Raw genomic sequence first — 57,671 nt, forward strand, 5'->3', positions numbered from 1 at the left:
ATCCTGAATGGTATGCCGACGTCCACGCGACCACACCTCCGGCTTTAAACGTCCTTCCGCCTGCCAGCGTATCCAGTCATCCAATGTCGTTCGCGCTATTTGAAACTCGCGACACACTAAACTTTTATTCTGATGCCGTTCATAAGCCGCCAACACGCGTTCTCGTAATTCTAAACCATACACACCCATCGCGGAGCGTCTCTTGAGAATTGACCAGTATTAGAGTGTAGCTTAATTAGCAGAATTTACTATAAACAGCATCGCTATGGTTATGTGGTGGACTTTGCGGATATTCGACGCGAGTTTGATAAGACCAATAAAGCCTATTTTGATGAGCTACAAAGCGAATTGGGCGATGAAATGGAACATTATTCCAAGCTATTCAAATCTGCTGAGGAAATTGCAGCAGAGTTGGAAGTGGTCAAGGATGTGCTGTTTCAATACGATACCTTAAACAAAGAACTATTCTCACGTCAAATCAGCGAAATTCAGGATCGAACGCAAGTATTGGCACTGAAAAAAGCCTTGGCGGATGCTCGTAGCCTGTACAATTTGTGCCGTTTGTTTGGGTTTAATGACTTGTTGCAACGTCTGCCGTTCGTGCAAATCAATGCATTGTATAATGAAGTGGACAATCATCTGGCCATGCTTAACCTTAAAGACCGCCTTGAAAACCAAGCTGACACCAGCGGCTTGTTGAACATGGCATTGGAAGAGGTACTGTTCAAATTCATCAAGATTGGTGAAGAAGAACTCAAGCTGGCCGATGAGTTGAAAGATGCTTTACGCCGCACCCGCGAAACCATGACTAGCAATATTGATCCTAAAGACCCCGAATTCACGCAACTTAAAGAGGAATTAGAGCGCCTGTTTAAAAACCGTAACCTCAAGGCAGTGAGTCAGGAAGAGATGAAACACAATATGCTCACGCTTAATAAAATTCAGGATAAGGTGTGCGAAATCAACCGCAAAAACCGTTTGCTGCAAAGCAAGTACGAGGGTGACATCAAATTTGTCCGCGTTCACAAACGCTTGGTGGAGAAAGGCACCATTTCCGACAGTGAGCGGCGCATTTTTGAGGCATTACGGCTGGTCAAGCAGCAAGCCGACAACAGCGTGATGCAAAATAGAAATATCCTCGATAACGATAGCTATTTTGAGCGCATGATGCAGCGGCATGTGGTGCAGCAATTTCAACAAACCCAAAACATTAAGTTAAGCCCCGATAGCACCCGCTATATTAATCAACTGGTCGTGAAAGAGTATCTGGATGAGTTCAATGGTGTGACTCCTTGGTAAATAGGTAGATCTGGTATATACTTTTTAATGTATATCATCTGAGGAAAGGCCATGTCTATCTACACAGCAAAAGTTTTCAGCAATGGGCGCAGCCAAGCAGTACGTCTTCCTAAAGCCTTTCGCTTTGCAACGGATGAGGTCTATATCCGTCAGGTCGGGGATGATATTGTACTATCAGCAAAAAAGCCGAGCTGGGCAGATTTTTTTAGTCAAAGCAGTGCGTTTGCAGAGGATTTCCTTGCCCAACGTGACAATGCCCCACCACAACAGCGTGAGTCTTTCTAATGATCATGCTGGATACCAATATCTGTATTTACGTGCTGAAGGAACACCCCAAGTCAGTGTTGGAGCGGTTTCAGCAATATGAGGAACTGCACTTGTCGGCCATTGCTTATGCTGAATTGTGGTCGGGTATTGAAAAAAGTCCGACAAAAACCCGCAAGGCACGCGAAAGCCAGTTGCTTTATTTCCTCTCAATGTTGACCGTACACGCTTGGGATGAGGCTGCTGCCCGTACTTATGCCAAGCTGCACACTGCTTTACAGCAATGTGGACAAATGATTGGCAATATGGATTTACTGATTGCAGCCCATGCTAGTAGTTTGGGAGCAACGCTAGTCACTAATAACACCCGTGAATTCGCCCGTATTGAAGGTTTGAAACTAGAGAACTGGGTGTAATTTGTCTGTCTTTTCCCCTATTGCGCATTGACCGGAGTAACCCCTTGGTAGCCCTCGATTTCAAGAAAAGCACCACCGAGCTGATCGACAACCTGAAAAATATTTGTGCCGCTTATGGACTAGGCAATGACGGTAACGAATTCAAAATCATCACGCAGGTTTTTCTGTACAAATTTCTGTGTGACAAGCTCGCGTATGAACTGAAAAAAGCGGATGCAGCCACAGCTAAGGCAGCAAACTGGGAACAGCATATCGCTAGTCTTGACCTTGATGCCTATGAAATGTTGACTATGCTCCTGCCCGAAGGCACGGCTTATTTGCGCCCAGAACACCTGATTTCTCATTTATTTACTCGGCAAAATGAGGATAATTTTGCCAAGTTGTTTGATGATACCTTGCGTGAAATTGCAATTGTTAATAGTGATATTTTTTCGGTGAAAACGGGCGGCGGAGCACAAGTTCGCTTGTTTGATGCCCTCAGCCAGTTTATTGCAGATCCCAACGAGCGCGACAATTTTTGTAAGGCCATTATCAACAAGCTGGTGAATTTTAGCTTTGAGCATATTTTCACGCAGGGCTTTGATTTCTTTGCGGATATTTTTGAGTATCTGATCAAGGACTACAATAAGGATAGCGGCGGTAAATACGCGGAATATTACACCCCGCACGCGGTGGCTAAGATTATGGCGGCGATTCTTGTCCCTACTGAGTTGCGTGGCAAGGTGATGAACGTCAGGTGCTACGACCCATCGGCAGGGTCGGGAACGTTGCTCATGAATCTGGCTCATGCGATTGGGGAAAATCGATGCAGTATTTATTCGCAGGATATTTCCCAAAAATCGTCTGGGCTGTTGCGACTCAATTTGATTCTGAACAATTTAGTGCATTCCATCCCAAATATTATTCAAGGCAATACGCTGTTGTCGCCCTATCATAAAGATGGGGCGGACTTGGCGAAGTTTGATTACATTGTGTCCAACCCACCCTTTAAGATGGATTTCAGTGATTTTCGCGATGATTTGGATACTAAAGAAAATAAAGTCCGTTTTTTTGCAGGTATTCCCAATGTGCCGAATAAAGCCAAGGATAAAATGGCGATTTATTTGCTGTTTATTCAGCACATTATGTATTCGCTGAAAGACAAGGGTAGGGCGGCAATTGTGGTTCCGACGGGATTTATTACGGCGCAATCGGGTATTGATAAAAGCATTCGCGAACGTTTGGTGGAGCAGAAAATGCTGGCGGGTGTGGTGTCGATGCCGAGCAATATTTTTGCGACCACAGGAACAAATGTCTCGATTTTATTCATTGATAAGTGCAACCAAGAAAAAGTGGTGTTAATTGATGCCTCTAGCCTTGGCGAAACCGTGAAGGACGGTAAGAACCAGAAAACGGTGCTGACGGCGGCGGAAGAGCAGCGCATTATCGACACTTTCAACGCCAAAACGGCGGTGGATGATTTTTCGGTAGTGGTCAGTTACGAGCAAATTAAAGCTAAAAATTACTCTTTCAGCGCAGGGCAGTATTTTGATGTGAAGATCGAATACACCGATATTAGTGCTGATGAGTTCGCCAGCAAAATGCAAGGTTTCACTGCTAAGCTTGATGCACTGTTTGCTGAATCTCGTCAACTAGAGAGCGAGATTAAAACCCAGTTAGGGAGCCTGCGCTATGAGTAAGGTTAAATATCAAAGACTCGGCGATATTGTTAATTTCAAAAGGGGTTATGATCTTCCTGCACATCAGCGAAAACAGGGAAATTATCCCGTTGTAAGTTCTTCTGGCATTTCCGGCTATCATTCTGAATATAAAGCTGATGGTGAGGGTATCGTAACCGGACGTTATGGTACGCTTGGGGAAATGCACTATGTTAATGGGAAATATTGGCCACACAATACCGCCTTATATGTTACCGATTTTAAAGGCAACTACCCCAAGTATGTTTATTACCTTCTTAAGTGTTTAGGTAATCTTAAAACCTCAGATAAAAGTGCTGTTCCGGGTGTTAATCGTAATGATTTACACGCATTGTTTGTGCCTTATATCGCTAACGGACAAGAAAATATTGCAGCCGTTCTCTCTTCCATCGACCAAAAAATCGAAATCAACAATCGCATTAATGCTGAACTCGAAGCAATGGCAAAAAACCTCTACGATTACTGGTTTGTGCAATTCGATTTCCCCGATGAAAATGGCAAGCCGTATAAGTCATCGGGCGGAGAGATGGTGTATAGCAAGGAGTTGAAGCGGGAGATTCCGGCGGGCTGGAAAGTCAAAGAGCTTCACCAAATTGCAAATATCACAATGGGGCAATCGCCTGAAGGAAGTAGCTACAATGAAGAGGGTAAAGGCATTGTATTTTTTCAAGGCTCAACAGATTTCGGGATACGTTTTCCAAATATTCGACAATACACTACTGAACCTAGCAGGCTAGCAAAAGCTGGCGATATTTTGCTTAGTGTTCGCGCGCCTGTTGGAACAATGAATATTGCTGATATTGATTGTTGCATTGGTCGTGGGTTAGCTGCACTCAACAGCAAGGACGGATTCGATGCTTATCTTTTCTATGTAATGGAATATTTCAAGCGTTTATTTGACCGTAGAAACAGCGAAGGAACAACATTTGGCTCAATAACGAAAAGCGATTTATTTTCATTGCAAGTTGCCTATCCCAATAACCTGGTACTGAAAGCTTATAATGATGTGATTGCAATAAATAATAAGCTTGTTCTGAAAAACCAAAAGGAAAACCAACAACTGGCAGCCTTGCGAGACTGGCTATTGCCCATGTTAATGAATGGGCAAGTACAAGTCACTGACACCAAAAATCATTAAAGTCGCTGAAATCCCTGACTCAAGCGATAACTCTCACGCATAAAATCATAATCCTGATCTTGTGCCTCCACCAAACCTTGTAAACCCGCCGCTTGTAAACGCGCTGACCATTCAGAATGATTCAGTGCTAACAAAGCATGGCGGATCGTTTCGGTGATCTTGCTATCCACAGACTTATGCATAACCAAGGGTGGAGTCGGGGCAGGGTTGATCTGTTCAATCGCCTTCAGTTGACTCAGCACCGCTTGCATCTCGGGCTTTTGCGTTTTCAGCCAATAATCAAATACCGTGCAGTCAATCGCTGCCACATCGGCATCACCCGCAGCAATCATGCGCAGGGAATTAGAGTGCGAGCCACTTGCTAATACGCTAGCGAATTTGGGTGGATTCGGCAGCTTCGCCCAATGCGCCCATAACGCATGATTACCGGAATAAGAGTCTGGATCATTAATCACCAGACGCTTATTGGCTAAATCGACAAGCGATTCAATACCACTATCACGCCGCACTACTAGATAAGAGAAATACTCGGGCTTACGGTGTCCAGCAAAGATCGGTTTTGCTAATACTTGATAACGCGCTTGCTGATCTTGTTGCAAGGTATACAGTAAGCCACAAATCCAACCCATGTGAATCTCACCGGCAGCCAGTTTTTCACTTGCTTCTAACCAAGGGGTAGTTCGGTCAAAACTCACCTTGATCCCCGTTTCCGCAGTCAAATAGTCCGCCAGTACCGAGCAGATCGGATAAGTATTTTCCCCTAGACAGGAAATCAACGTGATAGCCTGCATCGCTTAAGCTCGTAAGTAAGTTAATTGTGGATCGAACAAGGCTTCAGTAATCACCGTGGCTCGGCGTTTTTTCCCTAATAATTCAATCTCGACTTGTGTGCCAGCTTGAATTAATTCAGGCGGTAAGAAGCCAATTGCCACCGACTTGTGTGCCCAATGCGCATAGCCACCGGAGGTAACTGAGCCAACGATTTTGCCATTGTGCCAAATCGGTTCATCACTGTGCACATCCGCATCGTCGGTCTCGACAATGAAGGTGGTGAGTTTACGTTTTGCCCCTTGTGCTTTTTCCGCTAAGGCTGCTGCTTTACCAATAAAATCAGCGGCTTTGTTATAAGCCACAAAGCGACTTAAGCCGGTTTCTTGTGGTGTATAGTCAGGTTTAAATTCACGTAACCATGAGCCGAAGCTTTTCTCCAAACGCAAACTCATCATCGCACGCATCCCAAAGGGCTTAAGATTAAATGCCTTACCGGCTTCAGACAGTGCGTCGTATAAAGCGAGCTGCTGGCTATTATCTACATAGATTTCATAACCTTGATCGCCGGTATAACTCACCCGTTGTACAATCGCATCGGTTAAACCAACCTCACCTTGGCGCACACTCATAAAGGGGAATGCTTCGGTGCTTAAATCAATATTCGTGACTTTACTGAGGAGTGCACGCGCATTCGGCCCTGCAATTTGGAAACCAATGCGTTGCAGGGAAATATTGCGAATCTCCACCCCTGTTTCTGGCAAATGCTGTTCAAACCAACGTTGATGATAAGCTTGTGCACCATAAGAAGCAGTCAGTTGGAAGTGATTTTCCCCTAAGCAGCTAATCGTGAAGTCACCAATAATGCGGCCTTTGGGGCTTAATAAAGGTGATAAGCTCAAGCGGCCTATTTCAGGAATCCGCCCCGCCATGATGGTATCTAACCATTCGCGTGCTTTAGAGCCTGTGACGAGGAATTTGCTGAAGTTGTGGATTTCATTAATGCCGACATTGTTGCGTACATTGCGGCATTCTTCGCCCACGGTAGCAAAAGCATTGGAGCGTACAAAGGTTGGCGTTTCATACCGTGGCTCGCCTTCGCGCGCGAAGTAATTGACATGCTCTAAGCCGTAACCCTGACCAAATACTGCACCTTGTTCCTTCCAGACACTATACATCGGTGTGGTATGCAGAGGGCGACCGGCTGGGCGCTCTTCATTCGGGAAGGAAATCGAGAAGCGCTTTTGATAATTTTCTGTGACTTTGTTACGCGTATAAGCACGGGTCGCAAATTTGCCAAAGCGTGCGACATCCATCGCAAATACATCCCGCGTTGGTTCACCTTCCACCATCCATTCGGCTAAAGTTAAACCCACCCCACCACCTTGGCTAAAGCCCGCCATCACCGCACAAGCTGACCAGAAATTGCGTAAACCACCCACGGGACCGACTAAAGGATTGCCATCAGGGGCGAAGGTGAAAGGGCCATTGATAATAGTTTTAATCCCTGCACGGCCTAACACCGGATAACGATTACAAGCAAACTCTAAAGACTCACTAATCCGATCCAATTGATTGGGTAGGAGTTCATGCCCAAAATCCCATGAAGTCACATCCACCGCCCAAGGGTCACAGCGCTGCTCATAGAAGCCAATCACCAAGCCGCGACCTTCCTGACGTAAGTAACTTTCACCGGCTGGATCCATCACATGCGGCAATTCCGAACTGTGGTTATACACTTCAGGAATTTCGTCAGTGACTAAATATTGGTGCTCCATTGGATGCAAGGGCAATTCAATCCCAACCATACGCCCGACTTCACGCGCCCATAGACCGGCTGCATTCACTACATGCTCAGCAATGATATTGCCTTTGTTGGTGACAATCTCCCAACTGCCATCAGCACGCGGGTTCAACGCACTGACATGGGTATGCAAGTAAACTTCAGCACCCTGTTTCTTGGCCGCGATCGCATACGCATGAGTCGTGCCATAAGGATCAAGATGCCCATCCAATGGATCGTAAAGCCCTCCAATCACGCCATCGGTATTGGTAATCGGGGAGAGTTTACGGATTTCATCTGGGCCAATAATTTCGGTATGCAAACCCATATATTGATGCTTAGCGCGCTCAGCTTTCAAATAATCCATGCGCTCAGGCGTAGTGGCTAAGGTAATGCCACCGACATGATGTAAACCGCAAGCTTGACCAGAAATTTGCTCTAATTCACGATACAAATTAATCGTGTAACCTTGTAGTGCCGCCATATTGGTATCGGCATTTAGAGTATGGAAACCGCCCGCCGCGTGCCACGTTGAGCCTGAGGTCAGTTCAGAGCGTTCGATTAACACAACATCTTGCCAACCGAGCTTAGTTAAATGATATAAAACACTCGCACCCACAACACCGCCGCCAATCACAGCGACCCTAACATGTGATTTCATAAAATACTTTCCTCAATCCTTAAAAGTCAGTAGCAACGCCACCTTCACGCTTACGCCGAGCTACAAAGTCGTCTAACTCTTCACGAATGGCGTCATCTAATGCGGGTGGCTGATAATTTTCTAGAATTTGTTTGTATAAACGATGAGCGTGCTCATAGGTTGTAGGTTTGCCTGCTTCTTGCCATGTTTCAAAATTACGCCAATCTGAAACCAGCGGGGCATAGAATGCATCTTTATAACGAGCCATGGTGTGCGCTGTACCAAAATAATGCCCACCAGGGCCGACATCTTTCACGGCTTCTAAGGCAAGGCTTGCTTCATCCACCGTAATGCCTTTGAGGTATACAGCCATCATCTGAAGTAAATCAGCATCAACAATCAGTTTTTCAAACGAAGCACATAAACCACCTTCTAACCAGCCAGCCCCGTGCATTAAGAAGTTCGCTCCACCCATGATCGCACCCCACAAGGACATAGTGGATTCATAAGCAGCCTGTGCATCGACGGTATTGGAGGCACATACATTGGAAGAGCGATAGGGGATTTTATAATGGCGCGCGAGTTGACCACTGATTTGAGCCGCCATCACATATTCAGGCGTACCAAACGCGGGCGCACCCGATTTCATATCCACATTCGAGGTAAAGCCGCCATAAACCGCAGGTGCTCCACGTCTGACCATTTGAGTAAAGGCAATTCCAGCAAGTGCTTCTGCATTTTGTTGCGCAAGAGCACCCGCTATCGTCACAGGAGCCATAGCACCTGCTAGAGTAAAGGGTGTGAGCATCACCACTTGATTGCGTGCTGACATCTCCATAATGCCTTGCAGCATAGGCTGATCGAGCCGTAGGGGTGAACTGGTATTAATGATCGTGAATAGGCTAGGTTCTTGATCTAATTGCTCATGGCTGATCCCACGCGCAATGCGGGCGATTTCAATCCCATCTCGATTACGCTGCCGCCCTAAAGAATAAGCATGAAATACTTTATCGGTTAAAGTCACGCAGTCGGCTAAGCAATCTAAATGACGTACTGAAGCATGAATATCAACCGGTTCGACTGGATAGCCCCCCGTAAATTGCAAAATATTCAAGCTCTGCATCAAGCGTAAAAAATTACGGTAATCGGCTTGATTACCCGCACGCCGTCCGCCATCCATACTACTAGCATTCGGTGCACTTGCGACCGTGCCAAAGCTTGTGAAGTTCTTGCCAATAGTTAGATTGTGCTCAGGATTGCGGGCGTGCAGGGTAAAGCTTTCTGGCACGGTCGCAAGGTAATCCATGATCATATGACGATCAAACTGCACCCGATTACTGCCAGCGGTAACGTTTGCGCCGCAATGCTTCATTAAAGCGCGTGCATCATCGTCCAAAATATCCATGCCGACTTCTTCGAGAATGCGCATAGAGGTATGGTGGATTTGTTCGAGTTGCTCTTCGTAGATAACCGCAATGGGTTTATAGTCGTTTTTAAGTTGTTGCCATGGAAGTTGGTGCAAACTTGCGGTGCTACTATCGGTATGACGTTGTCGAGTACGGCGGGTTCGGGCTTGAGAGGAGGTTTCAGTGGGAAATGTGGGTTCTTGGCTCATAAAATACACGCTCCAATTCAATGCTTGGGTATGGTGCAAGAGTGTTGAACGTAGTGAAGCTACGTGCTCACTCGGTATTATGTTGTTGCAATGCTTTTTGTAGGTAGTGCTGAAAACGGGTCTTATCGAGTGATTCACCCGTAAATACCCAGAAGTAGTCTGGATAGAGTTGTACGCGCTGCTTGAGGGGTTCACCCAATTCCACGGCGTAATAGCCCACCTGTGTGAAGTAAAACACGCGCGCTCGAATCATGGCTTCAGTCGCTTGAAAGTGGTGGTCTTGAAACAGGCGTTGAAAGGCTTTCAAACGCTTTTGATCTTCCTCCTGCACCAGACGACGCATCTGTGCATCGTGATGTCCCCAATTGCGCATAGCAGCGTCGAGACTGGGATCAAATAAATTTTCATTGGTCCAACAGTCTGCAATAGCAAGCATGCGGTCTGTAAAATCATCACTACTGGCACAAGCAGCTAATAAAGCGCCGGTATTTTTCTGCTGCCACTCCTCAATCAATGCTTGCAGTAATTCATCGCGGCTTTTGAAATGCCAATAAAAGCTCCCCCGCGTAATGCCTAACTTTTCAGCCAGAGTAAGGATGCGTACGCGCTCCACGCCTTCGTGAGTAAGAACCTCGTACGCAGCCTTAATCCAGTCTTTTCGTTCTAAATTTGGGCGATTTTCGTCGCTCATTCAACGCTCTCTACACTCTACATGAGATAACATACACTATTGTATTGACAAGTCCAAACACTAATGTATGTTGATGTGAAAATTTATTTGAAATAGTCAATCAGTCGCTAAGTAATAAGGCCGTGCAAGGAGATGGAAAGCATGAACAAACAATACGACGCAATTATTATTGGTGCAGGCATCATTGGGGCGGCGGTCGGTTTAGAGCTTGCAAGGCGCGGTTGGAAAACCTTAAATGTCGATAAGAATGGGGCAGCAGGGTTTGGCTCAACCTCCAATTCTAGCGCGATTATACGCACGTATTATTCGACCTTAGATGGCACGGCCATGGCTTATGAGGGTTACCACTACTGGCGCGACTGGGCAAAGTATGTAGGCGTTGAGGATGCATCTGGACTAGCGCATTTTAATGAGTGTGGTTGCTTGGTCATGAAAGTAGAACACAATGGCTATTTACAAAAAGCGATGCAGCTTTCTGATCAGTTGGGGATTCCTTATCGCGAATTAAATTTGGAAGAGCTTCAGGCGTTTATTCCAGACTATGACCCACGCTTATATTATCCCCCCAAACGCCCAGATGCAGAGGGTTTCGCCGAACCAACAACGGGTATGTTGCAGGGCGCGGTGCATTGGCCTAAAGGCGGCTATGTCAATGATCCCCAATTGGCAGCCCATAATTTACAGCGTGCGGCTGAGGCGGCAGGGGGCAGTTTCCGTTTTAATGCGGAAGTCGTAGCGATTCGCCAAGCCAATGGGCGCGTTTGTGGCATTAGTTTAAAAAATGGTGAGCAGATTGATTCGCCTGTGGTAGTTAACGTAGCAGGGCCACATTCGTCTAAGATCAATGCGCTGGTAGGCTTGACGGATAAGATGAAGATGAGTACCCGTGCTTTGCGCCAAGAAGTGCCGTATGTGTCACCGCCAGCACATTATGATTATACCAAAGTGGGAATGGTGACTTCAGATAGCGATGTCGCGGTTTATAGTCGGCCTGCGAGCGGTGGCATGATGTTACTAGGAACAGAAGATCCTGATTGTGATCCTAGAGATTGGGTTGATCCGGATACGATGGATCGTAATCTAACGGATGAGGCGGTGATGTATATTATGCGTATGGCGCAACGCTATCCGCAGCTCGGTATTCCTAATCAAGTTCGTGGCACTGTGGAAGCGTATGATGTGACCGAGGATTGGATTCCGATCTACGACAAAACCGATTTGCCCGGCTATTACATCGCGATTGGCACGAGTGGTAATCAATTCAAAAACACAGCAGTGGCGGGCAAGATGATGGCAACGCTTATTACTGCGTGTGAAGCGGGTCAAGATCACGATAAAGACCCCGTTCAATACACGATGGAATATTTAGGTCGTACCGTGAGTATTGGTTTCTACTCGCGTAATCGCGAAATTAATCAGGAGAGCAGCTTTTCAGTGTTGGGCTAGGGAGTTAATTTAAGCAGATTTTCTGGGATTGAACTCTGTTATCTAGCTTTTACGGCCTTGCATTCAAGGCTCATAGTGTGACTACACGCTAGCAGCAAGCAGCAAGTTAATCAGGAGGTGCTTAACGATACTTGAAGATCTGGGAAACTTGGTAGGTCTGGGTAGCCCTACTCAAGTTTGCTATACTTCATATACTTGATCTTCGTTGGTAAATACCCGTGCAACCCAAAATTCCCTACGGCTTAAGTAATTTTAAAAAAGTCATCGAACAAGACTTTGTCTATATCGATAAAACCGCTTATATCCCTAAGTTGGAACAGGCTGGGTCACATTTATTCTTACTACGTCCGCGCCGCTTCGGTAAGAGTCTGTTCATTTCCATGTTGGAGTATTACTACGATGTAGCGTATGTGGATGAATTTGATGCACTGTTTGGTAAATTACACATCGGACAACAACCCACTCCCCTCAAAAATAGCTATCAAGTGCTGTTCATGGAGTTTAGTGGGATTTCGACGGCTTCTGCGGAAATGGTTTTCCTTGGTTTTAATACCGCCGTCGAAGTAGGTTTGAGTCAATTTTTGCACCGTTATCACTATTCGCCCGACGTGATGACACAGATTAGTCAAAAAACCTCACCCGCCGACAAAATGAAAGTGTTTTTTGATGCGGTGTTTCAGGCAGAACAAAAGATCCTCTTCCTTATTGACGAATACGATCACTTTGCGAATGCCGTATTAGCCGACAGCTTGCAACAATTTCAGCAGATTGTGGGTAAAGGTGGTTTTGTACGCAGCTTCTATGAAACCATCAAAGCTGCCACCCAACGCGGCACAGTAGATCGCTTGTTTGTCACCGGCGTAACACCCTTAATGCTGGATAGCATGACCAGTGGTTTTAATATTGGCAAAAATATCTCGTTAAGTGAAACCTTCAATGCCAGCATTGGGTTTACTCAAGCCGAAGTCGATCCATTACTACAAAGGATTATTAGTACTTGCCCTGAGATCGATTCTATTGCACTAAAGCAAGCGGTGCGCGATTGGTATAATGGCTATCGCTTTCATTTACAGGCCACCGACACCGTGTATAACTCGGATATGGTGTTGTATTTTATCGATCGCTTTAATTATAAGCGCTGTGCTTATCCCGAAAACATGCTGGATGAAAACATTGCCTCTGATTACGGTAAAATCATGGCGCTGTTTACCATTGGGGATCGCGATGCGAATTACACCGTGTTGGATGCCTTGATTAATCAGGGGGAGGTGATTGCCCAGCAGCGGCGTAAATTCGATTTTGACAAAGGCTTTGATCAGGATGACTTCGTTAGCCTTTTAGCCTACATGGGCTTTATTACCCTCTCGCGTAAGACTTTAGCGGGTGAAGGCTTTGTCATACCCAATCAAGTGATTCGTGAGCTGTATTTTCAATATTTCAAAGTCGAATTAGAACGGCGTAATCAAATTACTATCTCTAGTCGTGCCATTCTGAATGCGATTGAAGTGTTAGCCTTGCACAATAAGCTTCAACCCTTAATGAGTGAAGTGGAACGGGTATTACAATTACTCTCCAATCGTGACTCGATGTGGTTGGATGAAGAACATATTAAAACCATTTTGCTCACGCTACTTTACCAGTCGCCTGTGTATTTCATTCAGAGCGAACGGGAAATGAATCGCAAGTACCCTGATATTTTGCTGTTAGAACGCAGCCCCTATGAGGTGAATTACCAATTCCTGTTCGAGCTGAAATACAGTAAGAAAAGTGATAAGGACGCAGGTTGGCAGGCTAAGAAGCAGGAAGGGATTCAACAGGTGCAAGGCTATTTACAACTCCCCACTATTGGTGCTTTGAATAAGCTCAGTGCGTGGCTGGTTATCACCGATGGGAACAAGGTGGAATGGGTGGCGGTGCAGTGAACCTAGAGAGGATGTGTTTTCGCCAAACCCCACTGATTCGGCTATGCTTAGCGCTACTATCACTTGCTGATTGGTACTTATGAAAGAAAAATACATCAACCTATTCACCGACTTCGGCTTTAAAAAAGTCTTTGGCGAGGAAGCGAGCAAAATCCATCTCATCAGCTTCCTGAATACTTTGCTGCCTGAAAAGCACCAAATCCAAGAACTACAGTTCAATCAAAATGAAAGCCAAGGCGCGTCAATTCTTGATCGTAAAGCGATTTTTGATATTAGTTGTGTGAGTGAAAGCGGTGAGTATTTTATTGTTGAACTGCAAAAAGCTAAGCAGAATTTTTTCAAAGATCGTAGTGTGTTTTACGCTACTTTCCCGATTCAGCAACAAGCAGAACGTGGTGATTGGAATTTTAAGTTAGCTGCCGTTTACACGATTGGCATTCTAGATTTTGTGTTCGATGAAGAGGATGGTCAGCATAAAGTTGTTCATCAAGTGCAACTGAAAAATCAGCATAATCGAGTATTTTACGACAAACTGACTTTTATTTATCTAACCCTACCCAACTTCACCAAAACCTTGGATGAATTAGAAACACTGCAAGATAAGTGGTTCTATGTGTTTCGCCATCTACATACGTTGGATGATATTCCGCCACGTTTGCGTGAAAAAGTCTTCTTAAGTCTATTTGAAAAAGCCCAGATCGCCCGTTTTGAACCGCAGGAACGCTTGGCGTATGAATCCAGTTTAAAGTATTACCGTGACTTGAAAAATGTGATTGATACCGCACGGGGTGAAGGTTGGCAGGAAGGCAAAGAAGAAGGTTTGGATGAAGGTCGAAAAGAAGGTTTGCAGGAAGGGCAACATAAGAAATCGTTAGAAATCGCGCGTAATTTGCTGACGATGGGTAATATGACAGATGAACAAATTGCTCAAATTACGGGGTTGTCGTTAGACGAAATTAGCGATTTACGCTCAGCACAGTAGTGGGATAGCGCTACCAGTCAATACCCTCACCCTAAATCCCTCTCCCCAAGTTAGAGGGACTTTGCAAGCCTGCATTTTTTCGCGCCCCTCTACCTTGGGAGAGGGGATGGGGTGAGGGGCAAATCAGAAAGCAGCATTCAGAAAGCGAATCAGGGAGAATTCAATAACACTCGAAAACCCACGAAGTAGTTTCGATTGTTAGGATGATTCCTATTACGCACCGCACAACGCACATCCTCTGTATTACCGTACCAAGAACAGCCGCGTACAATTTTGAAATCCAAGGTATTTAAATCATTCTGCTTAACCTGCGTCTGCTGATAGTCCTCGCCATAAGGATAAGCGCAATCGTCTATATCATTCCCCCATCTTGAGCTAGTCCACTCCCACACATTGCCTGTCATATCCCACAAATCCAAAGGGTTTGCAGCAAATAAGCCTGCCACGCTTGTACGTTCTAGTTCGCTATCCCGATAATTGGCTTTATTAGGCGCTAATTCACCGCAGGCATAAATCAGGTTGGCAGAGCTACGCGCCGCATATTCCCATTCATCTTCACGCGGCAAACGTATAGTACCGACCTTAGCATATAAGGCAGCAGGCAAAATCTGCTGTTGATGCCGATTTAACCATTCCACATAAGCCAATGCTTCAAACCATGACACACCCACCACAGGATGATTGGCTATATTCCAGTGACTACTTTGCCAAAAATACAGTTGTCGGCGTTGTTTATCTCGCAAAAGCTGTGATTGGTAAGCATCACGCAGATCTTTATTTTTAAGGTTAGCAATTAAAGCTAAATCACCCGACTGATCACCACGCCACCAATCTTGTGCCGCTTGAGGCAATGCCCGCCATAGACTTTCATCTTCATACCCGCCTGCATCAACAAAGGCTTGATATTGCGCATTGGTAATGGGTGAGGCGGTCATATAAAACGGCTGATCAAATACCATGTTCTGTGCTGGCTTTTCATCACCCCAACCATCTTCGCCTTGCGTACCCATTAGGAACTCACCTGTTGGAATTTCACACCATTTGAAATCAGGCAAAGGGAAAGAGCGTTTCGTTTGGGTCGCATAACGAATTACATAAGCATCACGCTGAAACGTTAAGCCCTCTCGTGTATCGCCACAGTGCCCCCAAATCCGTCCCAAACGAGCTTTTTGTGGAATACTTAGGCGGGTGTTATCCCACCATTCTTGTAAATAGTTTTGCAAATCGTGATAAGCCGCGCTTAGCTCAGGATTACGCTTCGCATCTCGACTCACGACTTTTTCTAAACTATTTTCTAATGCTGCCTCACTAAATAAGCTCATCATACCAAGGTGATTATCCACCGCCTCAGCGTCTAAACCGGATAATGGGCGCGATAACACTTGTTGTTTCATTTGCCATAACATGAACTCGGCTTTTTCAATATTCATAGCAAACAAAAACACCTCACGCCACCAGTCGCGTTGTTCTTCGCTACTGATCATTTCGCGTAATATCCGCTCACGACTCATAGAGCGTTCCATGACATAGGCAGCGGTCAAATACTCATGGAAAGACTTATGCACAAAACTTAAATCCTCACCGACCGCCACCAAAATCTGACTACGAAAGCGCAGAAAGTTTTGACAGCTATCTTGGTGTGCAAACCCTAAGCCTGAATATTGTTGCAACTGTGCTTTTAAAGCACTTTCCACAGCATCCACCGAAAATACAATAGTATCCTGCGGCTTCTCCTGAGTTTGTAGCTGTGCAGTCCGATAAGTGTGTTCTGCCAAGGCTTTCATAGCCTCCAGCAAAATACTCGGGTCAAGTTTTAATATTTCCAGTGCTTGACGTTCTTCGACAGACAGGGAGTCTTCATAAGGCAATAATTGTTTATTCCAACGCTCCAATAACAACATCACCGCATGTTGGTATAATTCTGCCCGTGATTCGGGCAAACCGATCTTGGCTTTATCCAATACTAAAATCAAAGTCAGTAATAAAGGTGTTTCGGTTAAGGGGCGAAGTGAAGGGCGTTTGGCAATATTGTTTAATAACTGACGGGCATCACTTTCATACGAAGCTTGCTCTTCTGGCGTGTTGGCTACCCGCTGATACCAATGTTGAATAAAGTACTCATAACGCTGTTGTACACTTAAAGGCTCAAGCTGAAATAAACGAAATCCTAATAAAGCATCATCCCCACCATAGGCATGATTGCGGCTGGTGACAATAATCGCCATATTTTCATAGGTTTTGTGCCGTGCTAATGCTTGAATCGCTTCCAATAATAGTTGGCGGCGGCTACGTTGTTCAGCTTGTTCATGTGAATTAGAGACCTCATCCAAACCATCTAAGATTAATACGCCAGAGCGTTCAAAGTCTGTTCGGAAGCTTTCCCACATTAGTTTTAAATTATGCTCATCGACTGCTATCACTTGCCGAACATGCACTTCAACCTGTTGGCGCACAAAGTGCATTAACTGCTGACTTAAATCACTAGACTCAAAAATCTTGCTGCCGATTTCACGCAATAAAATCCGCACCACAGGTCGACGTTGCCACTGTGGCGGTAAAGTAGGTGTTAGTTCTTTTCCATGATGGCTTTCAATCAAACTAAAGCAAAGATAATTGATAAAGCTACTCTTGCCCGAACCGACATCACCACGCACCACCATGCGTTTTAGACCTTGCTCTTGTAAATGCGCCAATAATAATTTGGATTCACGTAGAGATTGGTGAGCTAATCCATCCGATTTATCAGTGTTGTCTGGCTGAATCTCATACGCCAGTAAATCCACATAAACATCTGCCAACGACACTTGAATTCGTGCTTTTTCTGCATTGGACTGGCTATCACGGAAACTACCTAAATCATAGCGTTGGCAAGCTTGGGATAAATGTTCGTAATAATATTGTTCGAGTTGCGAGGGATTAATGACTGGTAATTGAACAACAGAGAGTGAGGTTTGTTCGGGTTTCTTTTTGAAGAAAAAATACCAGACTGCTAATAGCGCTACAAAAAACGTAGGAACAACAGCTGTTAATAAAGAGCCTAATGCCTCAATACTTTGAATATTCGCCCAAAACCAAGCCCCCCACCCCATAACAGGTTCAGCAGGTTTGGCTAATTCATCAGCCAACGCCAAACTTGGGAATACTACCCAGCAAACCAGCCACCACTTTTGCATAAGACACCCTCAATAAAACCCCACACCGCACCACTCAAGGTAGGATGTGAGGTAACTTTGCTATTTGACCGATCTAAGGATGCGATTAGGACTAGAGCAAGCTGGTTTAAGCCTTGCAGAACCGTGGGCTATCCGTAAATAAACCCATCTATCTACCGCCTACAAGCATTAAACTATGGAGAATGCAATAACACTCGAAAACCCACGTTGTTGTTTCGATTGTTAGGATGATTCCTATTGCGCACCGCACAACGCACATTCTCTGTATTATTGTTCCAAGAACCGCCGCGAATTGCCCCAGCCCTAAGTATCATAAAGGAAATCCATTTAATCTGCTTAGGGGACGCTATAGAAAAGAGATAACGATTTTCCACAAGGGTATCTGCTAAAATAAAGCGTGTTTATATAAGGTTTTGAAAGAGATTTAACCATGTTGCAAACAATTAAGGTGCACAGCTTTTAAACGCCGACACGCTTAAAGTTTCCTAAATATCCTGTTTCTATATAAAACGGACTAGTTTGCCTGCAACATCAAATCCGACGCCCGTTCTGCCACCATCATCACCGGTGCATTGATATTCCCTGAAGTCACATTGGGGAAGATAGAAGCATCCACGACTCTTAAAGCTTGCACACCATGCACTCTTAGTTGGCTATCCACGACTGAATCAGTAGCGTCTTTGCCCATGGCACAAGTCCCGCACAAGTGATAAATCGAGCCACAATTAGCACGGAAGAAGTCTAACAATTCTGCATCGGTTTGTAGTTGCTGCCCCGGAATGGTTTCGTCAGTAATGATATTCTGCAAGGCTTGAGTTTGGACGATTCGGCGCATTAAACGGCTACCGGCAAGTGCTTCTTGAATATCTTGCTCAGTGCTCAGGTAGTTAGGGTTAATGGCAGGTTTTTCATGGCTATCAGGGCTTATAGCATGGATACTGCCGCGGCTGCTGGGGCGACACGCTGCAATTGCCAATAAAACACCCGGATAGGGGTCGGTTTTGATTGCAACTTTGCCATCTTTAGGGATGGTGTAAGACAAAGGATTAAAATAAAGCTGGATATTAGGGTTTGCTAAGTTAGCATCAGTTTTAAAAAAGCCACCCGTTTGATTCACGCTTAGAGCCAATGGTCCGGTTCTAAACAACAGGTATTGCAAGCCCATTTTGGCCTGCTCAAATAGCGAATTAAAACGCTCATTTAGAGTCGGTACATTGGTTTTATAATAGTAGCTTGCGCATAAGTGATCTTGCAGGCGTTCACCCACTTGCGGCAAATGCTGCACAGTTTGAATGCCTAAAGCTTGTAGATGTTCACCATTACCAATACCTGATAATTCCAATAGTTTCGGGCTTTCTACTACACCTGCACTAATAATAATTTCTCGCCGTGCATGATAGCTTGCAGGTTCGTTTACGTGACGAACTTGCACAGCAATCGCACGTTTGTTTTCATCAAATACAATGCGTTCAACTAATACTTCAGTTTGTACGGTTAAATTGCTGCGTTTTAAAGCGGGTTGCAAATAAGCGCGTGAACTAGAATCGCGTATTCCTCGGTCGATATTCACATCATAAACACCGAAACCTTCTAACTGCTGACCATTAAAATCTGCATTTTCGGGGTAGCCTAACTCACGGCAAGCCGCCAAAAAGTTTTCACACACAGGATGCATTCCCGAGCGCAAGGAATTGATGTGAATCTTGCCACTGTGTCCATGCCAATCACTTTTAGGATTCCAATGCGTTTCTAGGCGTTTGAAGTAGGGTAGGATGGACTGATAAGACCAGCCAGCATCGCCTGTGGCACTTGCCCAATCATCAAAGTCTTGGGCAGCACCACGCACATAAATCATTGCATTAATTGCGCCCGAACCACCACGTACTTTGCCCCGTGGCACATACAGATTACGCTGCTCTAGTTCGTTTTGCGGCGTGGTGTAATACATCCAGTTATAGCGCGGGTTGTAATACAATTTGCCATAGCCCATCGGCATTTTGAACCACGGATGATCGTCGGTTTTGCCAGCTTCCAATAAGAGCACGGTAAATTCACCCGAAGCACTCAAGCGTTCCGCAAGAATGCAGCCTGCTGAACCTGCGCCAACAATAATATAATCGTATTCAACCTTTGGCTGGAGCATCGTCTTTCACATCATAGGGTTTAGGGTGCATTTGTAGGTGTAAGCGTTCGCCGGTGTAGGGGCTGTGGGCTGCAACAACCTCCCAATTCACGTCAATGCCCAAGCCTGCTGTGGTGGGGGGGATAATATAACCATCCTCCCAATGAATCGGTTTATGCAATATTTCCGCATAAAAACCACCCCAAGTTTCGATACTTTCTTGAATGAGGAAATTGGGGGTGGCAGCAGCTAATTGAATGCTAGCTGCTGCACCGACTGGGCCATTGTAAAGGTGTGGAGCAATTTGTGCGTAATACACTTCCGCGATACTTGCGATTTTTTTCGCTTCCAGAATCCCGCCCACACGCCCCAAATTCATTTGTAAGATGCTTGCCCCCCCTGCTTGTAACAGTGCAGCAAACTCATATTTGCTGGTTAAGCGCTCACCCGCTGCAATCGGAATCGTGGTTTTGCGCGCAACTTCGGCCATTGCTTCAGGCTGACCTGGGGGAACCGGTTCTTCAAACCATAATGGGTCATAAGTTTCTAAACGCTTAGCCAGTCTGATGGCAGAGGCAGGTGTCATTTGACCGTGCGTACCAAATAAAATATCGCATTGATCACCCACCGCCTCCCGAATCAATTTACAAAATAGCTCGGAGCGCTGCATCACTTCCAAGGAAATATGATGTCCAGAATACGCGGTATAAGGCCCTGCGGGATCAAACTTGACAGCGGTAAAACCTTTTTTAAGATTTTCCGCTGCACTTTCTGCTGCCAAATAAGGGTCGCTGTAATCATATTCACCAGCGGTATTTTTCGGGTAAAGGTAGGTATAGCAGCGCAGCTTTTCATTAACCTTTCCACCAATCAATTGATAAACCGGCTGATTGGCGGCTTTACCGATAATATCCCAGCAGGCCATTTCTAAACCGCTCATGATACCCATCATGCTTAAGTCAGGGCGTTGGGTAAAACCACTGGAATAGCATTGACGATAAAAGCGCTCGATATGGTGTGGGTCGTGTCCATATAAATAACGTTGGAACACATCCTCAATCATGTGAATTTGGGCGGAAGGGTGAAAGGTGACGGAATAAATTTCCCCCACACCTTCAATGCCACACGCTGTTTTGAGGCGTACAAAAATCCAATACATGCCACCAATGTGCGGAGAGGGTGTGGCAACAATATAGGTTTTTAGTTCTGTGATTTTCATACTTCACCCGAATGATTATACGGTATCAGATAGGCAAGTTTGTGAGAGTTTTCCTAGAGCCTCGGCCGCATGGATGCGGCTGTGGAGCCTACATGGAGGTATTCACGGCGACTCTAGGAAAATTGCTCACAAACTTAAGCCCTACCACGTTAAGCAAAATTCAAGGCCACCATGCGTGTCTGGGTAAACTCTAACATGCCATGTTTACCATCATCGCCACCTAAGCCCGACTTTTTCCAGCCCGCATGATACCCTTGGTAAGGGTCGGCAGGGGTGCGATTAATATATAACTCACCCGCTTCAATGCTGGTTGCCACACGCATCACATCTTTATAGCGATTGGTAAATAAGACAGAAGCTAAGCCATATTGATGATCATTGGCTAAAGCTAAGGCTTCGTCCAAGTGCTCATAAGGCATAACACACAGTACCGGCGCAAAAGTTTCTTCCTGCATCACAGCCATCGAATGATTGACCTTAGAGAGTAAAGTCGCTGGATAGAAGTAGCCTTTGTCTTCAGGTAAATAGCCACCCGTTTCACAAACAGCGCCAGCAGCTAGGGCAGCTTGTACTAATTGATGAGTGCGAATTTGCGCCGCTTTATTAATCAAAGGTCCCATGAGTTGCGGCTGCTCTAAACGATTACCAAAAGCACGTTGCTGCATACCGGTTTTGAGTAGCTCTAAAAAGGGTGCATAGACTTTTTGTTGCACATAAACGCGTTCTACCGCCGTACAAAGTTGCCCGCAATGTGTGGTTTTGGAGTTAATAATTGCAGTGGCTGCGGCTGCTAAGTCCGCATCATCCGCCACAATCGCTGGGGTTTTGCCACCTAATTCTAACGAGACTTTGGTGATATGCGTTTTGCTGTAATCCAATACTTGCCGACCTGCTTCGACGCTACCCGTGAGTGAGATGATGCCCACTTCAGGCTGGCGGCAAAGCGTGGCACACACTTCATGATCCATCACTGCGATTTGTACAACACTGGCTGGTAAACCTGCTTTTTCAATGGTTTTGCCCAAAGCAAGCGCAGAGCAGGGGGTATGATTGCTGGGGCGCACAATTGCAGTATTACCCGTGATGAGAGCTGGGGCTAATTTGCGCAGTAACGTATAAATCGGGTAATTAAAGGGAATTAAACACACGGCCACGCCTAATGGTTCACGCATTAAGAGTAATTGCTCTGTAGCACTATCGCTGGGGATGACTTCGCCTTCAATGCGCCGACTCCATTCAGCATGATAGCGTGTAATTTCTGCCCCATAGCGGACTTCAGCTTCCGCTTCGGCAAGACTTTTACCGGACTCAAGTGCTAACACAGCACCAATTTCACTAGCATCTTGGATGATTTGATCGGCTAGCTTATTCAAATAGGCAGCGCGCTCATAGCTGGCTAGTTTAGACCACGCTTTTTGGGCTTGGCTTGCGGTTGTTAGAGCGCTTAGTGTTTGTGCTTCACTCGCAAGATTGAGTTTACTTACTAGGGTTTCTGTAGCGGGATTGTCGATTGGTAGTATATGGCCTTCACCTTTGATCCACTGATTATCAATATAGTGTTGGTTATGCGTCACAGCCGCCTCCTGAGTAAATATCACCGACTTGTTAGGGCGTAATGTGTGCTGTTTAATACCTAAAGGCAAGTTTTAGCTGATCCTGCTAGGGCATATCAGTTTTGTGCAAAAGCGTATTAGTCATCAGTTGATTAAATATGCAAGTCTTAGTGGCTAATGGTGGCTTTCTTGAACTTGCCACTCTAAAGGAGTAGCATCGAGCCACTCTCTACCTCTACGCCTTCGTTTTTCAATCGAATCAATTAGTAGCCGAACTGGAGGAGAAACGTTATGCCTAAATTTCCGGAAACCGATAAGCACCCAATGATCCCAGTGCTTATCGATGACCTTAGCAACAAAAAAATTTCTCGACGCGAGTTTCTGCGCACCACCACTTTATTAGGAATGTCCGCAGCGGCTGCTTATACGACAGCGGGTGCTATTCTAGGTGAATTGTTAGTCAATCCGGTAATGGCTGCTACTGAGCCTACACCGAAAAAAGGCGGCATTCTCAAGGTTTCTATGCCAGTTCAAGAAATTACCGATCCCGCTTTATATGATTGGACAGAGAAATCGAATATCACGCGGCAGTTCTTAGAATATTTAACTATTACTGGGCCTGATAATGTCACTCGTCCCATGTTGGCAGAAAGTTGGGAAGCTAATGCTGATTTAACCGAATGGACATTTAAGCTGCGTAAAGATGTGAAATGGAGCAATGGCGATCAGTTTAATGCCGACGATGTAGTCTTCAATTTTACACGTTGGCTTGACCCTAAAACGGGGTCGTCGAATATCGGTTTATTCTCCGCCATGGTAAAGGATGTTGATAAGGGCGAGAAGGATAAAGACGGTAAGCCTAAGATGAGTAAAGAGATGATCGAGGGCGCGATCACGAAAGTGGATGACTTTACCGTCAAGCTCAAAATGAGTACTCCTCAATTAGCTATCCCTGAAAATCTCTATAACTATCCTACCGCGATTGTACATCGTAACTTTGAGAAGGATGGAAAGGATTTAAGCAAAAAACCCATTGGCACAGGGCCTTATAAGCTGGATAAGTACAAAGTTGGCGAAATCGCTATTCTCAAGCGTGCTGATCAGCCATATTGGGGTGGTGATGTCTATTTAGATGAAATCCACTATATCGACCACGGCCCCGCTTCAACGGCACAATTAGCCGCCTTTGCGTCTAGTCAAGTCGATATGATTTATGAGTTTGACATTGCCTCTTATGCACTAGCCGAAAGCGTCCCCAATGCGACTATCTATCCAGCCCAAACCGCACAAACGGGCTGTATTCGGATGCGGGTGAGTGAAAAACCTTACGACAATAAGAAGCTACGCCAAGCAGTTCAAGCTTGCGTGGATGCCGATAAATATATTCAAACGATTTATCAAGGCAAGGGCGGTTTCGTTGGTGAGCATCACCATGTCAGCCCGATTCATCCTGAGTATTTTGAGCTACCTAAGCTCAAACAAGACTACGATAAAGCGAAAAAACTCTTGGCAGAAGCTGGTTATAAGGATGGTGTTGAGCTGACTCTAGACTGTGGCAATACCAATGGTCCTTGGCAGCAACAGGCTTGTGAAATTCTTAAGCAACAATGTGAGCCCGCCGGTATTAAGATTAAGATCAATCTGATGCCAGCGGCGAAATATTGGGAAATTTGGGATAAGACGGCATTCGGTATTACCGCTTGGACGCACCGTCCTTTAGGTACCATGGTCATGAGTGTGGCTTATCGTGCAGGCGTGCCTTGGAATGAAACCAACTACAACAATCCTGAGTTTGAAGCGGCTTTAAATAAAGCGGAAGCCCTGATTGATGTAGAAAAGCGCAAAGAAGCCATGAAAGACGTGCAGCGCATTTTGCAAGAAGATGCGGTGATTGTGCAGCCTTTGTGGCAGTCTAATTTTTTCGTGGCCTCGAACAAAGTTAAAGGCTTGAAGGCACATCCAACGCAATATCATCAATTTAGTACCCCATATAACAAAGTCTGGATTGATGCCTAAGTTCTCGTTCTAAACTAAAAGCTCGCTTTTAGCGGGCTTTTAGTTTTGCCACCATAAAGCCACAGTGGCTGTTTCTGCATGACCTAGCAGAAGGAGGGCAGCAAGGCTGTGAGAGGAGTGTTAGCTTATGATCGTATTAGCTGGAAAACGGCTATTAGCGATGCTGCTGATCATGTTGGTCGTGTCGTTTATTCTCTTTTCCCTATTTGAATCTGATAAAATGGCCGTCGCCGGTAAAGTACTCGGTGCTTATTCGTCGTTAGAACAGCGCGAATTATGGCTGACCCAAAATGGCTATGATGCACCATTTTTAGAACGCTATCTGCAATGGGTAGGCGGTGCATTACACGGTGATTTTGGCAATTCCTTGCAATATAAAGTCCCTGTCTCAGAGTTGCTTGCCGACCGTCTCAAAAACACAGGCATACTAACCCTAGTATTCTTTCTAATCATGATCCCGCTTTCACTCACCTTGGGCGTCTTGGCAGGGATGAAAGAGGGCTCATGGCTCGACCGTGTTATCTCTGTGGTTGCGGTGCTGACCACGTCGATTCCTGAGTTTGTTACCGCTACTTTCTTAACCGGCGTATTTGTTTATTCATGGCATTTGTTGCCCGGCACCTCCAGTATGACCGGTGGCTTTAGTTGGAAAGAACTCATCCTGCCTGTCATGGTTTTGGTGATTTATGACTTTGGCTATGTCACACGCATGACCCGCGCTTCGATGGCGGAGGTCATGACCTCACAATATATCCGCACGGCTGTGCTCAAGGGCTTACCTTATAAGCGTGTGATTATGCGTCATGCTTTGCGTAATGCCTTGATTGCTCCTTTTACGGTTATTGTCTTGCAACTCAACTGGCTACTGTCTGGTCTAGTCGTAGTGGAGGTATTTTTTGCTTATAAGGGCTTCGGCTATTTGTTGGTCGATGCGGCTTTATTTGGTGACATTTACGTGATTGAGGCCTGTGTGCTGGTCGCTGTATTTGTGGCGGTATTCTCACAATTTATTTCAGATATTGGCTACACCTTATTGAATCCACGGATTCGTTTTAGCTAGGAGCAAGCTTATGAGTTCAAGTGTGAAATTGGAGGATGAAAAAGCTCCGGTTAAACGCGAAGCCGGTTTAAAACTTTTTTTCAAACGCCTCGCCTTGATTCGTGAATCACCGGTCGGCATGGTTGGTGCTGCTTTAATTTTATTTTGGGTAGTGATGGCAGTATTAGCACCCGTTTTGCCCTTATATGATCCTAATGCGATTATGGCTCCCTTCCAAAAAATCGGTGCAGCCGCACCAGATGGCGGTACATTCTGGTTGGGCACTGACCATAAAGGCCGCGATATTTTATCGCGTATTATTTGGGGGGCACAAAAAGTCTTGATTTGGGCTACTTTTGCTACCTTTGTGGCTTATGTGGTCGGTATGCTGATGGGCGTATTGGCGGGTTATAAAGGCGGCTGGGCTGATGAAATAGTATCCTTCATTGCCAATATTTTCTTATCTTTTCCCTTTATTATTCTCTGTATCATTATTGTCGCAACCTTAGGCGCAAGTGGTTGGACAGTCGTCGTTGCAGTCACTTTTGCTTCAGCACCGCAAATTATGCGCATTGTGCGTGGCTTGGTACTCGATTTAAAAACACGTGATTATATTTTTGCGGCACAAACGCGTGGCGAAACCCCTTGGTACATTATGTTGGTGGAGTTGTTACCCAATGCGCGGGGGCCGTTAATTGTCGATGCGTGCTTGCGTTTGGGCTATACCGTCGTGGCCATCGCGACTTTGGGCTTTTTGGGCTTAGGCTTACCCCCGCCTGATCCTGACTGGGGTTTGATGCTCAAGGAAGCTGTACCTTTGGGTGCATTTGCTGGGCATACCATGTATTTACCCGCTGCCGCTTTAGCCTCCTTAATCTTGGGTTTTAACTTGCTGGCGGATGGTCTACGAGAAATCTCACTACGGGATTAAGGAGTAAAAGCATGTCGAATACTAAAGCCCTTACTCCAGTCTTGGAGTGTAAAAACGTCAATATTTCTTACTATACTCGTGCAGGCGAAATTCCAGCGGTCATTGATTTTAATCTTACGCTAATGCCGGGCGAGTCGATTGGTATCGTTGGCGAATCCGGTTGCGGCAAGTCTACGGTAGCGCTAGCCATCATGAATTACATGGGCAAAAATGGGCGTGTGAAAAGTGGGCAGATTCTTTTCAATGGTCGTGATTTGCAACAAATGAACGACGAAGAATTGCGCCGTATTCGGGGTTCGCAAATCAGTATGGTGTATCAAGAGCCTATGGCTTCTTTGAATCCCTCGATGAAGATTGGCGAACAGTTGATTGAAGTGCCGCTGTATCATGAAAATGTGAGTGAGGCCGAAGCTAGTCAACGTGCTAAAGAAATGCTTGCCGCTGTGCGTTTGCCCGATCCGCAACGCATTATGGACGCTTATCCGCATCAAATTTCAGGTGGACAACAACAGCGCGTCGTCATCGCGATGGCCTTATTGTCTAAACCGGCTTTGCTCCTGTTAGATGAGCCAACTACTGCACTGGATGTGACCGTTGAAGCGGGTATTGTGCAGTTGATTAAGGACATTTCTAAGCAGTTCGGTACCTCAATGATTTATATTTCGCACAATCTCGGTCTAATACTGGAGACTTGTGATCGCATAACAGTGATGTATTCGGGTGAGGCGGTTGAATCGGGTTCGGTACAAACCGTCTTCAATGAAATGCGCCATCCTTATACACGCGGTTTGTTTGCTTCGATTCCCTTGCCCGGCACTAATAAACATTCACGCCCTTTAGTGCCGATTCGCGGACAATTACCGCTGCCACAACATCGCCCCCAAGGTTGTTATTTCGGCCCTCGTTGTGACTTTTTCCAAGAAGGGCGCTGTGCTAATAAAGCCGGTGTTCACATGCAGCCTGTACCGAATGAAGACAGACATGATGTGCGCTGCGTGCGTTTTGAGGACATTGATTGGGCAAGTCATCGTCCCGTGGGCTTGAGTGGTGAGCAGGCAGATATTGGCAAAGTTGTACTGGAAGTGAATCACATGAAAAAGTACTACAGCCTTAAAGATGCTTCCCTCATGGCATTGATCAAGGGTAAAAAAGTCCAATATGTGAAGGCAAACGAGGATATTAATCTGATTGCCCATGAGGCCGAAACAGTTGCGATTGTGGGGGAGTCAGGTTGTGGCAAATCAACGTTCGCTAAAGTATTAATGGGCTTAGAAGAGGCTACTGCGGGCGAGGTCAAACTCAATAATGTCGATATTAGTAAATTACCAGTCGAGCAACGCAAAGCCCAAATGGTGTCCTTGTTGCAAATGGTGTTCCAAAATCCCTTTGATACGTTGAATCCCAGTCACACAGTGGGTTCACAAATTGCACGTGTGATTAAAAAATTTGGTATTGAGCAAGACCCTGAAAAGATTAATCAGCGGGTGATGGAGTTACTTGATTTAGTGAAATTGCCGCGTGATTTTGCTAAGCGGCGGCCTCGGCAATTGTCCGGTGGACAAAAGCAAAGAATTGGCATTGCACGCGCCTTTGCAGGTCGACCCTCCTTAGTAGTGGCTGATGAGCCTGTATCTGCACTGGATGTGTCGGTACAAGCGGCGGTGACCGGTTTATTGACTGATATTCAACGTAATTTGAAAACCACTTTGTTATTTATTAGCCATGATTTATCAGTGGTACGCTATGTATCCGATCGGATTGTGGTGATGTACCTAGGGCGGATTATGGAGCAGGGTACAACCGATGAGATTTTCAATCCGCCGTATCATCCTTATACCGAGGCTTTGCTGTCTGCTATTCCGATTGCTGATACGTCAGTGAAAAAACGCCATATTGTGTTGGAGGGTGAACTACCTTCGCCCGTGAATCCACCCTCAGGCTGTCCTTTCCAAACGCGTTGCCCGCGTAAAATTGGTGCTATTTGTGAAGCACAAATGCCGCCCTTACAACAAACTGACACGGGACATGCGATTCTTTGTCATATTCCACTGAGTGAATTGAGTAAGGTTGAGCAAGTTATTCAGATGGATGCAGCTTGAAAGGACGTAGTTATAAGAAACTCAGCAGGAGGCTGAGTTTTTAGCAAGTAAGTAGGCTGTTGTAGAGTGTTTTATGGGATAGGTAAACCTTTAACCCATCCTTGTAAAGTGTTTACGCCTATTAAAAGCGAATACTTTCCACTTCTGCTCAAGGTGTTCTTATTGCGTTCTTTATCATTGAAAGCATCAGTGTCTTTGGGAAGAATAGCAATCAAACATAGTTAATCGCTGTGTTTTTAACAACTAGAGTTTTCCCTGATTTCGTGTAAGGCAAATGTAAGGTAATGCAATTCGCTATTAGACTACTTACTTGAGCAATGTGTTAATGATTAACCAAGGGTCGTAACATGGATAAGCAAATGCTGAAGAGCACCGTGCAAGGTAATGCGGGCGAAACCCACCAACAAGCACAGGGTGATACCCCTAATCTCACGACCACTACAGGCATCGTGGTGGCGGATAATCAAAATCAGTTGAGCGCTGGCACTCGTGGTCCTGTCCTGATTGAAGATCATATTTATCGTGACAAACTGGCGCATTTTGATCGTGAGCGTATCCCCGAGCGCGTCGTACACGCCCGTGGTTATGGCGCGCACGGTTATTTTGAGGCGTATGAAGATTTATCGGCTGTTACGATGGCAGCCCCTTTCCAAGCTAAAGGCAAAAAAACGCCTGTCTTCATGCGTATTTCTACCGTGGCAGGTAGCAAAGGTTCGGCCGATTTAGCACGTGATGTGCGCGGTTTTTCGATTAAGTTTTATACTGATGCAGGAAATTGGGACATTGTCGGCAATAACATTCCCGTGTTCTTCATTCAAGATGCCATGAAGTTTCCTGATTTGGTGCACTCGGTTAAACCCGAGCCTGATAGTGAATTCCCACAAGCACAATCGGCGCACGATAATTTCTGGGATTTCGTATCTCTGACGCCAGAAGCCACTCATATGTTGATGTGGATTATGTCAGATCGCACTATTCCGCGTTCGTTACGCTTTATCGAAGGCTTTGGCGTACACACCTTCCGCCTCGTGAATAGCAAGGGCGAAGGTAAATTTGTGAAATTCCACTTCAAACCCAAAGCTGGTTTGCAGTCAGTGGTGTGGAATGAGGCAGTCAAAATCAATGGTGCAGACCCTGATTTCCATCGTCGTGATATGTGGGAAACCTTGAATAAAGGCGACACGATTGAATGGGAAATGGGCATGCAAATCTTCGATGATGCCTTTGCTGAGCAATTCGACTTCGATGTGCTAGACCCCACTAAACTGATTCCAGAAGAACAATGTCCTGTGAAAATCGTTGGGCGTTTGGTCTTGGATCGTCCGATGGAAAATGCCTTTGCGGAGGCCGAATTAGTCGCCGTTTGCCCACAGAATATTATTCCTGGCATTGACTTCAGTAATGATCCTTTATTGCAAGGTCGTACCTTCTCGTATCACGACACGCAGCTTTATCGCTTAGGCACACCAAATTTCAATCAGTTTGAAATCAATGCGCCCAAATGCCCGATGCATAATTTGATGCAAGATGGATTTGCCGCGCGTGCAGGTCATCAACCCAAAGGTCGAGTCAATTACGAGCCCAATAGTTGGGGCGGACCACGGGAAAATCCGAAAGTAGGTTTCCACTCCTATGCAGAACCGCTAGAAGGTACTAAAACCCGTATTCGTCCTGAAAGTTTTGCTGATCACTATAGCCAAGCGCGTCAATTCTTTATCAGCCAAACCGAAACCGAGCAAACGCACATTATCAATGCTTTTGTATTTGAACTCAGTAAGGTCAAGCGCGCGGATATTCGTGAACGTGTGATTAGCCGCTTACTCCATGTGGATAAGGATTTAGCCAAAACTATCGCTACCAAGTTGGGCATGGATAAATTGCCTGATCCAGCACCTGCGGCGGTTAAACCTAAAGATCTGAAAGCATCAGATGCACTCAGTATCCTTAAAAATGGCCCTGATTCCTTCAAAGGTCGCAAATTGGGTGTGTTAGTCACGGATGGTACGGATGCCAAGGTATTTAATGCTTTGAAAAATGCTGCTGAGGCGGCAGGTGCAAGTGTAGCAGTGATTGCGCCTAAGATTGGTGGTGTGAACTTGAGTGATGGTAAACACTTGCCCGCCGATGAGAAAGTTGGTGGTGGCCCTTCTGTATTATTTGATGCGGTAGCCGTACTGCCCGCGAAGGCAGAGGCTGATAAGCTCAAAGACGATAGTGCCACGAAAGACTTTGTCGCGGACGCCTTCGCTCACTGCAAATTTATTGCGTATGTAGCCGATACTATGCCGATTTTTGAAGCCGTCAGTATTGATAAAGCCTTAGATGCTGCCTGCCATGAAATCAAAGCAGATGGCGATGCTAAAGCCTTTATTAAGGAATGCGGTAAATTACGCTTCTGGGATCGTGAACCGAAAGTGAGTAAGGTTTAAGACGCTATTCACAGCATTAGGCTAACTCACGATTTCCTAACAACTTGAGTAGCAGCCCGTTGTAGAGTGCTTGACAGTATTGCCTAAGCATCTCTACACATGGCTGCTATTCTTATGTTGAGCCTAGCTTGGCTTGCATGAATTTTTTATGACAAGCGCTATACCTGCCGACTAGGTCATGGATTTGTCACAATTCCTCGTTCTAATCATAAGCCTATTTGAATTCAGCTAGGGATGAAACCATGAGCCAGTACGACGATCACGATTACTCCAGCCATTTAAAAAATACCGATTCGGAGTTTAGCCAATTAGTCGAAAGCGCTATGAGTCGTCGCCAGTTTCTGCGCAAGGCAGGCTTGGCTGGCTTAGGTGCATTTTTCATAACTAGCCCTTTAAGCCAAGCGATCGCCGAGTCAAGCAGTGCTGCTACGGCGACTACTGAAGCAGCGAAGCCTAGTGTTAGTACCTTAATGGGCTTCAAAGCTATTCCCATGAGTACCGCTGATACGGTTGTTGTGCCAGAGGGCTATAAATATGAAGTTTTAGTGTCGTGGGGCGATCCCATGTTTGCGGATGCACCGGCGTTCGATGCGGCTGGAAAAACCCCTGCGAGTGCTCAAGAAAAGCAATTTGGTGACAACAATGACGGCATGACTTTTTTCCCGATTGACGAAAATCGGGGCGTGTTGGCAGTGAATAATGAGTATATCAATCCGGAGTTGATGTTCGCACATCAGGGTAAGGAAATGAGTGCGGATGATGTCAAAACGGCTCAAGCTGCCCACGGTGTGAGCATTATTGAGGTGGTTAAGCAAGATGGACGTTGGGTGTTGGATAAAGCGGGTAAATTGAATCGACGCATTACTGCTAACACTCCTACGGAATTAAGTGGCCCTGCAGCGGGGCATGCTTTGTTGAAAACCCGTGCTGATGCCACGGGAACTAAAGTGCTGGGCACGATGAATAATTGTGCGAATGGACAAACACCTTGGGGCACTTATCTCACGTGTGAGGAAAACTTCAATAATTATTTTGGCACAGCCGATGCCGCTTTCAAGCCTGATGAAATGATGGAGCGCTATGGCATTGAACTAGAAGAAAAGCGTTATCAATGGAGCAAATTCGACGAGCGCTTTGATATTGCGAAACATCCGAATGAAATGAACCGTTTTGGTTGGGTGGTAGAAATTGATCCCATGAATCCGGCTTCAACGCCCAAAAAGCGTACTGCTTTAGGTCATATTAAACATGAGAATGCTGCTTTAGTGGTGAATAACGATGGTCGCGTCGTTGTGTATATGGGCGATGATGAGCGTGGCGAGTATTTATACAAATTCGTCTCTACGGGTAAGTACAACGCCAATGATAAAGCGGCTAATGCGAATTTACTGGATGAAGGCACGCTCTATGTCGCGAAGTTCAACGCGGCAAATAATGAATTAAAAGGCAAAGGCGAGTGGCTGGAATTAACGCATGGCAAAAATGGCTTAACCGCTGACAATGGTTTTGCGGATCAAGGTGAAGTCTTGATTAAAACCCGTCAAGCGGCGACGAAAGCCGGTGGCACAACGATGGATCGCCCTGAGTGGGTTGCAGTGCATCCGAGCAATAATACGGTGTTCTGTACACTGACTAATAATAAAAATCGCGGCAAGAAAGATAATCAGCCCGTAGACGGTGTCAATCCACGCTCTGAAAATCCCTATGGACATATTGTGCGTTGGCAGCCGACGGGTAGTGATCATGCCGCCACTAGCTTTGACTGGGATTTATTCGTGCTAGCGGGCAATCCAACTGTGCATAAAGAAGGACTAATGGCAGGTAGTTCGAATATCACGGCTGAAAATATGTTTAATAGTCCTGATGGTTTGGGATTTGATAAAGACGGACGCTTGTGGATTCAAACGGATGGTAATTATAAAAATGAAAAAGAATTTGCCGGTATGGGCAATAATCAAATGCTTTGTGCCGACCCCAGCACAGGTGAAATTCGCCGCTTCTTAACAGGACCAGTGGCTTGTGAGGTGACAGGGTTAACCTTTACTCCAGATTACAAAGCCATGTTTGTGGGCATTCAACATCCGGGCGAAGATTTATTAGTTTCACATTTTCCAGCCGGTGGTGAGAGTAAGCCGCGTTCTTCAGTGTTGGTGATTACGCGTGTGGATGGCGGGGTGATTGGTAGTTAAGTTTATCCCTTTCAAGCTCCCCTGAGGGTAAGCCTTAACCATCCGCTTAAGTTTATCCTCTTTCCAGAACCCGTCATTCGACGGGTTTTGACCTTTATTTGCTAGCACTCCTATACTGTGTACCTTTCTGTTCTCTAACGGTTTTAGGGGCTGTCATGGCAACACCATCGAAAAGTTTTGCAGTCATTGGTCTAGGTGTCTTCGGGAGTAGTGTCGCCGAGGAGTTGGTGCGCTTTGGTAATTATGTGCTGGGTGTCGATCAAGATGAAAAACGCGTAACTCGCTTGGCGAGTCGCTTATCAGAAGCCGTGATTACCGATGCGACGGATCAGCAAGCCTTAAGTGATTTAGGCATTGGTAAATATGATGTAGTCGTGGTGACAGTAGGTGAGGATCTGGAAGCGAGTATTTTGTGCTTAATGAATGCTCGTGCTTTAGGGGCGAAAGAAATCTGGGTTAAAGCTAATAGTCGAACGCATCATCGCATTTTAGCCAAATTAGGCGCAGACCGTATTGTGCATCCTGAGGAAGAGTATGGGCAGCATATTGCGCAAATGCTCCACAATCCCTTGGTGAAGGATTATGTGAAATTGGGGAATGGTTTTCATGTCTTCAATATTGAGGTTTCTAGTCGTAGTGATGGAAAAAAATTAAGTGCATTTGAGCTAGAAAAGTTTGAATTGCGTGCTTTGGGTGTTATGAGGGGCTCAAAGTATGTGACTCTGACGGATGGTGAGGCTGAGTTAAAAGCTGATGATTTATTATTAGTCTTAGGGCGGCGTGTGGATTTACGTAGGTTTACCAACAGCCTACAGTGAGGCAGGATGTATGTTTACTTGGCTACGCAATATTGCTTTTCGGCGTTCTATCCATTTACCACCACCTGCCTTATTAGCGTTTAGTTATATTTTATTAATTTTACTGGGCACGCTGCTCCTCAAGTTACCTATTGCGACCCATCAGGGCATTGCGTGGGGAGATGCATTATTCACAGCGGTTTCAGCCGTAACGGTAACAGGTTTAGCCGTAGTAGATACCGGTAGTTATTATACCACTACGGGACAGGCGTTTATTTTGCTGCTGATTCAGTTAGGTGGTTTAGGAATTATGGTGTTTGCCGTCTTGGTACTGTCAGCACTCGGCGTACCTATTGATATGTCACACCATGTCTTCTTGCGCGAAGATCTGAATCAAACCTCCGTAAGCCAATTATTGCGTTTGCTAGAGATTATTATACGCATTGTATTGATATGTGAATTAGGAGGAATGGTACTACTAGCTTTTGTCACTGTGCCTGAATTTGGGTGGCTACAGGGCTTATGGCAGGCGCTATTTCATTCTATTTCAGCTTTCAATAATGCAGGCTTTGGTTTATTTCCAGACAGTGCTATGCGCTGGGCGACTAATCCACTCGTTAACTTCACGATTCCCATGTTGGTGATTGTAGGCGGACTTGGTTATACGGTTATCGCCGATATTGTACAAGTACGTAAATGGCAGCAATTTAGTCTACACACCAAACTGATGTTAGTTGGCACAGGCATTTTATTACTGTCATCCACCGTCTTATTTGCTGCCTTAGAGTGGACTAATCCTAAAACCTTGGCAGGGATGGAGAGCGGGTTTGATCGTTGGCAGGCCAGTTGGTTTCAGGCTGTTATTGCCCGTACGGCGGGGTTTAATAGCATTGATCTAAGCGGAATGCACGATAGTACGGTGTTCATGTTTATTTGGTTGATGTTGATTGGGGGTGGCAGCACATCAACAGCTGGCGGTATTAAGGTGACCACCTTTATTGTCCTGATTCTGGCAAGCCTAGCCTTTTTCCGGCGTGAGCCGCGCATTAGCGTTTTTGGGCGGAGTATCGGCATGGAGCAAATTCTGAAAGTGATGGCCATTAGTATGATCACTATCATCTTAGTCATGTTAGGCATTTTCCTCTTAGCCTTAGCGCATGATGGTGAATTTTTGAATATTGCCTTTGAGGCTGTTTCGGCTATTTGTACCGTCGGTGTTTCGCGAGGCTTAACCGGACAGTTTGATGATGTTGGGCGTATGGTGCTAATGGTATTAATGTTTATTGGACGTGTAGGGCCTCTGACTTTGGGTTTTTTCTTAGCGACCCAAATCCCACCACGAATCCGCTATCCAGCAGGGCAGGTCTATTTCGGCTAGTTATACAACAGGCGTGTTGAATGTTCAGCACGCCTTGGGCAGGCTGATCTTAGGTGTTCGCGCGGCGTTGCCATAAATAATAGCCGCCAATCAACAAGGCGACGCTCGCTAAAATGGCAGCAGTTAGATAAGGTAAATTTTCTTTAATCAACTGTTCATTGCCACCAATAAAATAGCCCATCAAAATCAAAATCAGCGACCATAGCGCGCCACCCAAGCACGTGTAGAAACTAAATTTGGCAAAGTTCATCCGTGCCAGTCCCGCTGGAATCGAAATCAAATGGCGGATACCTAACACTAAACGTCCTGTAAAGGTTGAAATAGCGCCATGTTTCGCGAAGAACTCATCCGTTTTATGCAGCAACGCCGGGCGCACGAAAAAGTATTTACCGTATTTTTCTAAAAAGGGGCGACCCACCCAGAGCGCTAGCACATAGTTAATACTCGCACCCAGCCAAGTGCCTGTGGTAGCAGTCAGTAAAATTAGCCAGATATTCATTTCGCCTTGGTGCGCCAAGTAGCCAGCAGGAATTAATACCAATTCGCTGGGAACGGGTAAAACGGTCGATTCCATCGCCATCAAAATAAAAATGCCGGGGTAGCCCCAAACGCCTACCGTGTTCAGTAGCCAGTTTACCAAATCATGTAACATAAAAATCCTTGTGTCGTTATACGCTTTGCGCTACGCCAGTTAGCTTGGACGCAGTGTATAACAGGTTTTAGCAGGCTTGAGTAGAATTTTGCAGCCTCATTAGATTTTTCTTGAGCTAGCTATAAAAAAATTTCAGGAAAGATATGTTACATTTTGTATAAAAAAAGACTAAATATAGTTTAAGATGAATGCTAGATGAATGAACCATGCTTTAGGTTAATGCAACCATTGCAAGGAGGCAATTGATGTTTCGTTCAATAAAAGTCCTATTAAATGCTACTGCCTTAGTTTGTCTATTAGCTCCCGCTGTGTATGCACAAGATCTGCGGGTGAATTTGGTAGCGACCATCGATAACGGTCCTGCCATGGAAAATGTTTCTTGGAAGCTGTATCGGGTTGATGATGCTGTGAGCAATAGCAAGACCGTACCTTCTGGAAAGCCTATAACTTCTGCCGACAATCATTCAACGCATGTACTGTTGCCAGCAGGCCGTTATCGGGCCGTGGCTACCTTAGTTTCAGACAAGAAAACGATTACTAAAGTGATGGACTTCCATGTCCGAACTTCCGATAGTCGTGTCGTTGTCCGTATGGATAAATAGTCTAGACGCCTAAATAGCTGGCTAATTTGGGATCGTTAGCGATAGCAGCGGCTTCGCCTTGCATGACGCTTAAACCTTTTTGTAGGACGAGTGCCCGGTCACTATTTGCTAAAACCTTATGATAGTTACGATCCACGATTAGGGTAGCAATGCCGCTGGCACGAATCTCGCCGATAACACGCCAGATTTCTTCGACGATTAATGGGGCTAGTCCTTCCGTGGCCTCATCCAGAATAATTAATTCAGGATGCGTCATCAGGGCGCGTCCAATGGAGAGCATCTGTTGTTCGCCCCCCGATAATTGGCCACCCAGATTGCTAATACGCTCTTTTAGACGTGGGAAGGTTTGTAGTACTTTGTCATAGCTCCAGTCATTGCGACCAGTAGCGCTGGGGCGTGCTGCCATAACGAGATTTTCGTGTACGGTCAGATTAGGAAATACGCCGCGACCCTCGGGAACATACGCCACACCTAAACGCGCAATTTCGTGAGGTTTGGCCTTGGATTTATCTTGTCCAAATAATCTAATTTGTCCATCGCGCTGTTTGACATGGCCTAAAACCGTGCGAATCAGGGTACTCTTACCCATTCCATTCCGACCTAGCAAACCAATGGTTTCGCCCCGACTAATTTGCAAATCAATACCATGCAAGATATGGCTAGAACCATACCAAGCATGTAAGTTGGTGGCCTCAATAATATGACTCATATCAGTGAGCTCCTAAATAAGCGGTCTGTACATCGGCATTGCTGCGAATCTGGTCGGGTGTATCGGAGGCAATAACGCTTCCATTAACCATAACCGTAATTTTATCGGCGATACGAAACACGGCATCCATATCATGCTCCACCAATAAGATGGCATGATTGGCTTTGAGATTATTCAGCAATGCCAACATACGTTCAGTTTCCTCAGCGCCCATACCCGCCAAGGGTTCATCGAGTAATAACACTTCGGGACGTGTGGCAAGACACATAGCAATCTCGAGCTGGCGTTTTTGACCGTGTGATAGTAATCCGGCAGGTCGATCGGTGGCCTCTGTTAAACCCGCTTGGGTAATAGCAGACTCAGCTGAGCTCACACTGATTTTACATTTCTGGGCGTTATTCCACCAAATCCAGGGTCGATGTACTTGGGCTTGCGCGGCTAGACGGCAATTTTCGAAAACAGTGAAATCAGGAAAAATCGTATTACGCTGATAGCTGCGCCCTAAACCATGACGTGCACGGCGGGGTTGTGACCAACGCGTCGCATCTTTACCCAATAGCTCAATCTTTCCAGCCGTCGGAGTGATCTCACCGGAAAGGATATTAATGAGGGTTGATTTTCCTGCACCATTAGTGCCAATGACCGCATGAATCGTACCGCGCTCTAAGGCTATTGATACTTGGTTAATCGCCACCAAACCACCCCAACGCTGGGTAATATCACGGCCTTGTAAGAGAATGTCAGGGGTTGCTGTGGTCATGACATTTTCTCCGTGATAATGCGTTTTTCACCGTATAAGCGTTTGTGTATCCAATCGGGTAGACCAATTAAGCCCTTGGGTAAGAGAGCTACACAGGCAATAATAGTGAGGCCGAGACCTAACTGCCAATGCTTGGCAAAACTGCCGAAGATAGCATCAGACTTGAAAAACTCTTGCAGGAATATGAAGGCAAACGCACCAATTAATGCCCCTTCTAAATACCCTAGACCACCTAAGATAATCATGATGAGTAAAGCCCCCGATAAATGCCAGCTCATCATTTCTGGATTCACAAAGCCATCTTTCACCGCGAATAAGAAGCCCGCTAAACCTGCTATACCGCCGGATGTGATAAAAGCAGCAAGTTTATAAGGGTAGGTATAAAAACCTGAGGCAAGCATACGTTGCTCATTGATTTTGATACCCGCCAAAGCACGCCCAAAGTGAGAGCGCAGTAGAATGGCTAAGAAGACGAAAGTCCACACTAAGAAGACTAGGGTGAAGTAATAAAGGGTATGGGGTTTACTTAAATCAATTGCACTATCGAGGCCGGGTTTAAAATACAGGTAAATACCATCAGTACCGCCGCCGAGTGGGGTGTCATGAACCACATAATAAGCCATTTGGGCAAATGCGAGGGTGACCATAATAAAGTACACGCCTTTGGTGCGCAGGGATAAAGCCCCAACGAATAAGGCATATAAAGCGGCGGCGGCAACACACGCAGGCAAGAGCCATAACCAAGAGGCTGAGGCATCTTGGGGTGACAATAACACCGCACCATAAGCGCCTATACCGAAAAAGGCAGCTTGACCGAAGCAGACTAAACCGACATTACCAACTAATAGTTCGAGGCTAAGGGCTAGAATGGCGTAGATCATGATTTTGGTCACGAAATCAACCCCATATTCGCCTGCGATCAGTGGATAGAGCGCTAATCCAGCGAAGAAAAGTAGTAGAAAAGCCAATCGGCCTTGTGAAATCGTATGCATATCTCATCCCGCCTTGAATAAGCCATTGGGTTTCCACAATAAAATGAGCGCCATTAACACATAGGCCAATACGCCAGACGCTTCTGGTACTAAAACTTTGCCGAAGGTGTCCACAAAGCCAATTAATAGTGCTGCAAAGAAGGCGCCACGAATCGAGCCTATCCCACCAATAACCACCACCACAAAGCAGATAATGAGGACTTGGTTGCCCATGCCGGGATAAACGGAGGAAATAGGAGCAGCTAACATGCCAGCTAATACCGCGATAGCTACACCAGCCGCGAAGACCACGCGATATAAAAATTGAATATCGATCCCTAAGGATTGCACCATTTCACGATTGACACTACCAGCACGAATCATCATACCTAGCCGAGTACGCGAAAATACGTAATACATGCCGAGCGCTAATAGAATGCACATGCCTGAAACGAAGAGGCGATACACGGGATAAGTCATAATATCGCCAAGTGGCAAAGTGCCTGCCAATAACTCGGGTGGTTGTATGCCATGCACGTCATCACCAACCAAAATACTACGCAACTCTTCAAACACCAGAATAAGACCATAGGTCATTAACACTTGTTGTAAGTGGTCACGGTCATACAGATAGCTGAAGAAAGCCCATTCCAAAACATAACCGAGCACTACCGCAAGGACGACGCCTAAGATGAGGGTGAGGTAGAAATTGCCGCCAACCATCGGTGCGAGGGCAAAGGCCATGTAAGCACCAATCATATAAAAGCTACCGTGTGCGAGATTGATCACGCCCATGATGCCGAAAATTAAGGTTAAGCCCATCGCGACTAGATACAGCAATAAACCATATTGTAGTGCATTGAGGCATTGAATCAGAAAGGTGGACAGATCCATAAGCACCTCCAACAACGCTCTCTTCAATAGAAAGAGCGTTGGGACTAATGAAGTAGCAGTGTGGAAAGGGTTATTTGAGTGGGCAGCCTGTTGCAGGATCAGCTAATGCTTTACTAGCGACTTCTACGACCACATTTTCTTTGCCTTTGGCTTCACGCAAATAAATGTCTTGCACCGGATTGTGGGCTTTGGAAATAGTAAATTTACCGCGCGGGCTATCAATTTCAGCTTTTTCAATCGCAGCAGCAAGCTCTGCTTGTTTGCTGACATCGCCATTAGTCGCGGCTAAGCCAATGCCTAGCATTTGCGCAGCATCGTAGCCTTGTACGGCATACACATCGGGAACCATGTCTTTGTAAGCTGTTTCATACGCGCTACGGAAGGCTTTATCTTTGGGATTATCCAGTTTATCCGCATAATGTAAGGCCGTTTGCAAACCTTCTGCATCACCGCCTTGAGCCTCTAAAGTCCCATCAGTTAAGAAACCTGCACCATAGAGAGGAATCTTGTCCATTAGGCCTGCTGCTTTGTAATCCTTAACAAATTTTACGGCGCCACCACCCGCAAAAAAGGTGTAGACTGCATCGGGTTTAAGTGCAGCAATTTCAGTTAAGAGCGCTTGGAATTCGACATTGGGAAAGGGTAGATTCAAATCTTTAATGACTTCGCCGCCGTTCTTCGTAAATGAATCCTTGAAGCCTTTGATGGACTCATCACCAGCCGCATACTTCCACGTAATCGTAACCGCTTTTTTAATACCTTTTTTCGCCATCACTTCACCCATGGCATAACCGGGCTGCCAGTTGGAGAACGAGCTACGGAAAATATTCGGCGCGCACATAGGACCCGTAATGGCTTGTGCACCTGCATTCGGTACGAATAATAAGGTCTTGGTTTCTTTGGCAACTTTTGCCATCGCGGCAGCAACACCGGAGTGAACCGTGCCTACCACAACATCTACTTTGTCGCTTTTGATTAGTTTATTAATATTATCGGTGGCTTTGGCAGGGTCTGACTCATCATCTACTTTGACGTATTCAATAGTACGACCCCCTAGCTTGCCGCCTTGTTCGCTCACATAGAGTTTGAATCCATTTTCAATAGCATTGCCTAAGGCGGTATACGTTCCGGTAGCGGGTAACATGAAGCCGACTTTGATGGGTTTGTTATCTTCAGCATAAGCGGAAAGAGAAGCGCCCAGTAAAGCAGACGCCAATAAGGCGACACGAAACATTTGCTTGTATTTCATAAATGATTCTCCTCCAGAATCTTAATGTATAAAGTCACGGATTATAGCAATCAGTGTTTCTTGCTGATCACGGTGTGGTGAGTGCCCGCAATCCGGCAGTTCTACCACTTTTGTGTGCGGTAGACGACGGCTAATACCGTGAATTTGCTCCAAAGTCCCATATTCATCCTCTGCGCCTTGTATCGCTAAGATAGGGCAGGAAATGGTGTCTAGGTTTTTTTCAATCGACCAAGCCCGAAAGTCAGCGCTTAACCAAATCGTATTCCAAGCCCAAAACGCAGCGTCAGGATTGTCATGATAACGGGCTAATTTGCTGGGCAAATCCGTCGTCAAATAAGCGGTTTTGGCTTGCTCAATACTTTGTATCGTCAAATCCTCTACAAAAATATGCGGTGCTAACACCACAATACCTTGGAGCTGATGTGAAAACTCAGCAGCATACAGTAGCGCAATCGAGCCACCGTCACTATGCCCCAATAGCCATAATGCCTGTTCCATAGGATTAATGTTTAGTGCCTGCAGTAAGGCCGGTAACACCTCATAGGCTTGGCGATGCATAAAATCAGGCTGCCAGTTTTCGTCTACAGCTCGCTGTGTCGATTTGCCATAAGTGGGGCGCGAATACACAAGGCCGCGTGCACCGAGCGCTTGGCAAAGTTTCTGTGGGAAATCGCGCCACATGGATAATGAGCCTAAACCCTCATGCAAGAAAATAATCAGTGGGGCTCTGCGCTGGTGATCGCCAATCCACTGATATTCAATATTCACAGCCTGCTCACGCCAAGCAATAGTGGCAAACATAGGCAAGGACTTTGAGGTCATGCCACGTCCTTGCTGTAAGGTGATTCTAAATTTTTACCCTGTTTATCAAGGGGGTACATCAGTATCACTCCGTATTGAGTGTGCCAAGCAATAGGGGCAGTTTAAAGTGCTCTAAGCCAGTGCAATATACAATTCTTCAGAAATTGCTATGCACTTTTTCTAGACTAGCCATTTATGCCTTATTTTCTTGCTCACGCAGTTTAAAACGCTGAATTTTACCAGTCGCGGTTTTGGGTAATTCTTTAGTAAATTCAATAAAGCGTGGATATTTGTAAGGGGCAAGTCGATCCTTAACAAAGGCTTTTAACTCCTCCTCAGTCGCGTGTTGGGTTTCTTTTAGCACCACAAAAGCTTTGGTTTTCACTAAACCATCCTGATCGGTTTTGCCAATCACTGCCGCTTCCAGTACCGCAGGGTGCTGAACCAAGGTTGCTTCTACTTCAAAAGGTGAGACATAAATACCGCTGACTTTGAGCATGTCATCACTACGTCCCGCATAGGTGTAAGTGCCATCAGGATTGCGGATGTATTTATCACCACTTTTAGTCCAGCCGCCTTGGAAGGTGTCACGTGTTTTTTCGCGATTATTCCAATACATTGTCGCAGCACTGGGGCCTTTGATATATAAATCGCCTGCTTCGCCATCAGCGGCGGGCAAGCCTTGCTCATCACGTAGCTCGACTTCATAGCCTGCTACCGGCCAGCCGGTTGTGCCATAACGTACTTTGCCGGGGAGATTAGATAAGAAAATGTGTAACATCTCGGTTGAGCCAATCCCATCAATAATTTCTACGCCAAAATGTGCCGTAAAGCGCTCACCAATATCCGCAGGCAAAGCTTCGCCCGCCGAGGAAGCTAAACGTAAGGCCACTTGCTCTTTGCTCGGTAAGTCGGCTGCAGCGAGCATTCCGGCAAAACCGGTCGGTGCGCCAAAAAATACAGTGGGTTTTTGTTCTGTCCAGCGTTTGAAAACCGCCGCAGGTGTAGGGCGTTCCGCCATTAAAAGGGTGGTAGCTCCCACACTGAGTGGAAAACTTAAGCCATTGCCTAGACCATAGGCAAAGAATAGTTTAGCGGCAGAAAAGCAAATATCCGCTTCACGAATCCCAAGACAGCGTGAGCCATATAATTCTGCTGTCCAATAAGGATTGGCATGGGTATGAACTGTTCCTTTAGGGCGTCCAGTCGAGCCGGAGGAATAAAGCCAAAAACCGTGGTCATCGCCACAAGTGGGTGCAGGTTTACTGGCTGGGGTATGCATTTGCAGGAATGATTCAAAGGCGATTTCGGAGGGATGCAAGGGCGCAGCCGGATGCGAGACGATCACCTTATTCACTTCATGATCGGATTTGGTCATGGCAGCGGTCAAGGTAGGGAGCAAAGCACCTGAAACCAAGGCCACTTGGGCACGCGAATGCTCCAACATATAAGCATAGTCATCAGCAGTTAGCAGCGTATTGACGGCGACAGGCACTAAGCCTGCATACATCGCCCCCAGAAAACTTACGGGCCAATCATTGCAATCATGCATCAACAATAACACACGCTCTTCGCGTTTTAGACCTAGGCTACGTAAGCCACTGGCGAGCCGGCGCACGCGCTCAAATAACTGGTCATAAGTCAGCGTGCCATAATCATCGATATACGCGAGTTTCGTACCACGCTCGCCATTACGGTTTATTAAATACTGGGCGAAATTAAAGCCAGCGCCGGGGCTAGGAATATCCTCAATGCTCATCGCATCTCCTCCATTACGATAGGTTAAACTCGCCGCAGCGATGCTTATTGCAATTGTTCTAATACCGTGGTGCTTGCTTGGATTGCACTACGGCGATGATAGAAGTTCAAAGCGCGCAAACCCCCTAATTCCTCGCCACCTCCTGCACGTCCAGGACCCCCGTGTATAGACTGTGGCATCACATTCCCGTGGCCAGTATGTACTGCGCCAACATCGGGTGAAATCACATGCACACGCCCATGGCTATCCCCTAATTCGATAGCCGCGTGTGCCAGCGCTTGTGGGTCTGAGCCATATAGGGAGCTGACTAAAGAGCCTTGTCCACGACGAATTAACTGCAAGGCATGGTCTACATCACGATAGGCAATGAGAGTTGCAACAGGGCCAAAGACCTCCAGTTCATGCACGATCTGGGCTTTGTCTGCATCACCGACCCCTAATAACGTGGGTGCTATGCAGCAAGAGGTTTGTGTATCCGCATCTACTAGCGGCTGTTTAGCGCCATCAAATAGGGTATCAGCCTGGCTTTGCAGTTGCGCTAAGCCTGCTTGAATGGAGTGGAGTTGGCTTTTATTGACGACGGCTCCCATACGCACGCTTTCATGACGTGGATTGCCTACGGTGATGTTGGCGAGTTTGGCACTAATCGCTTCCGCTGCTGCTGCATATAGCGTTGTTGGTACGAAAATACGTCGAATCGCTGTGCACTTTTGCCCCGATTTAACACTCATTTCGCGCACCACTTCTTTCACTAATAAGTCAAAAGCAGCGCTATCTGCGGTTTCATCGGGCAGGAACAAGGCAGAGTTGATACTATCGGCTTCGATATTGACGCGCACTGACTGTTCAGTCATGGCAGGATGCGAGCGAATAAGACTGGCGGTGGCGGCTGAGCCTGTGAAAGACACCACATCGAAAGCTTGTAATTGGTCCAGCAAGCCTTCGGAGCTTCCGCAAATAATAGATAAAGCGCCTGCGGGTAAAATGCCAGCGTCTACCACATCCTTGACCATGCGTTGCGTAAGCCAAGCGGTCGCAGACGCCGGTTTGATAATAACGGGAACACCAGAGAGTAAGGCGGGCGCGGCTTTTTCCCAGAAACCCCAACTGGGGAAATTAAACGCATTAATGAATAAGGCCACCCCGCGTGTAGGCGTCAAAATATGTTGTGCTTGGAAGAGTGGATCTTTGCCAAGCCGTGCTAATTCACCGTCTAATAGAAATTTACGATCACCGAGCTTTTCGCCGAATTTGGCATATTGGCTCAAGGTGAAAATGCCACCATCCACATCGATGGCGGTATCATTTTTTACTGTGCCGCTATTGGCGGTAGAAATGTCATAATAGTCGCCACGATTTGCTTGCAATAGATTCACCATCGCACTCAATAAAGCGCCGCGTTCACGGTAGTTTAGGGCGCGTAACGCTTTGCCACCCTGTTCGCGGGCGAAGTGAAAACCTTCTGCTAAATCGAGACCGGTCGCGTCGATTTTAACTAACTCATTACCCAGCACCGGATCAATCAGGCTAGTACCCTTGCCCGAACCCCGTTGCCATCGTCCAGCCCAGTAGTTTGCTAATAATTCAGTCATGATATTTTCTCTTAACGCGTGAACTCAATACGGCCTTGGGGTAACAGATATAACACTAAAGCACGACCTTGGGACACCGTGGGTTTGTGCGCACTGTTCGGTGGATAGACCAACCAGCCTGCTGGATGCCCATCGAATAGAGCATCGCCTTCCTGTGGCATAATCAGATCTATTTCCCCTTCAGGATGGCTATGATGTGGGCCAATAACGTCCTTCATATCGACTACATCGACCGAAAATCCCTGTAAGTCCTCCGAAGGTTTAAACACGCGTCCATAGCGAATGCCGCCTGCTTCACGCTCACATAACCACCCTTCAGCAAGACCCGTTTCGCAGGATTGTTTGAGTTGTTGATAGCTGGGGCTATCCACGCCATGATGGGTATTAAGCCAGTCACCTAACTCAGCATTGAGCGGTTTCCCCGCTAATGCTGCGGTGAGAGTGGCGATTTGTTGACGAAAATCAGCAATAGACACGAGCCTTCCTCCTAACACACACTAATCCTTGCTAATTCACTAAACATGAATTATTTTGCATAATTGAACAATATATCCGGTTACTATGACTGTCAAGCATTATATTGCATATTACGTGAATTGCTCAGGAATCGAGCCTATGGCTACTAAGAAAAATATAGCAAGACTATCTCCCTCTGTTGCTCCCACTGAGCCGGAAAAGCATCCATTTTTGGTGACGCTAGGTGAACGTATCCGTGCCTTGCGTGCGCGCAGCGGTCTAACCCGTAAAGCCTTATCACAAGCGGCAGATGTATCGGAACGGCATCTCGCTAATCTTGAATATGGCGAAGGCAATGCATCGATTTTGGTCTTGCTGCAAGTTGCCGACGCCTTACAGTGCAGCCTGATGGAATTGATTGGTGATGAAAAATCCTCTTCTCCGGAATGGCTACTCATTCAAGCTTTATTAGAAAATTGTAGTGAGACTAAGCTGCGCCAAATTCGTTTGAAAATCAGTGAAGTACTCGATGAAAAGGGTCATGCCGCTTTAAATCCACGCATCGCCCTCATTGGGTTACGCGGTGCGGGTAAATCGACCTTGGGACAATTATTAGCAGATGACCTCGGCTTTCCTTTGATTGAGATCAGTCAGGAAATCGAAAAAATGGCCGGTTGTAGTAGTGGTGAGATTCAAGCCCTCTATGGCATGAATGCCTATCGTCGCTATGAGCGCCGCGCGATTGAGGAAACCATCCAAATTTATCCTGAAGCTGTAATTTGTATGCCGGGTGGTATGGTGTCTGATCCCGTAACGTATAATCAAGTCTTGACGCATTGCACTACCGTTTGGTTACAGGCCGAGCCTGAAGACCATATGCAACGTGTCTTGGAGCAGCGTGATTTCCGCCCCATGTCGATGTCTGGCTCACAGGAGGCCATGGATGACTTGAAGCAAATTTTGGCTTCGCGCAATGCGTTTTATGCCAAGTCTCAGTTCAAGTTGAACACCAGTGAGCAATCGTTAGAGCAAACTTTTATACTGTTACAGAGCATGATGCGCAGTGCTTTGCATTTATCCAAATAAATTTTAAATTTATGCATTTTAATGCTTGTTTCTTCTGCAAGTTTGCACTATTATTCATATCAGTTAAGGCTCAATGATGAATTATAGTGCGCTTTCAGGAGGATGAAACGTGACCACAACCGCAGTCGATTACCAAACCCACCCGTCTCAATACAAACATTGGAAACTGTCTTTTGATGGTCCGATTGCCACACTCAGCGCTGATTTCGATGAAAATGGCGGCTTACGTCCTGGCTATAAATTAAAGCTGAATAGTTATGATCTGGGTGTCGATATTGAGCTGAATGATGCGATTAATCGGATTCGTTTTGAACACCCTGAAGTGCGTACCGTAGTGGTCACTAGTTTAAAAGATAAAGTGTTCTGCTCCGGTGCCAATATCTTCATGCTCGGTGTCAGCAGCCATGCGTGGAAAGTAAATTTCTGTAAATTCACTAACGAAACACGGAATGGTTTAGAGGATTCCTCTAAGCACAGTGGCTTAAAATTCTTAGCGGCGGTGAATGGTGCTTGTGCTGGTGGTGGTTATGAATTAGCGCTGGCTTGCGATGAAATTCTGTTAGTCGATGATCGTTCGAGTGCCGTCAGCTTGCCAGAAGTACCTTTATTAGGTGTCTTGCCAGGGACTGGTGGTTTAACGCGTGTCACGGATAAGCGTCATGTACGCCATGATCTCGCCGATATTTTCTGCACCACGACCGAAGGGGTGCGTGGGCAAAAAGCTAAAGATTGGCGTTTGGTGGATGAGATTGCTAAGCCCGCCGTATTCGCGCAAAAAGTCAAAGAGCGTGCGCTGCAATTAGCTGAGAAAAGTGATCGTCCTGCTGATGGCAAAGGGGTCGCTCTGACGCCTATCAGCCGTACTATCGAAGCCGATGCACTGCACTATAAGCATGTGAGCGTAGACATTAATCGTGCTGCGCGCACAGCAACCTTCACCGTCAAAGCACCTGAAGGGGTGCAGCCTAGCTCGGTTAAAGAAATCGAAGAAGCCGGTGCAAGCTGGTATCCACTGGAATTAGCGCGTGAGTTGGAAGATGCGATTTTATCCATGCGCACCAATGAATTAGATATTGGTATCTGGTTGCTGAAAACTTCTGGCGATCCAGCCGCCGTGCTGGCGATGGATAAAGTATTACTTGATAACCAGAGTCATTGGTTAGTGCGTGAAACCATCGGTTTATTACGTCGCACCTTTAGCCGTTTAGATGTGTCTTCTCGCAGTTTGTTTGCCTTGATTGAAAAGGGCTCTTGCTTCGCCGGTTCGTTCTTAGAGTTTGCTTTAGCCTGCGACCGGACTTATCACTTAATGCTACCGGATGATGCGGATACGCCAACGATTACCGTCGCCGATGTGAATTTTGGTTTGTATCCGATGGCAACGGGCGAAAGCCGGATTGGGCGGCGTTTCTACAATGAACAGCCTGCTTTAGAAGCGGTGCGTGCAAAAGCAGGTCAAGCTTTGGATGCAGATGCGGCGTTTGCTGTTGGCTTAGTCACTAGCAATCCAGATGATATTGATTGGGATGATGAAGTACGGATTGCGATTGAAGAGCGTGTGGCTATGTCACCGGATGCACTCACTGGCATGGAGGCAAACTTACGCTTCAATGGCGAAGAGAATATGTTCACACGAATTTTCGGGCGCTTAACGGCATGGCAAAACTGGATTTTCCAACGTCCGAATGCCGTCGGTGAGCATGGTGCATTGAAAGTGTACGGCAAAGGCAATAAAGCCCAGTTTGATTGGAACCGCGTTTAAACCTGAATTGTAATAGGGGAAGTGTGCTACGCACTTCCTCAGACCCCTTGGAGGAGTTGAAATGTCCACGATTGATTACCAAGAAAAGATTCCGAATAACGTCAATCTCGCTGAAGACCGTACCTTAAAGCGTGCTTTAGAAAATTGGCAACCGAACTACCTAAACTGGTGGCAAGACATGGGGCCGGATGGTTCACATGGTTTTGATGTTTATTTGCGTACGGCGGTGAGTGTTGACCCGCAAGGTTGGGCGCAATTTGGACATGTGAAGATGCCGGATTACCGTTGGGGTATTTTCTTAAATCCAGCCGAGCAAGACCGGAAAATTCACTTCGGTGATCATAAAGGCGAAGCCGCATGGCAAGAAGTACCAGGGGAATATCGCGCTAATTTACGCCGGATTATTGTTACTCAAGGTGATACTGAGCCTGCTTCTGTCGAGCAACAACGCCACTTAGGTTTAACTGCACCGAGCCAATACGATCTGCGTAACTTATTCCAAGTCAATGTGGAAGAAGGTCGCCATTTGTGGGCGATGGTGTACTTACTGCATAAATACTTCGGGCGCGATGGACGGGAAGAGGGCGAGGCTTTATTAGAGCGTCGTAGTGGTCAGCAAGATAATCCTCGTATCCTGCAAGCCTTCAATGAGCCAACGCCAGATTGGTTATCTTTCTATATGTTCACTTACTTCACGGATCGTGACGGTAAGTTCCAATTATGTGCCTTGGCTGAGTCCAGCTTTGATCCTTTAGCACGCACTACGAAATTCATGCTCACCGAAGAAGCACATCACATGTTCGTCGGTGAGTCTGGCGTATCGCGGGTGATTCAGCGCACTTGCCAAGTGATGAACGACCTGAAGACGGATGATCCTGCGAAAATTCGTGCGGCAGGTGTAATTGATCTGCAAACGATTCAGCGTTATATCAATTTCCATTTCAGCGTCACGATTGACCTATTCGGCGCAGATGAATCATCCAATGCCGCGACTTTCTACACCACTGGCTTAAAAGGTCGCTTTGAAGAAGGCAAACGCACAGACGACCACGTATTGAAAAATGACAGCTACAAGGTGTTAGAAGTACGCAATGGTCAATTAGTCGAGAAAGAAGTGCCGATGTTGAATGCACTGAACGAAGTGCTGCGTGACGACTACATTAAAGACAGTATTTCTGGCGTTGAACGCTGGAACAAAGTGATTGAAAAAGCAGGGATTCCTTTCCGCTTAACTGTCCCACACAAAGCCTTCCATCGGAATATTGGCTCGCTATCAGGTGCTAAGGTATCGCCACAAGGCCAAGTGGTCAGCCAAGCCGAATGGGATGCGAATGTGGATAAATGGTTGCCTTCTGTAGCTGATCGTCAGTTCGTCGCAAGCTTGATGGGGCGTGTGACTGATGCGGGTAAATTTGCCAATTGGATCGCACCACCGGTGATGGGGATTAATCGCCAGCCCGTTGATTTTGAATATGTGCGGTTTAATTAGAAACTGAGTTTTCTCTACTTGAAAAGCCACTTACAGTTGCGAGTGGCTTTTTGCTTGGTGAGTTCGGCAGGCAGCTCCATAATACGTTATGCTAAAGCTAGGCAGCTTTAGGAACTAGATATGCGGGTTTATCTTGATAATTGTATATTCAATCGTCCATTTGATGATCAAAGTCATATACGCATTCGTTTAGAAGCAGAGGCTAAGCTCTACATTCAACAACAAATTCGTGAGCAGAAGTTGGAGTTGGTCTGGTCATATATTCTGGAATTTGAGAATGCACAGAATCCTTACCATGAGCGCCAACATGCTATCCAAACATGGAAAGATTTGGCAGCAGTGGATATTGAGGAAAGCCCAGTTTTGCTAGATACGGCACGTATCTTAGTGGCTCAAGGGATTAAACCCAAAGATGCTTTGCATGTCGCTTGTGCTGTGGAAGGGCAAGCGGATTATTTTATTAGTACCGATGACAAGCTTTTGAAAAAAATCCAAACTATTCCCATCATTTCTGCTCTAAACCCAATGGATTATATTAAGGAGCTTCCTCATGAAACAACTCACTGATACCGAGATTCGGGTTAATGGTATTGCTGCTTTGATTGCTAGCTTAGGGGAAGTTCAAGCCGAGCGTTTTATTAGTTTGATTTTGCGTGAGCCATTTGATTATACCCAGTGGCAAAAAAAGCTTTGGGAAGATACAAGTTTGGAGGATTTAAGTAGGATGGCTATGGATTCTCGGCGGGAAACTAAGAAGACTCAAGCCAAGTGAATCCACTTCTCCAGACTTAAAATCTAGCGAGCTGTCTCTGTTTTTAATTCTACATACAATACTGCACAGACACCATTATAGAATATGTGTTTCTTTGGATACCAACTTCAAAGGTGTTGGACGATGGGAAGAGAACCTCCAGAGCGAAGCGAAAGAAGGAGGTTAGCCACCGTTGTCTCTATTTTCCTATTTGTTGTCTTCGTGTTCATCCTCTATGGGTATGGGCAAGCTTGGTAGTTCAGATTGGAGCTTCAAAAAGTTATATCTTTCAGAGAATACTTTCCATCGGACCATGTAATCGCTGGATAAAGCTCTGAAACAACCACAGAAACCAAATGTTCGTCAGAAATATGCATCAACGCGTGAACCAACTCTTCGAGGATGCAGGCCACTTGAATATCAGGAAAAAAATTCGCCATTTTGTTGTAGTCAAGAAAGACGATATGCTCAACATGAGCATTGATAACGCCCAGACTAGGAGTGTATATCAGCTCGCCATTGTTCAAGTTCAGGCTGAATGGAGCGGAAGCAAAAATCACATGGATGGGATGAGAAAACCACATAGCTGGAGCAATAACCGCCGTAGCCTTCCAAAAGGCTTCCGCGATGCCACGCGGTATCGTTGCGGCGCTAACGCGGAAAAAATGTCTATGCTTTTGATCAATTCCTCGTTCTATCTCCTCGACAGTTATAAAGTCAGTCATGTATTAAACCCTCAAACGAACAGTTTATTAGACAGAATCTCGGTACAATATCTTCACCCAAACCCGCCTAGTCTGAGATTGGCAAACTAAATCAATTTACCATCTACCACTTATGCTCAATAATCATACGCCACCTCCCTCAGTACCACAAACGCCTGTATAGTCTAGTTATCCCTATGGAGGTAACTATGCAAGCCATTAAAAACCAAGTGAGTCGCGAAGACTATCTAAAACTTGAAGACATTAGCACTGAAAAACACGAGTTCTATCAAGGGCAAGTGTTTGCGATGGCAGGTGGGACTTTTCAACATGCGCGTATTGGGTTAAACGTTACTACGGAACTTGCTGTACGCTTACGTGCTAAGCCCTGCCAGCCGATGAATAGTGATATGCGTATTGTTACCCCGTCAGGACTCAACACTTATCCTGATGCTTCCGTGTATTGTGGTAAACCAGAACTGACTGATAATAATAAAACCCTGCTTAATCCGGTATTGATTATTGAGGTTTTGTCACCCAGCACACGTAGTTATGATCGGGGTGATAAATTTCATCATTACCGTTCTATTCCCAGTTTGCGGGATTATTTGCTGATTGATTCTGAAACGATCTTAGTTGAACACTATCAACGAAAGGGAACTTATGAATGGAATTTGCATGAATATCGCCAATTGACTGATGTTTTAAGCTTAGTGTCGATTGAGCAGCAATTAACGGTTTCTGTGTTTTATGAAGGTGTTGAATTGTTAATATCTAGGTAAGGCTAGGCGCTTGGTTTAAAAATGAAAAAGCAGCCCATTTATGGTAATAAAAACTCATATAACTCATTCACTGCCATCGTTAAACCGACAGACTCCAGCGTAAAACTTTGCCCTGTGACGAAATACTCCGCTTTCCATTCATTACGTTTGCGATAGATTTCCACCAGTGCCGTATCTTGTGAACACAACACATATTCTTGTAAAGAATCTAATAAGCGATAAGCCACTAGCTTCTCATAGCGATCAATGCGTGCAGTGCTCTCTGAAAGTACTTCAATAATCAAACAGGGCGCGGTATTGAAATAGCGATTAGTTTCTTCTGCGCAGGTTACATGCACATCAGGATAGTAAAAATGCTGCTCGCTCGCCGTTTGAATCCCAACTTTCATATCGCCTTGAAAGACTTCACAACCACTGCCGCGCAAATGAGTATCCAAACTGGTGGTTAAGTTACGGGTAAGACGATTATGGTTGCGACTCGCCCCCGCCATTGCATAAACCTGACCATTCACATACTCATACTTCACTGCATCATCAGTATGATCATTTTCGCCTAAAAGGTAAGCGTCAGGGGATGTTCTATATGGTTCTTTCATACTCACTTCTCAATATCGAGTATATGTAGGTATCGAGAAACTGGCCTCGTACAAAAATAGAACCCCTAAGCACACCTTCTTTTGTGTAACCACATTTTATAGCTACTTTTTCCGATGCTTTATGTTCTGTTGGCATACAAATTTGGATGCGGTTAATCAGGTAGTTTTCAAATAAATACTGCGTAAGAATACTAACGGCTTCTGTAGCAATACCTTTCTTTCTACTCTCTTGTGAGAATACAGAAAATCCCAATTCACGTGCCGATGAATAATGGGCAGTTAAAAAATGGCTAATGACCCCTAAGATATTATTTTCTTGGTTGACTATGACAAACATTTCATTATTTTCAGTGGAAAATGAATTTAACTCAAATTCCCGCTTAAGGCTTGCTGGAGATTTTAAAAGGGATCGAGCATGTTCACCTTTTAACTCTGAAGTATTGATGAGTTCAATAAGCTGCTCAAGCTCAAATGCGCGTACATGGCGAAGTGAAATTTCTTTACCTTTGATCAAATCTGACCTCTTGATTTTATAAAATTTGAGTTAGGGCGTCTTGAGGTTTGCAAGTTGTTTGACTGCCATAGAAGTCAAAAACTCAATGATTTCATACTCAGCCAATGTGCTCTTGATTGAAATGAGCATTCAGGAGGATGCTTTCGATCTCTGCTTTTGTCTTCGACTTACAAAGAATGACCCCTCCAATTTCCACTAGAACGCCACCCGACCTTTTTGGTTGAGCGCTTTCACCCACCGTTCATTGACACTAAGCAAAGGCTCCTTTTCATCATCGATGTACTCATCGAGAGCTTGCTGCTCTGCTGGGGATAGGCTAAGAACTTTTGAGATGCAACCGCAACTGACAAGTTGCCCTAGGCAAAAAGGACAACGCTCCTTAGTACAGAAAGTTTCATGCAATTCGCCTTGCGAGCAGCCACAGTCATTACATGTGTTCGACATAGTTCCTCACTCCGAAAACCTAACGTAAAGCTAAGGGGCGACCTGTCACATACATTTAGCAAAGGCACTGAAGCCGGAAAAATAACAAGCTTTCAAAACCATCACGATAAGGCGCGTCCTGCTTGAGCGTAATGTTAGATATGGTGGTCATAATCATCCACATAGTAAAAATCAAGAGCGAATGCCAAACCAAGTTGAGCTGCTTGTCGAACTTGTTCTCGGTTGAAGTGCACACCATGCCCACTTGCTGGGAAATATCCAACACACTGGAGAGTCAGATCATACTCAACCCAGAGTAGACGGAGAGCCTCGGCTTTAAGAGACAAGTATAGAAATAAATTTTGAACATGCATCTCAAGTGGCTGCTTATCATTCAATCCGCTACTCAAGCGCCAACTCATGAACTTATAGGGTTTGCCATTTTGCGGATTTATGTCACCTACGTTCCAAGCCTCGGAGGGTTTTGTCCTCATAATTTCGGTAACTTGCTCATGCGTTCCTGGACCGGAAATGTGAAAGTAAGCGTATTCGCGCTTAGTAAGTGGTGGTGATGTCATAAATAACCTCTAATAGTCTATTAAGCGGAATTTCGGTATAACATATTCTCCTAGAGGTGGTGCATTAGATGTGTTGAAATTTACAGAACTTGCTACTTCCAAGCTTTTGCATAGTAAGATTCGGAAGGTAATAGACGAAAAGCATTTCAACTTATTAAATGCACTATCAGTACTATTTAGTTCATTTGTTGTGATCGGTCACGTATTAGCGCACCGTGAACGACCAATAAACTATCCCTTTGGGCAAATAATTGTAACCCCTATTTGTTGCCAGCAAAGGAAAACCCGTCTCTTTAAACGCGATCAATTTGGTGATGCTTTTTTTTTGATCCCCGTCAATGCCTGAGTCAAGGTGCAATGCAGAAGTACCCCAGATGAAATGTACAGTTTCCACAAGTCGATCTCGTGGCACGAGCATACGGACATAGGATTTTTCAATGTAAGGCTTTTCATCAGAGGGTTTGTAAAGTTCGATCTCATAGAAGTCACGTACTGTAGGCGTGAGGCCAATCAAATGACACCAATCAGGTCCATGAGTACCTCCGGTAATTAGGGCATGAGCGGCAAGCTCGTCTATCTTAGTTGCCGTCATATGATTTGCAACAGATGCCCGAAACGACAGCCGCGCTAGTTCTTTAGCCTCGTCAAAAGTTCTACGGAAATACTGATGTTTCATGTTCACCTAACGTTATTTTATAGCAACGTTGAGATCAGTTCGGAAATTGATAGCCAGCATGTTCCAAGGCTGATTTCGCAGCCTCAAGATTATTGGCCTTCACCAAAATATAATCGGTATCAAAGGTCGAAATGGCGAAAATGCTAATGTTTGTCTCTGCTAACACCTTGGAAATAGCGGCTAAAACGCCTGTTAAAGAAAAATCTAAAGGCCCTAAGACTTTGATACATGACCACGAGGTTTCGGTTTTATCCGCTGCTAATGGCACATCTGCGGGACAGACAATCGATAATTCATCTGAGCTACGACTAATGCTATAAAAACTACTGCTTAGTACCGCTGGTGGAATGGGCGTTGTTGGCTTAAAGCGGTGGACGGAAAATGCGGGTTCGAGAATGCTGAGATTGAGCGTCATAGTGCTTGCAAATGTTGTGACAAATTACTTTTAGTTAAACGGATTTCACTTTGGCGGCGGAATTCGCTGGGCGTCATGCCCTTTAGTTCCATAAAGCGGCGATTGAAATTGGCGATATTATTGAAACCAACATTATAGCAAATCGTACTGACATATTGATCGGTTTCCATTAGCAATTGGCAGGCACGATTGATACGTAGACGATTGACGAAATCGGTGAACGTATTACCAGTCGCACGGCGAAAGGAGCGTGACAAGCGACTTTCGGTCATGCCTAATTGCTTTGCGATATCAGCAAGGCTGAACGGCGTGGAGTAATTGGCGCTTAGAAAATCGACGACGCTGCTAATTTGTTGCAAAGAAGCATCATCATCAAAGCTTTGCAATTGCACGCTAGATAATAAGCGGTAGTCATTGTGCTGGGATAATTCAGCGATTAATTCCAGAAAAGCTGCGAAGCGTTGTAAACCACAGTTTTGCTTGATGTAAAGCATGTGTTGGTGTGCACGCTCACTTAAACCCATAAATTCAATGCCGTGGCGTGCACGCTCCAAGAGTGGCAGAGCTTCGCGCAGCTCAGGCAACAACTCACTGGCTTTGCGTAAAGGTTCATCAGGGAATTGCAACACCATATCACGTACTGCAACCCCTGATTCCGGTAAATTGGTTGAGATCCAATTGTGGGGAAGGCGCGGGCCGGTGAGCACTAAATGCCCCGGCTCAAAGCGCCCAATATAATCACCAACGAATACTTTTCCGCTGGTTTCGACGATGAGATGCAGCTCATATTCTTCATGATAATGCCAACGAATCAAAGGGTTGGGAGCACCATGCTCTAGGCAACGAATATACCCATAAGTACCTTCTGGCTCATAACCTAAAACGGGATCGCGCTGAAAATCATATTCCAATTCAGGACTACGGGGGTTGTTAGGTTGTCGTGCTAAGCGTCCCATCTGGCCTCCCCTAGGACATTACATTGCCACCATCAACATTGAGGGTTTGAGCTGTAATATACGCTGATTCATCACTCGCAAGAAATACCGCTGCGCCAGCTATATCTTTGGGATTACCCATGCGTCCCAAGGGTACTGCTTTGCCCACAGCGATTTTCTTTTCACCCAATGGCAAACCTTCATAACGTGCAAATAAGCTATCGACATGCGCCCACATCGGCGTATCAATCACCCCAGGGGAAATTGCATTGACGCGAATTTGATGCGGTGCCATGGCTAAGGCAGCGGATTGGGTATAACTAATCACCGCTGCTTTAGAAGCACAATAATGAGAAACCAGCGATTCGCCACGGCGACCGGCTTGAGAGGCTAGATTAATAATACTGCCGGTTTTGCCTGCGTCGACTAAGCCTTGTAGTACGGCTTGCATGGTAAAAAACATACCTTTTACATTCACGGCAAACAGTTTGTCATACATCGCTTCATTGGATTCCAATAAGGGCGCCATGTCGAAAATGGCGGCATTATTGAACAGCACATCTATCGTGCCATGTGCTTTATTGGTTTGTTGTACAAAGTCTCTTACTTGTGTGACGGAAGTGACATTCAATGCAGTGTAATGCAATTGTTGTGGAAAGCGTTGTTGCAAAGCAGCCAGTTCTGCACTGGCTTGTGCCGTCAAATCGACTGCACTGCAGCATGCTCCTTCTTGTAAATAAGCTTCGGTGACAGCAAGTCCTATGCCGCCATTTGCGCCCGTAATGAGCGCATGTCTGCCAGTTAAACGTAGTGCGTTCATGCTTTGTTACTCATAAAGTCGTGGATACGTTGGGTCGCTTTCTGTAAGGCGGCCACTAAACGCTCATCGCCTGCCACCGTGCCAAATAG

At 45.8% G+C, this 57,671-nt stretch carries 52 protein-coding genes (1 of these 52 running past the window's edge); 23 read left to right on the forward strand and 29 right to left on the reverse strand.

Annotated features, from left to right (window positions below; translation table 11 throughout):
• Window positions 1-189, reverse strand: a 189-nt coding sequence (locus A3IE_RS0110975) for a helix-turn-helix domain-containing protein (protein WP_020395671.1), incomplete at its 3' end; no start/stop codon positions are given.
• An 87-nt stretch (window positions 190-276) separates the two neighbouring features.
• Here A3IE_RS0110975 and A3IE_RS0110980 point away from each other — a divergent pair.
• Genes A3IE_RS0110980 through A3IE_RS0111000 form a run of 5 tightly spaced genes read left to right on the forward strand, consistent with a single transcriptional unit; the run spans window position 277 to window position 4,814 of the window.
• A complete protein-coding gene (locus A3IE_RS0110980) occupies window positions 277-1,299 on the forward strand; it encodes a hypothetical protein (RefSeq protein ID WP_157832867.1) in 1,023 nt (340 codons plus the stop codon).
• Between the two features lie 51 nt (window positions 1,300-1,350).
• Window positions 1,351-1,584 (forward strand): AbrB/MazE/SpoVT family DNA-binding domain-containing protein, encoded by a 234-nt coding sequence (locus tag A3IE_RS0110985; protein ID WP_020395673.1) that lies wholly within the window; start codon window positions 1,351-1,353, stop codon window positions 1,582-1,584.
• Window positions 1,584-1,979: a type II toxin-antitoxin system tRNA(fMet)-specific endonuclease VapC gene (vapC, locus tag A3IE_RS0110990; RefSeq protein WP_020395674.1), complete on the forward strand. Its 396-nt coding sequence runs from the start codon at window positions 1,584-1,586 to the stop codon at window positions 1,977-1,979. The genes A3IE_RS0110985 and vapC overlap by 1 nt, the downstream gene beginning before the upstream one ends.
• A gap of 44 nt (window positions 1,980-2,023) precedes the next feature.
• Window positions 2,024-3,658: an HsdM family class I SAM-dependent methyltransferase gene (locus tag A3IE_RS0110995; RefSeq protein WP_020395675.1), complete on the forward strand. Its 1,635-nt coding sequence runs from the start codon at window positions 2,024-2,026 to the stop codon at window positions 3,656-3,658.
• The gene (locus tag A3IE_RS0111000) at window positions 3,651-4,814 is read left to right on the forward strand and encodes a restriction endonuclease subunit S (RefSeq protein ID WP_020395676.1); all 1,164 of its coding nucleotides are present in this window, start codon (window positions 3,651-3,653) and stop codon (window positions 4,812-4,814) included. The genes A3IE_RS0110995 and A3IE_RS0111000 overlap by 8 nt, the downstream gene beginning before the upstream one ends.
• Here A3IE_RS0111000 and A3IE_RS0111005 read toward each other — a convergent pair.
• The 4 genes from A3IE_RS0111005 to A3IE_RS20475 form a co-directional block, all read right to left on the reverse strand.
• A complete protein-coding gene (locus tag A3IE_RS0111005; protein WP_020395677.1) occupies window positions 4,811-5,605 on the reverse strand; it encodes a phosphate/phosphite/phosphonate ABC transporter substrate-binding protein in 795 nt (264 codons plus the stop codon). The two genes, A3IE_RS0111000 and A3IE_RS0111005, sit on opposite strands and share 4 nt — an antisense overlap.
• A 3-nt stretch (window positions 5,606-5,608) precedes the next feature.
• Window positions 5,609-8,026: a GcvT family protein gene (locus tag A3IE_RS0111010; RefSeq protein ID WP_020395678.1), complete on the reverse strand. Its 2,418-nt coding sequence runs from the start codon at window positions 8,024-8,026 to the stop codon at window positions 5,609-5,611.
• A 19-nt stretch (window positions 8,027-8,045) separates the two neighbouring features.
• A complete protein-coding gene (locus tag A3IE_RS0111015) occupies window positions 8,046-9,620 on the reverse strand; it encodes a trimethylamine methyltransferase family protein (RefSeq protein ID WP_020395679.1) in 1,575 nt (524 codons plus the stop codon).
• Between the two features lie 67 nt (window positions 9,621-9,687).
• Window positions 9,688-10,311: a TetR/AcrR family transcriptional regulator gene (locus A3IE_RS20475; RefSeq protein ID WP_020395680.1), complete on the reverse strand. Its 624-nt coding sequence runs from the start codon at window positions 10,309-10,311 to the stop codon at window positions 9,688-9,690.
• 141 nt (window positions 10,312-10,452) lie between these two features.
• On the opposite strand from A3IE_RS20475, the gene A3IE_RS0111025 reads away from it, so the two are divergent.
• The 3 genes from A3IE_RS0111025 to A3IE_RS0111035 all read left to right on the forward strand — a co-directional run bounded on the left by A3IE_RS0111025 (window position 10,453) and on the right by A3IE_RS0111035 (window position 14,661).
• A complete protein-coding gene (locus A3IE_RS0111025; protein ID WP_020395681.1) occupies window positions 10,453-11,757 on the forward strand; it encodes an NAD(P)/FAD-dependent oxidoreductase in 1,305 nt (434 codons plus the stop codon).
• A gap of 218 nt (window positions 11,758-11,975) precedes the next feature.
• Window positions 11,976-13,679, forward strand: a complete 1,704-nt coding sequence (locus A3IE_RS0111030) for an AAA family ATPase (RefSeq protein ID WP_020395682.1) — start codon at window positions 11,976-11,978, stop codon at window positions 13,677-13,679.
• 79 nt (window positions 13,680-13,758) lie between these two features.
• A complete protein-coding gene (locus A3IE_RS0111035) occupies window positions 13,759-14,661 on the forward strand; it encodes an Rpn family recombination-promoting nuclease/putative transposase (protein ID WP_020395683.1) in 903 nt (300 codons plus the stop codon).
• 149 nt (window positions 14,662-14,810) lie between these two features.
• Here the strand turns inward: A3IE_RS0111035 and A3IE_RS0111040 are convergent, their stop codons facing one another.
• From A3IE_RS0111040 to aldA, 5 genes are all read right to left on the reverse strand, one after another.
• Window positions 14,811-17,834: an SUMF1/EgtB/PvdO family nonheme iron enzyme gene (locus A3IE_RS0111040; RefSeq protein ID WP_020395684.1), complete on the reverse strand. Its 3,024-nt coding sequence runs from the start codon at window positions 17,832-17,834 to the stop codon at window positions 14,811-14,813.
• A gap of 173 nt (window positions 17,835-18,007) precedes the next feature.
• A complete protein-coding gene (locus tag A3IE_RS23395) occupies window positions 18,008-18,148 on the reverse strand; it encodes an SUMF1/EgtB/PvdO family nonheme iron enzyme (protein ID WP_110721462.1) in 141 nt (46 codons plus the stop codon).
• Between the two features lie 200 nt (window positions 18,149-18,348).
• A complete protein-coding gene (locus A3IE_RS0111045; RefSeq protein ID WP_020395685.1) occupies window positions 18,349-19,977 on the reverse strand; it encodes a GMC family oxidoreductase in 1,629 nt (542 codons plus the stop codon).
• Window positions 19,958-21,175: a mandelate racemase/muconate lactonizing enzyme family protein gene (locus A3IE_RS0111050; RefSeq protein WP_020395686.1), complete on the reverse strand. Its 1,218-nt coding sequence runs from the start codon at window positions 21,173-21,175 to the stop codon at window positions 19,958-19,960. Before A3IE_RS0111050 ends, A3IE_RS0111045 begins: the two co-directional genes overlap by 20 nt.
• A gap of 149 nt (window positions 21,176-21,324) precedes the next feature.
• Window positions 21,325-22,749: an aldehyde dehydrogenase gene (gene aldA, locus A3IE_RS0111055; RefSeq protein WP_020395687.1), complete on the reverse strand. Its 1,425-nt coding sequence runs from the start codon at window positions 22,747-22,749 to the stop codon at window positions 21,325-21,327.
• 270 nt (window positions 22,750-23,019) lie between these two features.
• Here aldA and A3IE_RS0111060 point away from each other — a divergent pair, with 270 nt between their 5' ends.
• The 8 genes from A3IE_RS0111060 to A3IE_RS0111095 all read left to right on the forward strand — a co-directional run bounded on the left by A3IE_RS0111060 (window position 23,020) and on the right by A3IE_RS0111095 (window position 35,606).
• Complete coding sequence (locus tag A3IE_RS0111060; protein ID WP_020395688.1) at window positions 23,020-24,744, forward strand: ABC transporter substrate-binding protein; 1,725 nt, start codon at window positions 23,020-23,022, stop codon at window positions 24,742-24,744.
• A gap of 127 nt (window positions 24,745-24,871) precedes the next feature.
• Window positions 24,872-25,804: an ABC transporter permease gene (locus tag A3IE_RS0111065; protein ID WP_020395689.1), complete on the forward strand. Its 933-nt coding sequence runs from the start codon at window positions 24,872-24,874 to the stop codon at window positions 25,802-25,804.
• Window positions 25,805-25,814: 10 nt separating this feature from the next.
• Window positions 25,815-26,714 (forward strand): ABC transporter permease, encoded by a 900-nt coding sequence (locus tag A3IE_RS0111070; protein ID WP_020395690.1) that lies wholly within the window; start codon window positions 25,815-25,817, stop codon window positions 26,712-26,714.
• Window positions 26,715-26,725: 11 nt separating this feature from the next.
• Window positions 26,726-28,813: an ABC transporter ATP-binding protein gene (locus A3IE_RS0111075; RefSeq protein WP_020395691.1), complete on the forward strand. Its 2,088-nt coding sequence runs from the start codon at window positions 26,726-26,728 to the stop codon at window positions 28,811-28,813.
• 347 nt (window positions 28,814-29,160) lie between these two features.
• Window positions 29,161-31,242: a catalase gene (locus A3IE_RS0111080; RefSeq protein ID WP_020395692.1), complete on the forward strand. Its 2,082-nt coding sequence runs from the start codon at window positions 29,161-29,163 to the stop codon at window positions 31,240-31,242.
• A gap of 242 nt (window positions 31,243-31,484) precedes the next feature.
• Window positions 31,485-33,431 (forward strand): PhoX family protein, encoded by a 1,947-nt coding sequence (locus tag A3IE_RS0111085; protein WP_020395693.1) that lies wholly within the window; start codon window positions 31,485-31,487, stop codon window positions 33,429-33,431.
• A gap of 98 nt (window positions 33,432-33,529) precedes the next feature.
• Window positions 33,530-34,249 (forward strand): potassium channel family protein, encoded by a 720-nt coding sequence (locus A3IE_RS0111090; protein ID WP_281167183.1) that lies wholly within the window; start codon window positions 33,530-33,532, stop codon window positions 34,247-34,249.
• A 10-nt stretch (window positions 34,250-34,259) separates the two neighbouring features.
• Window positions 34,260-35,606 (forward strand): TrkH family potassium uptake protein, encoded by a 1,347-nt coding sequence (locus A3IE_RS0111095; protein ID WP_020395695.1) that lies wholly within the window; start codon window positions 34,260-34,262, stop codon window positions 35,604-35,606.
• A gap of 49 nt (window positions 35,607-35,655) precedes the next feature.
• On the opposite strand, the gene A3IE_RS0111100 is transcribed toward A3IE_RS0111095, so the two are convergent.
• On the reverse strand, window positions 35,656-36,258 hold the full coding sequence (locus A3IE_RS0111100; protein ID WP_020395696.1) for a DedA family protein: 603 nt from the start codon (window positions 36,256-36,258) through the stop codon (window positions 35,656-35,658).
• A gap of 245 nt (window positions 36,259-36,503) precedes the next feature.
• Between A3IE_RS0111100 and A3IE_RS0111105 the strand changes: the two genes are divergently transcribed.
• On the forward strand, window positions 36,504-36,860 hold the full coding sequence (locus A3IE_RS0111105; protein ID WP_020395697.1) for a hypothetical protein: 357 nt from the start codon (window positions 36,504-36,506) through the stop codon (window positions 36,858-36,860).
• A gap of 1 nt (window position 36,861) precedes the next feature.
• On the opposite strand, the gene A3IE_RS0111110 is transcribed toward A3IE_RS0111105, so the two are convergent.
• From A3IE_RS0111110 to A3IE_RS0111150, 9 genes are all read right to left on the reverse strand, one after another.
• The gene (locus tag A3IE_RS0111110) at window positions 36,862-37,569 is read right to left on the reverse strand and encodes an ABC transporter ATP-binding protein (RefSeq protein WP_020395698.1); all 708 of its coding nucleotides are present in this window, start codon (window positions 37,567-37,569) and stop codon (window positions 36,862-36,864) included.
• A 1-nt stretch (window position 37,570) separates the two neighbouring features.
• A complete protein-coding gene (locus tag A3IE_RS0111115; RefSeq protein WP_020395699.1) occupies window positions 37,571-38,329 on the reverse strand; it encodes an ABC transporter ATP-binding protein in 759 nt (252 codons plus the stop codon).
• Window positions 38,326-39,321: a branched-chain amino acid ABC transporter permease gene (locus tag A3IE_RS0111120; RefSeq protein WP_020395700.1), complete on the reverse strand. Its 996-nt coding sequence runs from the start codon at window positions 39,319-39,321 to the stop codon at window positions 38,326-38,328. Before A3IE_RS0111120 ends, A3IE_RS0111115 begins: the two co-directional genes overlap by 4 nt.
• A gap of 3 nt (window positions 39,322-39,324) precedes the next feature.
• Window positions 39,325-40,194: a branched-chain amino acid ABC transporter permease gene (locus tag A3IE_RS0111125; RefSeq protein ID WP_020395701.1), complete on the reverse strand. Its 870-nt coding sequence runs from the start codon at window positions 40,192-40,194 to the stop codon at window positions 39,325-39,327.
• Window positions 40,195-40,264: 70 nt separating this feature from the next.
• Window positions 40,265-41,443, reverse strand: a complete 1,179-nt coding sequence (locus tag A3IE_RS0111130) for an ABC transporter substrate-binding protein (RefSeq protein WP_020395702.1) — start codon at window positions 41,441-41,443, stop codon at window positions 40,265-40,267.
• A gap of 21 nt (window positions 41,444-41,464) precedes the next feature.
• On the reverse strand, window positions 41,465-42,265 hold the full coding sequence (locus tag A3IE_RS0111135) for an alpha/beta fold hydrolase (protein WP_020395703.1): 801 nt from the start codon (window positions 42,263-42,265) through the stop codon (window positions 41,465-41,467).
• A 172-nt stretch (window positions 42,266-42,437) separates the two neighbouring features.
• A complete protein-coding gene (locus A3IE_RS0111140) occupies window positions 42,438-44,003 on the reverse strand; it encodes a benzoate-CoA ligase family protein (RefSeq protein ID WP_020395704.1) in 1,566 nt (521 codons plus the stop codon).
• A gap of 44 nt (window positions 44,004-44,047) precedes the next feature.
• Entirely contained in the window at window positions 44,048-45,595 is a 1,548-nt protein-coding gene (locus tag A3IE_RS0111145; RefSeq protein ID WP_020395705.1) for a 3,4-dehydroadipyl-CoA semialdehyde dehydrogenase, read from the reverse strand.
• Between the two features lie 11 nt (window positions 45,596-45,606).
• Window positions 45,607-46,071 carry a 4-hydroxylaminobenzoate lyase gene (locus A3IE_RS0111150; RefSeq protein ID WP_020395706.1) on the reverse strand — a complete coding sequence of 155 codons (465 nt, stop codon included), beginning with the start codon at window positions 46,069-46,071 and terminating at the stop codon, window positions 45,607-45,609.
• A gap of 139 nt (window positions 46,072-46,210) precedes the next feature.
• Between A3IE_RS0111150 and A3IE_RS0111155 the strand changes: the two genes are divergently transcribed.
• From A3IE_RS0111155 to A3IE_RS0111175, 5 genes are all read left to right on the forward strand, one after another.
• Window positions 46,211-47,137: a helix-turn-helix transcriptional regulator gene (locus A3IE_RS0111155; RefSeq protein ID WP_020395707.1), complete on the forward strand. Its 927-nt coding sequence runs from the start codon at window positions 46,211-46,213 to the stop codon at window positions 47,135-47,137.
• A gap of 109 nt (window positions 47,138-47,246) precedes the next feature.
• Window positions 47,247-48,899 carry a 2,3-epoxybenzoyl-CoA dihydrolase gene (gene boxC, locus A3IE_RS0111160; protein WP_020395708.1) on the forward strand — a complete coding sequence of 551 codons (1,653 nt, stop codon included), beginning with the start codon at window positions 47,247-47,249 and terminating at the stop codon, window positions 48,897-48,899.
• 61 nt (window positions 48,900-48,960) lie between these two features.
• A complete protein-coding gene (gene boxB / locus A3IE_RS0111165) occupies window positions 48,961-50,388 on the forward strand; it encodes a benzoyl-CoA 2,3-epoxidase subunit BoxB (RefSeq protein WP_020395709.1) in 1,428 nt (475 codons plus the stop codon).
• 120 nt (window positions 50,389-50,508) lie between these two features.
• The gene (locus A3IE_RS0111170) at window positions 50,509-50,955 is read left to right on the forward strand and encodes a PIN domain-containing protein (RefSeq protein ID WP_020395710.1); all 447 of its coding nucleotides are present in this window, start codon (window positions 50,509-50,511) and stop codon (window positions 50,953-50,955) included.
• Complete coding sequence (locus A3IE_RS0111175) at window positions 50,939-51,160, forward strand: hypothetical protein (protein WP_020395711.1); 222 nt, start codon at window positions 50,939-50,941, stop codon at window positions 51,158-51,160. Before A3IE_RS0111170 ends, A3IE_RS0111175 begins: the two co-directional genes overlap by 17 nt.
• A gap of 251 nt (window positions 51,161-51,411) precedes the next feature.
• Here A3IE_RS0111175 and A3IE_RS0111180 read toward each other — a convergent pair whose 3' ends face one another.
• The gene (locus A3IE_RS0111180; protein ID WP_020395712.1) at window positions 51,412-51,864 is read right to left on the reverse strand and encodes a hypothetical protein; all 453 of its coding nucleotides are present in this window, start codon (window positions 51,862-51,864) and stop codon (window positions 51,412-51,414) included.
• A 188-nt stretch (window positions 51,865-52,052) separates the two neighbouring features.
• Between A3IE_RS0111180 and A3IE_RS0111185 the strand changes: the two genes are divergently transcribed.
• The gene (locus A3IE_RS0111185) at window positions 52,053-52,625 is read left to right on the forward strand and encodes a Uma2 family endonuclease (RefSeq protein ID WP_020395713.1); all 573 of its coding nucleotides are present in this window, start codon (window positions 52,053-52,055) and stop codon (window positions 52,623-52,625) included.
• A 38-nt stretch (window positions 52,626-52,663) separates the two neighbouring features.
• Here the strand turns inward: A3IE_RS0111185 and A3IE_RS0111190 are convergent, their stop codons facing one another.
• The 8 genes from A3IE_RS0111190 to dalD all read right to left on the reverse strand — a co-directional run.
• Window positions 52,664-53,221 (reverse strand): Uma2 family endonuclease, encoded by a 558-nt coding sequence (locus tag A3IE_RS0111190; RefSeq protein WP_020395714.1) that lies wholly within the window; start codon window positions 53,219-53,221, stop codon window positions 52,664-52,666.
• Window positions 53,205-53,735 carry a GNAT family N-acetyltransferase gene (locus tag A3IE_RS20480; RefSeq protein ID WP_020395715.1) on the reverse strand — a complete coding sequence of 177 codons (531 nt, stop codon included), beginning with the start codon at window positions 53,733-53,735 and terminating at the stop codon, window positions 53,205-53,207. Before A3IE_RS20480 ends, A3IE_RS0111190 begins: the two co-directional genes overlap by 17 nt.
• 578 nt (window positions 53,736-54,313) lie before the next feature.
• Entirely contained in the window at window positions 54,314-54,736 is a 423-nt protein-coding gene (locus A3IE_RS0111205; RefSeq protein ID WP_020395717.1) for a DUF4279 domain-containing protein, read from the reverse strand.
• 205 nt (window positions 54,737-54,941) lie between these two features.
• The gene (locus A3IE_RS0111210) at window positions 54,942-55,412 is read right to left on the reverse strand and encodes a hypothetical protein (protein WP_020395718.1); all 471 of its coding nucleotides are present in this window, start codon (window positions 55,410-55,412) and stop codon (window positions 54,942-54,944) included.
• A 34-nt stretch (window positions 55,413-55,446) separates the two neighbouring features.
• Complete coding sequence (locus tag A3IE_RS0111215) at window positions 55,447-55,827, reverse strand: ACT domain-containing protein (protein ID WP_020395719.1); 381 nt, start codon at window positions 55,825-55,827, stop codon at window positions 55,447-55,449.
• On the reverse strand, window positions 55,824-56,783 hold the full coding sequence (locus A3IE_RS0111220) for an AraC family transcriptional regulator (protein ID WP_020395720.1): 960 nt from the start codon (window positions 56,781-56,783) through the stop codon (window positions 55,824-55,826). The genes A3IE_RS0111215 and A3IE_RS0111220 overlap by 4 nt, the downstream gene beginning before the upstream one ends.
• Window positions 56,784-56,793: 10 nt before the next feature.
• Window positions 56,794-57,582, reverse strand: a complete 789-nt coding sequence (locus tag A3IE_RS0111225) for an L-iditol 2-dehydrogenase (RefSeq protein ID WP_020395721.1) — start codon at window positions 57,580-57,582, stop codon at window positions 56,794-56,796.
• Window positions 57,579-57,671, reverse strand: the 3' end of a protein-coding gene (dalD, locus tag A3IE_RS0111230; RefSeq protein ID WP_020395722.1) for a D-arabinitol 4-dehydrogenase. It continues 1,299 nt past the right edge of the window; 93 of the gene's 1,392 nt are visible here — the last part of the coding sequence; its start codon lies beyond the right edge, outside the window; the stop codon is at window positions 57,579-57,581. The genes A3IE_RS0111225 and dalD overlap by 4 nt, the downstream gene beginning before the upstream one ends.

Source organism: Thiolinea disciformis DSM 14473, assembly GCF_000371925.1.
Classification (GTDB): domain Bacteria; phylum Pseudomonadota; class Gammaproteobacteria; order Thiotrichales; family Thiotrichaceae; genus Thiolinea; species Thiolinea disciformis.

What these genes read in the sequence shown, in the direction of transcription:
- A3IE_RS0110985 (WP_020395673.1), top strand. Translation starts at nt 1,351, where the DNA reads ATGTCTATCTACACAGCAAAAGTTTTCAGCAATGGGCGCAGCCAAGCA.
- vapC (WP_020395674.1), top strand. Translation starts at nt 1,584, where the DNA reads ATGATCATGCTGGATACCAATATCTGTATTTACGTGCTGAAGGAACAC.
- A3IE_RS0111000 (WP_020395676.1), top strand. Translation starts at nt 3,651, where the DNA reads ATGAGTAAGGTTAAATATCAAAGACTCGGCGATATTGTTAATTTCAAA.
- A3IE_RS0111005 (WP_020395677.1), bottom strand. Translation starts at nt 5,605, where the DNA reads ATGCAGGCTATCACGTTGATTTCCTGTCTAGGGGAAAATACTTATCCG.
- A3IE_RS0111010 (WP_020395678.1), bottom strand. Translation starts at nt 8,026, where the DNA reads ATGAAATCACATGTTAGGGTCGCTGTGATTGGCGGCGGTGTTGTGGGT.
- A3IE_RS0111015 (WP_020395679.1), bottom strand. Translation starts at nt 9,620, where the DNA reads ATGAGCCAAGAACCCACATTTCCCACTGAAACCTCCTCTCAAGCCCGA.
- A3IE_RS20475 (WP_020395680.1), bottom strand. Translation starts at nt 10,311, where the DNA reads ATGAGCGACGAAAATCGCCCAAATTTAGAACGAAAAGACTGGATTAAG.
- A3IE_RS0111025 (WP_020395681.1), top strand. Translation starts at nt 10,453, where the DNA reads ATGAACAAACAATACGACGCAATTATTATTGGTGCAGGCATCATTGGG.
- A3IE_RS0111035 (WP_020395683.1), top strand. Translation starts at nt 13,759, where the DNA reads ATGAAAGAAAAATACATCAACCTATTCACCGACTTCGGCTTTAAAAAA.
- A3IE_RS0111040 (WP_020395684.1), bottom strand. Translation starts at nt 17,834, where the DNA reads ATGCAAAAGTGGTGGCTGGTTTGCTGGGTAGTATTCCCAAGTTTGGCG.
- A3IE_RS23395 (WP_110721462.1), bottom strand. Translation starts at nt 18,148, where the DNA reads ATGATACTTAGGGCTGGGGCAATTCGCGGCGGTTCTTGGAACAATAAT.
- A3IE_RS0111045 (WP_020395685.1), bottom strand. Translation starts at nt 19,977, where the DNA reads ATGCTCCAGCCAAAGGTTGAATACGATTATATTATTGTTGGCGCAGGT.
- A3IE_RS0111050 (WP_020395686.1), bottom strand. Translation starts at nt 21,175, where the DNA reads ATGAAAATCACAGAACTAAAAACCTATATTGTTGCCACACCCTCTCCG.
- A3IE_RS0111060 (WP_020395688.1), top strand. Translation starts at nt 23,020, where the DNA reads ATGCCTAAATTTCCGGAAACCGATAAGCACCCAATGATCCCAGTGCTT.
- A3IE_RS0111065 (WP_020395689.1), top strand. Translation starts at nt 24,872, where the DNA reads ATGATCGTATTAGCTGGAAAACGGCTATTAGCGATGCTGCTGATCATG.
- A3IE_RS0111070 (WP_020395690.1), top strand. Translation starts at nt 25,815, where the DNA reads ATGAGTTCAAGTGTGAAATTGGAGGATGAAAAAGCTCCGGTTAAACGC.
- A3IE_RS0111075 (WP_020395691.1), top strand. Translation starts at nt 26,726, where the DNA reads ATGTCGAATACTAAAGCCCTTACTCCAGTCTTGGAGTGTAAAAACGTC.
- A3IE_RS0111080 (WP_020395692.1), top strand. Translation starts at nt 29,161, where the DNA reads ATGGATAAGCAAATGCTGAAGAGCACCGTGCAAGGTAATGCGGGCGAA.
- A3IE_RS0111085 (WP_020395693.1), top strand. Translation starts at nt 31,485, where the DNA reads ATGAGCCAGTACGACGATCACGATTACTCCAGCCATTTAAAAAATACC.
- A3IE_RS0111095 (WP_020395695.1), top strand. Translation starts at nt 34,260, where the DNA reads ATGTTTACTTGGCTACGCAATATTGCTTTTCGGCGTTCTATCCATTTA.
- A3IE_RS0111100 (WP_020395696.1), bottom strand. Translation starts at nt 36,258, where the DNA reads ATGTTACATGATTTGGTAAACTGGCTACTGAACACGGTAGGCGTTTGG.
- A3IE_RS0111105 (WP_020395697.1), top strand. Translation starts at nt 36,504, where the DNA reads ATGTTTCGTTCAATAAAAGTCCTATTAAATGCTACTGCCTTAGTTTGT.
- A3IE_RS0111110 (WP_020395698.1), bottom strand. Translation starts at nt 37,569, where the DNA reads ATGAGTCATATTATTGAGGCCACCAACTTACATGCTTGGTATGGTTCT.
- A3IE_RS0111115 (WP_020395699.1), bottom strand. Translation starts at nt 38,329, where the DNA reads ATGACCACAGCAACCCCTGACATTCTCTTACAAGGCCGTGATATTACC.
- A3IE_RS0111120 (WP_020395700.1), bottom strand. Translation starts at nt 39,321, where the DNA reads ATGCATACGATTTCACAAGGCCGATTGGCTTTTCTACTACTTTTCTTC.
- A3IE_RS0111125 (WP_020395701.1), bottom strand. Translation starts at nt 40,194, where the DNA reads ATGGATCTGTCCACCTTTCTGATTCAATGCCTCAATGCACTACAATAT.
- A3IE_RS0111130 (WP_020395702.1), bottom strand. Translation starts at nt 41,443, where the DNA reads ATGAAATACAAGCAAATGTTTCGTGTCGCCTTATTGGCGTCTGCTTTA.
- A3IE_RS0111135 (WP_020395703.1), bottom strand. Translation starts at nt 42,265, where the DNA reads ATGACCTCAAAGTCCTTGCCTATGTTTGCCACTATTGCTTGGCGTGAG.
- A3IE_RS0111140 (WP_020395704.1), bottom strand. Translation starts at nt 44,003, where the DNA reads ATGAGCATTGAGGATATTCCTAGCCCCGGCGCTGGCTTTAATTTCGCC.
- A3IE_RS0111145 (WP_020395705.1), bottom strand. Translation starts at nt 45,595, where the DNA reads ATGACTGAATTATTAGCAAACTACTGGGCTGGACGATGGCAACGGGGT.
- A3IE_RS0111155 (WP_020395707.1), top strand. Translation starts at nt 46,211, where the DNA reads ATGGCTACTAAGAAAAATATAGCAAGACTATCTCCCTCTGTTGCTCCC.
- boxB (WP_020395709.1), top strand. Translation starts at nt 48,961, where the DNA reads ATGTCCACGATTGATTACCAAGAAAAGATTCCGAATAACGTCAATCTC.
- A3IE_RS0111170 (WP_020395710.1), top strand. Translation starts at nt 50,509, where the DNA reads ATGCGGGTTTATCTTGATAATTGTATATTCAATCGTCCATTTGATGAT.
- A3IE_RS0111175 (WP_020395711.1), top strand. Translation starts at nt 50,939, where the DNA reads ATGAAACAACTCACTGATACCGAGATTCGGGTTAATGGTATTGCTGCT.
- A3IE_RS0111180 (WP_020395712.1), bottom strand. Translation starts at nt 51,864, where the DNA reads ATGACTGACTTTATAACTGTCGAGGAGATAGAACGAGGAATTGATCAA.
- A3IE_RS0111185 (WP_020395713.1), top strand. Translation starts at nt 52,053, where the DNA reads ATGCAAGCCATTAAAAACCAAGTGAGTCGCGAAGACTATCTAAAACTT.
- A3IE_RS0111190 (WP_020395714.1), bottom strand. Translation starts at nt 53,221, where the DNA reads ATGAAAGAACCATATAGAACATCCCCTGACGCTTACCTTTTAGGCGAA.
- A3IE_RS0111205 (WP_020395717.1), bottom strand. Translation starts at nt 54,736, where the DNA reads ATGACATCACCACCACTTACTAAGCGCGAATACGCTTACTTTCACATT.
- A3IE_RS0111210 (WP_020395718.1), bottom strand. Translation starts at nt 55,412, where the DNA reads ATGAAACATCAGTATTTCCGTAGAACTTTTGACGAGGCTAAAGAACTA.
- A3IE_RS0111215 (WP_020395719.1), bottom strand. Translation starts at nt 55,827, where the DNA reads ATGACGCTCAATCTCAGCATTCTCGAACCCGCATTTTCCGTCCACCGC.
- A3IE_RS0111220 (WP_020395720.1), bottom strand. Translation starts at nt 56,783, where the DNA reads ATGGGACGCTTAGCACGACAACCTAACAACCCCCGTAGTCCTGAATTG.
- A3IE_RS0111225 (WP_020395721.1), bottom strand. Translation starts at nt 57,582, where the DNA reads ATGAACGCACTACGTTTAACTGGCAGACATGCGCTCATTACGGGCGCA.